This is a genomic window from Acidisoma sibiricum (assembly GCF_057837225.1).
This window is the reverse complement of sequence record NZ_CM174445.1, coordinates 2,387,672-2,442,892: the sequence shown is the minus strand read 5'-3', so window position 1 is coordinate 2,442,892 and position 55,221 is coordinate 2,387,672. Positions and strand designations below refer to the sequence as shown.

Below are 55,221 nucleotides of genomic sequence, written 5' to 3'. Positions count from 1 at the left end.
GGCAATTCCGTCATCCATTCCAGGTAGGTGCGCACCATCCCGGCCTCCGCCGCGCCTTCCGGCATCCGTTCCAGGCGCCGCAGTTCCCGCCGCGTCTGGGCCGCGATCTCCTCCGGCATGCCGCTGTCGTCGAGGGCGCGGGCGAGGTCGCCCAAGTCCGGCGCGGTATCGTCCGTCTCGCCCAGCTCCTTCTGAATGGCCTTCAGCTGCTCCCGGAGCAGGAACTCCCGGTTGCGGCCCTCCATCGCCTGACGGGTCTGCTGCCCGATGTCATGCGACAGCTTGAGCACCTCGTAGCGGTAGGTCAGCCGGGCGATGGCGAGGTCAAGGCGCGGCAGCAGATCGACGGCCTCCAGCACCTCCTGCTTTTCCGCGGGCGGGATGTCGATGAGGCTGATGACGAAATCCGCCAGCGCGCCGGCGCCGTCGATCGCACCGATGGTCGCCGCCAGTTCCTGCGGCGCACGGTCGTTGAGGGCGAGAATCGCCAGGCTGCGCTCGCGCAGCTGATGCACCCGCGCGTCGATTTCCGTGCCATGGCCGACCGGCTCGATGATGCGGTCGACGGCCACGCTTTGGTGCGGCGCGCCTTCGACCAGGGCCGTGATGCGGACACGCCCGATACCCTGCACGATGGCATTATGCGAGCCGTCGCGCCCGGTGAAATAGCGCAGCAGCCGCGCCTCGGTGCCGACCGCGTGCAGGTCCGCCATACCGGGACTCTCGGCGAAAGGCTCCCGCTGCAACACCAGGACGACATGCTGTTCGGTGCGTGCGGCATCCTGCAAGGATGCCGCGACGGCGGGCCGGCTGATCGCGAGCGGCATCACCGTGCCGGGCAGCAGGACGGCATCGGTCATCGGCACGAGGATCAGCGCTTCAGATCCCGTGGTCTCAATCTCGATCGGCTGCGTGGGGACGTCCATCAGACAAGCCTCTTCAAGGTCAGGATGAGGCAGCCATCCGTGTGCTCCTGGCCGACAAACGCGTATTCGCCTGGCGGCAGCGGCAGGCGGCGTTCAAACCGCCCATGCGGCAGCTCTATGCGATGGACACGGGCGCGCTGCTGCGGCATGGGCCAGCGGCGCAGGCCTCTGACGGTCAATTCGCTGTCGCCGATGACGATCTGCATCTCGTCCGCCCGCACGCCGGGAAGGGCGATGATGACCAGCAGGCCGGCCGCCGTCTCAACCACGTCAACCGGCGGCTCCCAGCCGCTTTCGGTCAGACGGAAGACCTCCCGCGGCTGACGTTCGCCGCGGGCGACGACGGTCAAGGTTTCGGACCACATGATATCCAAGCCGGAGCGCGGCATGCAGCGTCCTTTCCTGCCATTACGGGGCCGAGCCCCCGCCCCTCAGATCGCGGCGGGGCTATGAGGCATCGGTCCTGCTGCAGGGATGGAACCCCCGGTGCGAGGATACCAGGATCGGAAACTACTCATGTCCTGTCAGGACGAGCGGGCGGCCAGGAGGTCCCGATCGTTGCGCCCCACGGTCTGTCGGGCAACGGGCTTTGCCGCAGTGCAAAAGATCAGTTGATGCCTCCGCGCCAAGCGTGTCTGGTGGCGGCAGGCAATGTCGAGTGCACGATGAGCGATCAGATCCCCGGACTGCCCTTGGTCAAGGTTCTTGAAGTCAAGGTTATGGAGCCGGAAAAGCAGCTGCTGATGCTGGTGGAAGCCGCGTCCGGGCAGAATTTATGGCTCATGCTGCCGACCAGCGCGGCGCCCTTCCTGGCGCGCGCCGCAGGGCTGGAATTCGCCGCCGAGCGGGAGGAGCAGCTGCGCAATCATGCGCTCACGGCCTTCAATGCCTCCTGGGTCGAGTTTCTGTCCATCCCCGAGGAGCCTGGCGCGCTGGCGATGTCGGTGACCTTCGGCGCCGGTGCGATAATGACCTTTCGTCTGCCGAGCCCGATGCCACAGACCATGCTGGAGACACTGCAAGTCGCCGTGCTGCCGAAACCGGCGCCGTTTTCATCAGATGATGATGATGACGAACCCCATGGCACCGGCGGCGCCGTGCCGCCCTATAAGCAATAGGCTGGGACCGTCAGGCCGCGCCGGCCAGGGCGCGGCGCCGCCTGTTGGGCTTTGATCGGTCATGTCTCTATCGCCTGCGCAAAACGCGGGTGATGGTTTTTTTCATGATCTGGGCGGCCTGAAACGTGCGTGAGCTTGTGCTGACCACATAGCGCGGCTTGAGCACGCCGCCGAAACCCGTGATGAGCAGGCGGTTGCTGTTGGTGTCGACCCCGTCCATGTCGAACACGCGGCCTTGCGCGGCCGCCGCCTGCACGGCCGTCCAGATCAGCAGACTGGTCGCGCCATTGCCGGACGTCGGCGCATGGGTGGACATGAGGTAGTATTCGGCCTCGTCATCCCAGGCGGTAAAGATCGCGGCCTGAACCGCACCCGCCGCATCGACGGCCATGATCGCACGGCCACGCCCGCGGTCGATGCAGGCTTGCATGACCTTGCTGCAGAGAGCGAGGTCGTAATTGCTCGACAGGCCACGGCGGCGCAAATTGTCGCGGTAGACATCGAAGAAGACCGTCGCGTCGGCGGTCGTCTCCACGCTCAGGCTTTCTTCGGCGCGGCGGATCACGTTGCGCGTCTTGTCCCGCATCCGGCGCCACAGCGCATCTCGGCTGTCCGGCGCGATTTCCGATGTGAAGCGCACGCCCAGATCGAATCCGGCGGCCGCGAAGGGCAGCGTGTTCGTGACCTTGCGGTGCATGGCGAACCAGATGTGAGACGCCTTCGGAAGTTGTTCGATCAACTCTCCACAGAGCGAGAACTCCCGCAGCGCGCGGCTGACATCGCCGCCGGGCAGATCCGGCGTGATGGACGGGCCCAGAACATGGGTCATCGCCGGCATGACCAGCGCCGTCTGGCGGCCGGGCGTCCGTCGCCGCTGATACGGCAGGCGCGCCGCGACGGCGCCATTCACGGTGACGGAGGCTTCCTCATAGCCGCCGTCACTGGCCGCATCCAGCCACCACGGCTCATGAAAGATCGTCGCGCTGGGAAGACCTGTGTCCGGCCGCTGCACGACATCCAAATATTCAGCCGCAGCCTTACGGCCTATTTCTGGACGCAATACTGGCCCACGCGCCATCAGTGCTTGCGACACATCCTACTCCTGGCTCAGCAAACACCTGAACTGGCTATCATGCTGTGCGGCATCTAGCCTGATTTGGCGCTTGATGGCTATGCCGCCAGAGTTGGTACACCCAAGGGCTTGGGCACCTCAGTTCGGATGAGTGTGCGCGCCCGGCTACCGCTTTCGGCAGCGTCCAAACCTTGCCGGCAGCCAAGACTCAAACCTTTGCCTGCTATTGCAGAGCCTGGCGAATGCCGCGAAGCCGCGACAGAAAGGCATGCACATCCGTCCCCAGCAACAGAGGCAGAAGCCCGTCCACACTCTCATCGGGCAAGTCCCACCAGGCCAGGCGCTGAAGCTCCGCGATGATCTCGGGGTCAAAGCGATAGCGGATGATCCGGCCCGGGTTTCCGACGACCACGGCATAGGCCGGAACATCGCTGGTCACGATGGTTTTGGCGCCCAGAATGGCGCCGTCGCCGATGGTCACGCCGGACCCGATGAAGGCGTCGGCTGCGATCCACACGTCATTGCCGATGACGACGTCGCCTTTGCTGGCATGGTCTTCCACATCAGCAGGGACATGTTCCCAGTATTTCCGAAGACCCTTGAAAGGATAGGTGGTCATCGTATCGGCGCGGTGATTATCGAGCGCGATGCTGACCCCGCCAGCGATCGAGCAGTATTTGCCGATTTGGAGCTTCGCCAGTCCTTCGTTTGCGACGGTCGGAGTGCCATAGGTGTGGTCCCCGATCGACCAGCCGTATTTCCTGATCTGATCCGCAAACGCTTCCTTGGTGTGATTGAAGCGCTGGGTGCTTTTAAGTTCCTTCATCGCAAAGGATGCCGTGTCGGCATCGGTGCCATGGCCGGTCAGGAGAAGCTTGCCGTCGACCCGTGCAGACTCGGCAAACTCAATGACCCGGTCATGACGGTCAGTGAGCAGTCTGAGGCATCCGTCCTTAATCTCCCACCGGAGCGGATCGTGGCCGTCATCACCCGCGATGGTGCCGTCCTTGCGGAAGCTGAGACGCCGATCGATTGTCTGGCCGGTCAGATCCTGCAGAAGCCAAAGCCTGTCCACGACAAGATCGGTGGTCAGCCGAAGCCTGGGCAAAGCCGCCTGCCTATCCATTTGTCTCATACGTCCCACGCTCGACCAGACCGAAACACAGCACCAATCAGACTAGGTTTGAGCGGTCGAGGCAATGGTGAAGCGACAGCGCCCGGCCAGCCTGCCGCATCGTTTTTGAGCCCGGACCTGCCATGTATCCGCTCAAGGTGCGTGCGGCCGAACTGCGTCCAGGCCATGGCGCCCCCGCCGCGGCGCGTTCCCGTGCCGTCACGGTCGCAACCCACAGGGTCTCGCCGGGATGGATACGGCTGCAAGGACATCGTCCGCGATCTGACCCTAAGCCGCGACAAGTCCGGTGATGTGCTGCGCCAGCCGGAGGCCGGTGATCGGCTTGTTGAGGAAGATGATCGAGGGGTCCGCCTCATGCATGAGGGAGCGGATGGCGCTGTTGCCCGCATAGCCACTGAGCAGGATCATCGGGAGCTGCGGACAAAGATGCTTGGCCTCCTTGATGAGGGAGACGCCATTCATGCCCGGCATGGAATAGTCCGTGATCAGCACATCCAGCCTGTCCGGCTGCTGCAGCCGGACCAAAGCCGCCTGCGCATCGGCGATCTTGATGACCTCGATGTCGCAGAGGGTGAGCTGGTCCGCCAGCACGTCCCGCACCGTGTCTTCGTCATCCACCAGCAGAGCGCACAGGCGCCGCGAAAAGACGGGGCTGGCTGTCTCTGCCACCTCGGCCGCACAGGCGGCGGCCGTGCTGTCGGCGGCAGGCAGCCAGAGCGTCACGGTGGTGCCCTGCCCCGGCCTGCTTTCGATCACCATCCGGCCGCCCGATTGCTCGGCGAAGCCACGTGCCATGGCGAGACCAAGGCCGGTGCCTTTGCCGACCGCCTTGGTTGTGAAGAAGGGTTCGGCCGCATGGGCGAGGGTTGCGGGGTCCATGCCATGACCGGTATCGGCAACTGAGAGGCGCAGATACCAGCCGGGCGGCAGACCCGTTCTGTGATCCGGCCCGACGCGGTCCAGCACAGACGAGAGCGTTATTTCACCTGCCGCCGCCATCGCATCCCGCGCATTGGCGGCGAGATTGATCAGAACGGTTTCCAACTGGCCCTTGTCCGCCAGCACGGGCGGCAGTTCAGGCGCGAGATCCAGCCGCAGCGACATGGCATCGCCCATGCTGTGGCTGACGACATCGCGCAGCCCCGTCAGCAGGGGCCGAAGATCCAGCGCCTCGGCCCGCAGCTCCGCCTGGCGGGCAAAGGCCAAAAGCCGTGCGGTGACCGACGCCCCCCGTTCCGCCGTGCCCTCGATGACCCCGGCATAGCGGGCGACTTTCTCGGTCTCATGCGGGCGCTGGGCGATGACCGAGGTGGCGCCGAGAATAATCTGCAGCATGTTGTTGAAATCATGCGCGATGCCCGCGGCGAGCCGGCCCAGGGCGGCAAGGTTTTCAGCGCGGGCGAGCGAGGCCTGAACCGCCTCGCGGGCCTCAATCTCCTGGCGCACACGGTCTTCCAGGGCGCCGTTGAGCGCGCGCAGCTCGGTCTCTGCCGTGCGCAGCCTTTCGAGCGTGATGCGGTCTTCGGTGATATCCCGCATGGCGCCGAAGACCCGCACCGGCATGCGGTCGACAAAGGTCACGCGGGCGCGGGAGCTGATCCAGCGTTCCTCGCCGTCATGCGCGCGGCGGATGCGGTAGGTGGCCTGATAGATCTGCGTGCCGTCGGGGTCGATCGCCGCGGCCCAGGCGGCGCGATAGACCGCAACGTCATCCGGGTGCAGCATGCTGACGAACAGCTCGCGCGTCATCTCGACCGTGGGCGGCAGGCCGAAGATGGCTTTGGTCTGCGCCGGCCAGAGCTTGGTGCGGGTGATCTCGTCCCAGCCCCAGGCGCCGGTATGGGCGATCTCAAGCGCGGCCTGCAGGGCTTCGGCTTCCGTGAGCAGATGGAGCGCGCCGTCGGCGCCTGCCTGCCGCAGGTCTGCCGGAGACCGCAGAGGATCAGAAAAAGACGTCATCGCGAATGCCAGCATCAATGTCCCAGGGCGGAGCGCTGGCGCCTTCTAAATCCGACCGCTCTTTCGGAATGGTTAACTGCTTTGAAGTTTTTGTGAGGTGGGGGGGGCCTCTGCCATTCGTTGTCCGGGACCCGGCGTGATCTGTCCTTGGGACCGAGACAGCCAATCGTGTTCCATTGAGTGTCGGAGCGACATCCGAAAGCATGGAGCCTCTATATCAAGGTCCGGCACATAAACATGTTTCTCTACCGATATCGTCTAGGCCTTGAGCAAACCTCTGCAGCAGAACGCGCTTGGCGCACGGCCTTCATGACGCAGCATCATGCGAAGGCTGCGATCGTCTTCCTTTAATCTCCTGACCCGGAATCCCCCGCCCCAGAATCCCCTACCCCATGGTTTGATCCGTAGAAACCGTTGTCACCACCAATCGGTGTGACTGGATCTGGCGCAGGCTCCTCGACGGGTTGATTGTATTGCCGGTCGTTGTACTCCTCGATGGCCTTACTCGGGTCCTCCGCGTTGCTGTCGCCTCCGCCGAGGCCAACCCGACCGACGCGCTCAAGGCCGCTGAGAGCAGCGCGATCACAAGCCTGACGCTCTACCTACTCACCGCGGCGCCCGGCAACGGCGTCACCCCGGCCGCGTCGTAAGGAGACCAGCAATGGACTTCACCCCCATCCTGCAACCTCTCGCCGAGGGGGCCCGTCACCGCGGGGCCGGCCTCGCCATTACGGCAGGCGTTGGCTTTGGCCTGAAGTGGCTCAGCGCCCATCTTGCGGTGCTCCGCACCACCGAGAATCAGAAGCTGATCGTCGGCGCCAATGCGATAGTGCAGGCAGCGGCACAGAATGCCTCGTCCAAGATCGTCGCCGACATCCAGGCAGGGCGGCTTGATCCCACGAACCGGGCCGGCCTGGTCATGGCTCTAGTAGATACTTCCTCAGTTTGTCGCGCGACAAACCCCCGATAGCCACTAACTCCAGCTGCGACTGCCACAAATATTGCTGCCGTTGCCGATACCATAATTACAGTTTGGCTGCCTTAGGTGATCCTACTTTGGTGGCAATCCGATCTCCTAGACCCTCCGCAAAATAACAGTCAGTGTAGCAAGCACAGAATTCTTCGACTTTTTGCGCATTTTGTCTAATGCTTCGCTTGCGAACTCTCAACATAGCTTGATTTGAGTGTTCAGAACTATTCTTTCGGAACTGGTCTCCCACGCAACAACCCTCGAAGATTCACTAAAGGCACGAGTCCTCTGTGCATTGTAAATCCTCTGTATCTGTGTTTCTTATTGAAACTGAAAGTCATCTCCGAGGCTGGCCCTTGCCAATCCGGCCAGTTGAGATGGCCTCCCATCATAGCGTTAATCCAGAACTCTCCATAATCTTGCTTTGCAAGAACCTTCGAAAAACAAAAGCGCATGCGTCTGCAATCTGTATCAGGGGCGCCTCTTCTTTGGTAACAAAGTGGATCGTATCAATTATCCTGTCCACTTTCTTAGACCTCGTCTGAAGTATCTGGCCCCGAATTTTTTCTTCTTCCGTCAAATGTATGAAATCCGGATCGGCCGGTGTCCCATCGTTGGCTCTCACCATATCCAGAATCAATTTGAGTTTTTGTCTCTTTTCGGGAACGTCTTCGGCCACCACAGTAGCTATCTCGTTCTTTTTTCCCCAGTCCTGAACATATTTGTTGGATCGCCACAAGCAGGCTGCAAAAGCCATTAAATGATCAGAATCTGACTTTGATAGCCGTTCAATTGCTGACAAAGAATCTCGGCGGACTTTGCCAAGGGATATTGCCAATCCGAGCTCTCGGGGCAACGAGACCATTGCGCTAATAAAGGCTAAGCGCTCCTCCATCGGCCATTCATCTCGGTATCGCTTATCTCCCCAGACAGACTTCGCGTGAAAAATAAAACCTTCTCTGAATTTTTCGGGGACAAACTCTTTGATTAACAGCCGAACATGTTCGGCTGCTTTCGACCATCCGTCGTCAGCCTGTATTATTATTCCTATCACAACCGTAACGGGCTCATTCTCTGCAGTCCCAGCCTCGTCTACGTAGATATAATACATTGGCATATCCCGTTTGCTTAGCCTGCTTATATTAGGGCATTTCCTCGGCAGAAATTTATACTTCGGACAATCATAGCTCACAGGCGACGTGCAGTCCTTGGGACCATACCGACTGCGGCAAAGTCGTCGCTCGAGCTCGATCAGGGGCATTGCCCCAGTAGCGTCACCCTAACTTGTCGGCGAAATCTCCCGGATCTGGCCTCGCACCGGCTGTCGTGGAAATTCAGGTTATGCACCCTGGCCGCGGCGCATGCCCTGCGAAACATCCAATCCAGGGTGGCCGTCGCCTTCAGAACCACGCGTCTTTGCCAGCAAAGTAGCGCCCGGTCGCTCCGGCGGCCGGGCTTGTTTCTTCACTATCCGTATGGCCGGCTGTCACCGAGGCTTGTACATGGCACTCAGGTCCTCGGCCGTCCTGAGAGCCACCGGCGGCTTTGGTTTGATCTCATATCCTTGGCGCAGCGCCTCTAGCACACGCTCTGCCAGCAGCTTGGCGCCGAGGCTCGCTGTATCCGCGTCGGCGCGCTTCCGGCCGCGATACAGCAGCGCGTGCGAGATGGTGTGCAAGATATCGTCGTCGCTGCGGCTGGGCGTGCGCGGTTCTGGCTCGGTTGTCAAGTGAGAACATTATCGGAACATCTGGCGACAGGCGAGTCCAAACCCAACACGCGCAGGCGACCCAAAAGGTGACACAGTGAGCATCAAACTGGCTCACTTTCAGCGGACATCGATTTTGGAAAGTTGCAGTCTGCTGGCGGAGGGGATGAGATTCGAACTCACGGTACAGGTTGACCCTGTACAACGGTTTAGCAAACCGCCGCCTTCAGCCACTCGGCCACCCCTCCGCCGGGAGAAGCAAACCATTACACGACGTTTGCAAGCCTCTTCTAGCGGCGGCCCCCGGCCCGGTCAATGCATCCCGAACCCGGCCCATGCGGGCCGGGATGCATAGCTGAATGGCAGGCGCGCGCGCGTTTTACAGCTTGCGCTTGATCGCCTCGTTGACCAGCGCGGGGTTACCCTTGCCGGCCATCGCCTTCATCACCTGGCCGACGAAGAAGCCGAACAGTTTTTCTTTGCCGGCCTTATATTCCGCCAGCTTGTCCGGGTTGGCGGCGAGCACGGCATCCACCGCCGCGTCGATCGCGCCGGTATCCGTCACCTGCCGCAGCCCCTTCGCTTCGACAATGGCGGCAGCCGTTTCGCCCGTCTCCATCATCGCCTCCAAGACCTCCTTGGCGATCTTGCCGTTGATGGTGGCGTCGGCGATGAGGTCGAGCAGGCCGCCCAGCGTCTCGGCCGAAATCGGGCTGGTCTCGATGGTCTTGCCCAGCCGGTTCAGACCCGCGAAGAAATCCCCCAGCATCCAGTTCGATGCGGCCTTGCCGTCGCGGCCACGCGCCAGCGTCTCATAGAAATCAGCGGTCGCCTGTTCCATCACCAGCACGCCTGCATCATAGGCGGGGATGCCGTATTGGCTGATGAAGCGGGCCTTCTTGGCGTCCGGCAGTTCCGGCAGCGCGGCCGCGAGACCATCCACCCAAGCCTGTTCGATCACCAGCGGCAGCAGGTCGGGGTCGGGGAAGTAGCGATAGTCATGCGCGTCTTCTTTGCTGCGCATGGACCGCGTCTCGCCCCGCGCCGGGTCGTAGAGCCGCGTCTCCTGGTCCACCGTTCCGCCGGATTCCCAGATCTCGACCTGACGGGCGGCCTCAACCTCGATCGCCTGCATGACGAAGCGCACGGAATTGACGTTCTTGATCTCGCAGCGCGTGCGGAAGTCTTCGCCGGCCTTGCGGACGGACACGTTCACGTCAGCGCGCATGGAGCCTTCCTCCATATTGCCGTCGCAGGTGCCCAGGTAGCGCAGAATCGTCCGCAGCTTACGCAGGTAGGCGCCCGCTTCCTCGGGCGAGCGCATATCGGGCTCGGACACGATCTCCATCAGCGCGACGCCGGCGCGATTGAGATCGATGAAGGACTGGGCGGGATGCTGATCATGCATCGACTTGCCGGCGTCCTGCTCCAGATGCAGGCGGGTCACGCCGATCTGGCGTAGCTCGCCACTGTCCAGCTCGATATCGATCACGCCCTTGCCCACGATCGGATGGGCGAACTGGCTGATCTGATAACCCTGCGGCAGATCGGCATAGAAATAGTTTTTGCGGTCGAAACGGCTGACCAGGTTGATCTGGGCGTTCAGGCCGAGGCCCGTGCGCACCGCCTGCGCCACGCATTCGCCGTTGATGACCGGCAGCATGCCGGGGAAGCCGGCATCGACGAAGCTCACATGGTCATTCGGCTCGCCGCCATAGGTGGCGGAGGCGCCGCTGAAGAGTTTCGCCTTGGAAATCACCTGGGCATGGACTTCCAGCCCGATGACGAGTTCCCAGGGGCCGGTGCGGCCTTCGATGATATAGGACATTACGCGGCCTCCCCCGCACGGATCTGGGGCTTGGCGGTGAAGCCGGCTGCCCGCTCCAGCGCGGCGCCGACGGCGAATACCGTCTCCTCGTCGAAATGGCGGCCCAGGACCTGAAGGCCCAAGGGCAGGCCCTGCGCGTCCAGCCCGGCAGGGACCGACATGCCGGGGATGCCGGCCATGGAGGCGGGCACCGTGAAGATATCGTTCAGATACATCTGCACCGGGTCATCGGCATTCTCACCGATCGCAAAAGCCGCCGAAGGCGCCGTCGGCGTCAGCAGCGCATCGACCTGGGTGAAGGCGTCGGTGAAGTCTTTCAGGATGAGCGCACGAACCTTCTGCGCCTTGAGGTAATAGGCGTCGTAATAGCCGGCCGAGAGCACATAGGTGCCGATCAGGATGCGCCGGCGCACTTCCGGCCCGAAACCCGCCGCGCGGGTCTCCTCATAGAGATCGGTCAGATCATGCGCGGGCACGCGCAACCCGTAGCGCACGCCGTCATAGCGCGCGAGGTTGGAGGAGGCCTCGGCCGGCGCCACGATATAATAGGTGGCGAGACCGTATTTGGTATGCGGCAGGGAGACGTCGACGATCTCGGCCCCCTGCTGGCGCAGCCAGTCCAGCCCCTGCGCCCACAGCGCTTCGATCTCGGCCGGCATGCCGTCGGCGCGGTATTCGCGCGGCACGCCGATTTTCAGACCCTTCACGCCGCGCTGTGTAGCCGCCGCGAAATCCGGCACCGCGCGGGGCACGCTGGTGCTGTCCTTGGGGTCATGGCCCGCCATGGAGCCGAGCAGAATGGCGGCATCCTCCACCGTGCGGGCAAAGGGACCGGCCTGATCGAGCGAGGAGGCATAAGCCACGATGCCGTAGCGCGAGCAGCGGCCATAGGTCGGCTTGATGCCGACGATGCCGCAATAGGCGGCGGGCTGGCGGATGGAGCCGCCGGTATCCGTGCCCGTCGCGGCGAGCGCCATGCCCGCGGCGACCGCGGCGGCCGATCCGCCGGAGGAGCCGCCCGGCACCAGCGGCGTGTCGCTGCCCGTGCGCTGCCAGGGATTGATGGTGGCGCCGAAGGCCGAATTGGTGGTCGCCGAGCCCATGGCGAATTCATCGAGATTGAGCTTGCCCAGAAACACCGCGCCGTCGCGCAGCATATGGCGTGTCACCGTGCTCTCATAAGGCGGCACGAAGGGCTCCAGAATACGGCTGCCCGCCGTGGTCGTCACGCCCTGGGTGCAGAACACGTCCTTGATGGCGACCGGCAGGCCGGTCAGCGGACCAGCATCGCCGCGGGCGAGGGCGGCATCCGCGGCATCGGCCTGGGCCAGCGCCTGATCGCCCGTCACGGTGATGAAGGCATGCAGCTTGGGGTCCAGCGCCGTGATGGCGTCCAGATGCGCCTGGGTCAGCTCACGGGAGGAGATGCTGCGGTCGAGCAGCGCCGCGCGAGCGCTGGCGAGGGTGAATTCCAATGTCATCGTCTTATTCCACGACCTTAGGCACGGTGAAGAAAGGCCCGGAACGGGCGGGGGCATTGGCGAGCACGGCCTCGGTCTGATGGCCGTCGGTCACGACATCCTCGCGCATGGTCATCGCCGCCGCACCGATATTGGCCAGCGGATCGACGCCGGAGACATCGACCTCATTCAGCTGTTCGATCCAGCCGATGATGGAACCAAGCTCCGTTTGCAGTTGGGCGACATCCTCATCGGCCAGGCGGATACGCGCCAGCCGGGCGATGCGGCGGACGACGGCAGGGTCGAGCGGGGCGGATGAAGAGGCCATGGAGCAAAAAGGGTCCTTGGGGTTTGAAGTGCGGCGGACCATAAAGGCCGCCATGACAGTCATCAACTTCGAGGACCTATGCGCGGGGCTCGCGCAGGACGAACGGCTGATCGGCCTCGACCCCGGATCGAAGACGATCGGCGTTGCGCTATCGGATGTGCGGCTGAAAGTCGCAAGCCCCTTCGGCAGCATCACGCGCGGCAAGATGTCCGGCATTGTGGAACAATTGGGCCGCATCATCCTGCGCGAAGGCGTGGGCGGGCTGGTGATCGGCCTGCCTTTGGGCGAGGACGGCCGCATGGGCCCGGCCGCCCAGGCGGCGCGCGACTGGGCCTGGTCGGTGTCGGGCGCGATCGGCCTGCCCGCGGCCTTGTGGGATGAGACGCTGACCACGGCCGAGGTGCATGAGGTACTGATCGGCGAGATGGATATGAGCCGCAAGCGCCGGGCGGCGGTGGTGGACCGGATGGCGGCGGCCCGCATTCTGCAATCCGCGCTCGATTCCCGCAGTTAGGCCCAATCCGCGGCCTGGGTGACGGTGACGCCGGGTGGTGGCGTCCCCTGCCCGCCCGGCCCGCCTGTGAGGATGATCCGCCGGATGGCCGGTGGCAGAAATTCAGGCAGGCTGTGTGTGACCAGAACGGTGGCCGTATCCGGCGCGGGCGCACGCCCGGCGGTGAGCGACAGCGCCTGCGGCAGCCAAACGGGTGCCGGCCCCTCCATCCACAGACGATCATCCGGTCTGAGATCTGCCGCCAGCAGCAGGCCGGCGAGCAGACGCGGCGGAATATCGGACCGTCCGGCAAAAGCCTGGACCAAGGCCCGCGCCGAATCGTGGGCCGCGCCGTCGCAAGCCGGAATCGGCGTGCCACAGGCCGCCGCCCAGAGGCGCAGCGCATAAAAGTTCGTGCAGGCCTCTGATTCCATCAGGACCTGTCGCAAAACCGGGGAGGATAGGGTGTCAGCCATGCATCTGATTGTGACAGGTTTCGGAAAGAGGGGGCTTGATCGGCGCCATAAGGCCCGTCTATATGCCGCTCACCGCACGGCGGGGCCATAGCTCAGTTGGGAGAGCGCCTGAATGGCATTCAGGAGGTCGTCGGTTCGATTCCGATTGGCTCCACCACCCCCTGCCGGTAAGATACTGATGATATCAGCCTTACCGGCCCGTGCGGGATTTCCTTCCGTTTAAAATAGTATCGCGCCTCTGCACGCAGTTCCTGGGCCAGGGAAAACGTGAGCTGGCGCCATAGCCGATGTCACGGCGACCTGGGCGCAGGCTGGTTGCCCACGCAAAAGAGCCTGACGTTCTTCGTGCCTGGCTTATGGTCTCACATGGCGGCGAGCAGACGGAATGCGGCGGTTTTTCTGGGGACCCTGGATGTTCAGCCCGGCGACGGTGCTTTGCATCCTCGTGTTGCTGGGATGCGTCTGGGTCCAGGCATCCGGCCTGTTTCTGCCACGGCTCGTGCTGATCTATCTCGGCGGCATCGAGGGCGCGTCGATCGTAGGCGCGCTCGCATGTTCGGCGATCAGCATCAACCGAATATCGCTGTCGGCGCCGGCGGAAACGCAGCCCTATCCCTTGGAGGAGGCCAGCGGCCTATCAGGCAATCCCGATGCCGGAGACGCCTACCCCATGCCGCCGCCTGCACCCGTGCCGGACGAGCCGGCGACGATAGACCAGGATGGCCGGGTCGTCAGTCTGGACCGGTACCGCAAGCGATAACCGGTCGAGGGATTGGCTGTTACCAGCGTGCCAGCCACAATCCCCAGACCAGGTCGGACCCCACCAATGCGGCAAAGCCGTTCCGCCATTTTGATCGCATGAAGCGCCGCATGTTCATTGGTCGGGCCGATGCTGTTGCCACTGCTTTCGCGACAGCGGCGCCACGGTTGTCCGATGGTGCAAGCTACCTTACCAGATCCCGCGATGGACCGTTGAGATGAAGGTGAGCCTGCGGAGCATGGCAGTGGTCCACTGCGGCCGCGCAAGGTCGCCTGTATAGTGCCGGCAGAACAACGAAAGAAGGCAGAGCATGCGTCTCCCGCCCCCTTACGGCTCCGCGCCCCCCGCCCCTTACCAGCGCCTCGTCATCGCCGGCATCGGCGTCCTGGTCGTGGTTGTCGCGCTGGTCGCGCTGAACCCCTTCTATAGCGTGCAGTCCGGCACGGTCGGTCTGAAAACCGCCTTCGGGTCGGTGCAGCCCGAGGCCCTGCAGCCTGGCCTGCATTTCGCGATCCCCTTCTATCAGACGGTCGTCACCGTCTCGACCCAGCCGCAGACCGTCACCAGCGACGAGACGGCGGCGACGCATGATTTGCAGACGGTGCAGACGACGATCGCCGTGACGTTCCATATCGATCCGGCCGAGGCGTCCTACTTCTGGCAAAACTTCCGGTCCTTCGACACGGTCGGGCAGCGCATCATCACGCCCTCCGTCAGCAATGACGTGAAGGCCATCACCGCGCGCTACGACGCGCAGGAACTGGTGACCTCGCGCGACAAGATCGATGCCGAAATCAAGGAACTGGTGGTGGCGTCGCTCGCCCCTTATCACCTGACGGTCGAGAGCGTGAACGTCGCCAATTTCGCCTTCTCCCAGGCCTACGAGCAGGCCATCGAAGAAAAGCAGGTCGCGCAGCAGCAGGCGCTGCAGGCCCAGTATACGCTGCAGCAGACACAGATCAGCGCGCAGCAGCAGGTGGTGCAGGCGAAGGCCGCCGCCAATGCGGCCGTCGAGACCGCCAACGGCAGTGCGCAGGCGACCGTGCTGCAGGCCGAAGCGGAGGCCAAGGCCAATGCTTTGGTGAACGCTTCCTTGACGCCTGAGATCCTGCAACTGCGTGCGCTGTCGCGCTGGAACGGGGTCATGCCGACCTATATGAGCGGCAACACGCCCCTGCCCTTCATCGGGACGGCCGCAGTCAAGTGACGGACGCAACCAGAGGGCGTTGACGTTTCAACGTCCTCCGGCTCTATCACCCCAGTGCGACAATCAGAGAAATCTACCGCCGCGCTGCAGGACCTCGATCTTGTAACCATCCGGGTCTGTCACAAAGAAAAAGCGCGCCAGAGCCTTGCCGTCATGCTCCAGAGATCGCAGCGGCGTGGGCGCCAAGCCCTCGGCCGACAGGCGCGCATGGATTGCCTGCAAATCATCCACCGAGACCGCAATGTGGCCGTAGCCGTCACCCAGCGCGTAGGGTGTCACGCGACCTTTGTTCAGCGTCAGTTCCAGCTCAAAGCTGCTTTCGTCATCGGCGAGATAGATGAGCGCAAAGTCAGGGAAATCGTAGCGGTCACGCAGCCTGAGCCCGAAGGCCTTGGCATAGAAGGCGATCGATCGCGCATCGTCCTGGACGCGGATCATGCTGTGAATGAGTTTCATGCGACGGACTCCCGCAAGGGCCGAATGACAAAGGTCCATCCGTTTAGCACAGTGAAGGTCTTAAGCGGGATAGGAGGCATAGAGGGCCAGACCGCTGTGATCGGCGGCGATACAAAAAAATCTTAATCTTCACTTCCTACACTGGCCTGGACCGCAGGGAGACAGGCCGTGACAGACGCTGAGCGCACGCTGACCGTCGAAAGCATACCCAGCCAGCAGGGCGGCATCTCCGCCATCGGCAGTGCGGCCGCACCCTTTCTCTATTTTGAAAATGCCCCGGCCTTCGGCACCATGAACGGCATCATCAAGGTGACCTTGACCGCGACGCGGGACATGCCGGTCACGAACGGACAGATCGCCTCCGACCATGTCGCCGTTGCCCATCTGCGCATGAACGTGCATGCCGCTCGCGCCTTGAAGGCGGCCTTGGAGGGGGCTCTGCTCCTCGCCTCTCCCACCGCCTCTGACACGCCGAATTGAGCGCGGCGCCCGACTGACGCGGCGCGCGCCTGCTTGTGCCGGCGGTCAGCACTGACCAGATCCCTGAAGCGGCTCATCGCCGCTACAGGAGGAAATCATGGCCACTATCGAGGCCCCGCACGACACAACGGGCGACAAAATCGCCGCCAGCCAAGTCACTGGCAGCACTGTTTACGATCCGGCAGGAGAAAAGCTCGGCAGCGTCTATGACATCGTCATAGACAAGCGCTCGGGCCGAACCGATTACGCGGTTCTAAGCTTTGGCGGTTTCTTAGGGATCGGCGACCGCTATCACCCCTTGCCCTGGCAGCAATTGCATTACGACACGCGCCTCAGTGGCTATGTCGTCAATCTCAACCGCGCGCAGCTCGAATCCGCGCCGAATTATGAAGCGCAGGATATCGGTAGCTGGACGGGCGGCCATAGCCGCGCCATTGACGACTATTACGGCACCAGCACGCCGCCCGGCAGTGGCGATGCCGGCCTGGGCGCGCTGCCGATCCGATAACGCCGTATGATTTGACGCGATGACGGCTGGTGACGGGTTTTGATAAGCCCATCACCAGCCGTTCAATCGAACTAGCCTTCGCCAGCAGATAGAATTGCTAGCTCAATATTATTTACTGAGCGGGCGAGGTCGTGGTGATTGTCGTGGTGCCCGGCTGGCCAGGGGTCAGAACAGGCGGCGGCGGCGGCGTGGTTGTCGTGCTTTCAGTGGTCGTGGTGCTGGTCGGCGGGGGCGGCGGGGCGATCACGCAGCCACCGAGCGAGCCGACGCCCGCCAGAAGTGCCGCACCAAAAGCCAGACGCGCTTTCAATCCACTCATAGTATTATCCTTAATATTGATGTTGATCAATTAACAGATGTCGTGGTGCTGCGGGTCGTGGTGGTGACCGGCGGCGGCACAGGCTGAATGACCGTGGTCGACTGGCCCTGGGAGACCGTGCCATTCGGGCCGCCATAGGTCGTTTGCTGCGAGGTTTCAGAATCGCCATTGGCGTCCTGATATTTCTTCGTCGTCGTCACGCTCAGCGTGCCGCCGGGCGGCGGCACGACGGGCTGTATCATCGGCGGCGGCGGTGCCGGCTGCACCACGACGACAGGCGGCGCCTGCACAGCCGTGGTTGTGCTTTGATAGGTCGTCTGCGCGAAAGCCGGTGCGGCGATAACCGACACACCGATCAAGGCGGCCAGAAATTCTCGTTTCATGATGTCCTCCAACTTCGACAGGCCGAAGCTTTTTTCAGGAACGGATATGTAAGTGACCGGATTTTCTTCAAGTATCGCGGGCAGCGGCAGGACCGGGCGACCGCCGCCTGTCATTGCACCTCTATTATTACAATGACATCAAAGGGTTAACCGCGTTCACCGGCGTCTTTCGGGACGATCTCCCTGGTCGCTTTTGGGGCGGCTCTACTTCACATAGCCGTGTCATGGCACGTTCAGCGACAGTCAAAGCGCCAGAATAGGCGGCCCTATTTTTGCCCTATTTCATGCCGGCAAATCATAACTCGATTTATTCTGCAATTTCACTTAGATCGGCCTCGGACGGCATGCTGTGCGACCGCCTGGCACTCCGGTCCGGGCCTGCCACCTCGCGCAAGCGTGTCCTCTCCGCACCTTCGTGAGCGGCCGTAACAGTCTGAAACTCTCTTTGAATTCCGAATGCCATTTGTTAAGAACGGCGACCATCCTCTTGTTCGCAGGGACACGATGCCGCTTCTTGACCAGCCTCTTCTTCGCGCCTCGCCCTGGTGGCAGCCACGCCACGAAACGTCCCTGATTATCGCGGGTGGACAGAAGCTGGTGGGCACCTATCCGATCAGCGGCGCCAAGAACGCCGTTCTGCCGCTGATGGTCTCGGCCTTGCTGACGCCGCATCTGGTCACGCTGACCAATATCCCGGCCAGCCTCGATGTCGCCGTGCTGGCCAATCTGCTGGAGCGGCTGGGCGTCAAACTGTCCTGGTCGCAAACGGCCGCCGGCCTCTCCGCCACGCTGTCAGCTGACCAGATCCATCCGGCGCGCATCGATGCCGGGCTGGTTTCGCGCATGCGCGCCTCTGTGCTGATTCTGGGCGCGCTGCTGGGCCGCGCCGGCGAAGCCTGCCTGCCCATGCCGGGCGGTGACGCTATCGGATTGCGCGGCATCGACTTTCATATCGCCGGGCTGACCGCCATGGGCGCCGACATCACGCTGGAAGCGGGCACCATCCACGCGCGGGCGCCGCAGGGTCTGCACGGCGCCGATATCCAGATGCCGCTGCCCTCGGTCGGCGCGACCGAAAATCTCATGCTGGCCGCGGTCCTCGCCCAAGGGGAGACCACGATTCGCAATGCCGCGCTGGAGCCCGAAATCGTCGATCTCGCCCTCTGCCTCAGCGCCATGGGCGCGCGGATTGCGGGCGCCGGCACAGACGTCATCCGCATCACGGGGGGTGCCCCCCTGACGGGCGCTGTCCATGCCGTGATGCCAGACCGGATCGAGATCGGCACGCTTGCCTGTGCCGCCGCGATGACGGATGGCGAATTGCACCTGACCCATGCCCGGCTGGATCTGCTGGGCGCGGCACGCCCCGCGTTCGAGGCTGCCGGAATCATGCTGGACGAGGTCGCAGACGGGGTGATCGCCCGCCGCAGCCCTGGCGGGCTGACGGGTATCGCCTTGCAGACACGCCCCTATCCCGGTTTCGCGACAGACCTGCAGGCGCCCGCCATGGCGCTACTGGCCACGGCCGAAGGGGCGAGCGACATCACCGAGACCATTTTCGAGCAGCGCTTTCGCCATGTCGATGAGTTGCGCAAGATGGGCGCGCGCATTCAGGTGCAGGGTCGCGTCGCCTTCATCCGCGGTGCTGCGCGGCTGACGGGCGCGCGGGTGACCGGCCATGATGTGCGGGCGGCCGCCGCCCTGGTGCTCGCCGGTCTGGTTGCTGAGGGCGAGACCGTGCTGGACGGGCTGGACCATCTCGATCGCGGCTATGACGGGATGGTGGAAAAGCTTCAAGCCTGCGGCGCTCATATTCGACGCGCCTGACCATTCCGCGCAGCGCGACAAACGCAAAAAAGGCCGGCCCCGCAAGGGACCGGCCTTTTTTATCGCCGCACCGAGATGATCAGGCGAGGTAGGACGGACGCTGGCTCGGCAGAACCACCGAGTTGCCGGCGAGATAGGCCGGGCGCTGGCTGGGCAGAACAACCGAGTTGCCAGCGAGATAGGCCGGGCGCTGCTGCGGATCGACGCTCTCGTTACGCGCCAGATAGGACGGACGCTGGCTGGGCAGAACGACCGAATTGCCGGCCGTCTGGGCGCCCGCAAGGCTGTGGCGGATGGGGGCGTCGGCCAGGGCTGCGCCGGTCATGCCAAGGGTCACGGCGGCAACGGCCGCAAGGATCATGCTTTTCATACTCAAATCTCCAAGTCGTACCAGCCGCATCTTGCGTCTGGTCTCGACCGCCGTTGGAACACCGGCGATCGGCTTGGGTCTGAGATATCCATTGCGGCAGTGCAGCATAATGCCGCCCCCGCTTATCTTTCTCATGCGCCTGACGCACAAATGTGCAGGCCGCAATCTTTTTATGCACCGCGCGTGGGTCTACGGCCGCCGCTTTCCCGAAGTTTATTTGACGAAAATGCGCAGGCCGCCTCACATCTGGGCCTATCCGCAGTCCCGCGGAAAGGAAGACCCAGCGTGATTTACGAACTCCGCACCTATCACTGCCTGCCCGGACGCTTACCTGCCCTGCTGCAGCGCTTTGAAACCATTACCCTTGGTTTTTTCGAGACATACGGCATTCGCCAGGCCGGATTCTGGACGACTCTGGTCGGCGAGAGCAATCACAGCCTGACCTATATGCTGGCCTGGGAAAGTCTGGCCGAGCGCGAGCAGAAGTGGAACGCCTTCGCGGCCGACCCGGATTGGGGCGCCAAGCGCGCGGAAACCGAGCGCGAAAAGCCAATCGTCGCTTCGATTTCCAATGAATTCCTGACCCCGACCGCGTTTTCCAGCGTCAAATAGCGGCGCTCAGCGAAAGCCCACCAGGCCGGCGAGCGCCGCCGCACCCAGAAACCACAGCGGATGGCGCCTGGTGAGCAGACAGCCGGCGGCCACGCCGGCTGAGAGGGCCAAAGCCCGCCAGTCGACCGCCGCGTCACGCACCAGAAGATAGGCGGCCGCGACCATCAATCCGGCCGTGACCGGCACCAGCCCCGCCTGCACCACGCGCCGCCACTGCCGGTCACGGAAGCGCAGCCACAGCAGACCCATGACATAGGCGAGGGCACAGGCTGGCAGCAGAAAGGCAAGCGTCGCGACCAGCGCGCCTGCAACGCCCGCGACATCCCAGCCGAACAGCGTCACCGCCAGCATATTGGGCCCAGGCGCGGCCTGCGCCAAAGCATAGAGGCGGACGAATTCCGTCGCACTCATCCAATGCTGCTGGTGGACGACTGCCCGCTCCATGGCCGGCAGCGTCGTCGATGCCCCCCCGATGGCGAGGAAGGACAGTTCGGCGAAGATCAGCGCGAGCGTCAGCAGATGGGTCATGCCCGCAGCCTCCAGCCCGCCAGCGCCATGCTGGCGGGGACGATGACGCAGAGGCTGGGCAGGAAGGGCAGCCGGAACAGGCCGAGAGCGGCGAAAGCCAGGGCCGCAACGCCGAGGCTGAGCGGCGCGGTGCGCAGCGGCATGGCGATCTTGATCGCCGTCGCCAAAATCAGCCCCGCCGCCCCGGCCGACAAGCCGGTCACCATATGGCGCACCGGGGCCAATTCCCCGTAGCGGGCGTAAAGCTCCGCGATGACCAGGACGATCGCGACGGGCGCGCCCAGCAAGCCCAGCAGCGCCGCCGCACTGCCCTGCACACCGCAGACGCGGGAGCCGAAGATGACGGCCAGATTGGCGACATTCGCCCCCGGCAGAAACTGGCACAGGCTGATCAGTTCATTGAAGTCAACCGGGCTGAGCCATTGCCGCTCTTCGACGAGTACCCGGCGGATCATCGGCAGTACGCCGCCGAACCCCATCAGACCCGCTTTGAAAAAGGCACCGAACAAGGCCGGCGCGGAGAGGCGAAGCGGTTGTGTGGGCAAGCTTTGCATGAGGCAAAGCTTCTAGCCCGCCCTGCCCTGCCCTACAATTCCACCTGCCGCCCCACTTCCAGAAAGCGGTCAGCCGGCAGGTCGAAGCGGTCTGACGAGCGCACGGCATTGCGATACAGGAAGCTGAAAATCTGCCGCCGCCAGGCCGGCAGGCGGTGACCTTTTTTGCCCGGCACGACCTGATCGCGCGCTGCGAAAAAGACGGCATCGTCCAGGTTGATCGGACAGCCGTTTTCCCGGGCGAGGGCCAATGCCATCATGGCGTTCGGCACTTCGACGAAGCCAAAATGCACGGTGACATGCCAGAAATCGCGGGCCACCTGCTCGACCTGCGCACGCTTCTCCGGCGAGACGCGGGGCACGCCTTCAAACACCAGGGTTAGCGTCACCACCTTTTCCTGCAAGGCGCCCATCTGTGCGACATGGCGCATGAGCATGACGGGCACCGCCGTGCCGGTGCGGCTGAGGAAGACAGCGGTGCCGGGCACGCGGGCGACCCGACCTTCGGTCAGGCTCGCGATGAACTGGGCCGGGTCCTTCTCGTCCTCGGCCAGGCGCACCCGCATGGCGTCCACGCCCTTCCGCCAGGTGCGCATGGCGCCAAAGATCAGCGCGCCCAGCACCAGCGGTATCCAGCCGCCATCCGCGATCTTAAGCAGATTGGCGGCGAAGAAGCCGAGATCGACCGCCAGGAAGACGGCACAGAGGATGCCGGCCTGCCACAGCGGCCAGCGCCAGACATCGCGCATGGCATTGAACAGCAGCGCGGTCGTCAGCAGCATCGTTGTCGACACGGCGGTGCCATAGGCCCCGGCCAGCTTCGCGGAACTGCCGAAGCCCCAGGTCAGCGCGAGCGTCGCGATCATCATCAGCCAATTTACCGATGGCACATAGATCTGGCCGTATTCCTCGTCCGAGGTCTGGCGGATATTCACGCCCGGCAGCCAGCCGAGCTGCATAGCCTGACGGGTGAGCGAAAACGCACCGGTGATGATGGCCTGGCTCGCGATGATGGTGGCCAGGGTCGCCAGCACGACCAGCGGGATGATGGCCCAGCCCGGCGCCAGCAGGAAGAACGGATTGCCGGTAAGATTGGGTTCCGCCATCAGCAGGGCGGTCTGGCCGGCATAACTCAAGAGCAAGGCCGGCAGGACGATGAAGGACCAGGCGGCGCGAATGGGCTTGCGGCCGATATGGCCCATATCGGCGTAAAGCGCCTCGCCACCCGTGATCGCCAGAAAGACGCCGCCGAGGACGAAAAGACTCTGCAGGCCATGCCGGATGAGGAAGCCCGCCGCATAGGCCGGGTTGATGGCGACCAGAACGCCGGGATGGTGGATCACCGGCACCAGGCCCAGCACGGCGATGACGATGAACCACAGCAGCATGATGGGGCCGAACAGCCGGCCGATGAGCGCGGTGCCCCATTGCTGAGCGGCAAAAAGCCCCAGAAGAATGACCAGCGCCGCCGGCAGCACATAGGGATGCAGGCTGCTGGTAACGACATCCACCCCTTCCAGCGCGCTGAGGACCGAGATGGAGGGTGTGATGATGCCGTCGCCGTAAATCAGCGCGGCACCGAACAGCCCCATGACGATCAAGGCGCCCGTCGTCTTGGACCGCTGCGAACCGACATGCTTGGTAACCAGCGACATCAGCGCCAGAATGCCGCCCTCGCCATTGTTATCGGCCCGCATCACGAAAACGCAGTATTTGATCGAGACAGTGACGATCAGCGCCCAGATGACAAGCGACAGCAGGCCAAGCGCGACACCGGCCGAGGGATGGCCACCGACATCCGTTACAATGGTCTGGTAGGTATAGAGCGGACTGGTGCCCAGATCGCCGTAGACGATGCCGAGTGCCGTCAAGGCCCCGATCGCGGTGAATGGCCGATCCGCGGGACTGCCCGCGCTCTCGCCTTTGCCCATCCTCTGGCTGGTTAGCGCCATGCTCCGCGTCCCGTATCCCGTGTCACTCAGGCTTGGAGCATCCCCGCGGCAGACGGGCAAGGCACCTGTCCGAGACAAGATCGGCCTCGGCGCGCTTTCGGCAATAGCCCGCATCGCCAGTTTATTCGGCTTTAATGCAAAGCCGCCCAGATGCGCATCGCGCTTTAATGCGAAGGCCGACTATTGAGAGGGTCCGTTCACATCGTCGGAACAGGTCCCGTGTTCAATCTCGTCTTCGTCATCCTGTGCCTATCCGCCCTGCTGGCCCTGGTCGCCATCGCAGCGATGCGCGAAGAGGGCCGCGATCAGCGCCCGCAAGACGGCATGCCTGTGGCGGCCCGCCACGCCCCGTCTCCGCGCCGTTCAGACCGTTAAAAAAGCAGGATTTTAATTCCGCTTTAATGCCGCCGCCTCGCTTTGCGAATGGCTCTTTAACGCGGTTCCCCGGCACCCTGTCCGTAGTCTCAAGAATGAGGTGCTTCCATGGGAGACGTGATCTCTATCGCCTTTACGGCGGTGATTTTCGCCCTTCTGATCGGTTTCGTTACATTTTGTCGAAAGGTCTGAGCTGTGCTCGATCTCGCACTCGGCGGCGTCGTTTCCGCCTTTCTGCTCGTCTATCTGGTCTGGGCGCTGCTGCGCCCGGAAGATTTTTGATGTCCGCGCCTGTTCACCCTGAACGCCGGCACCTGTCCCACGGATCAATATCATGACAGTCTCGGGTTGGGCCTATATGGCCCTTGTTTTCGTGCTGGTTCTGGCCGGCGCCATTCCACTCGGCCTTTATATCGCCCGCATTCTGAAGGGAGAGGTCCGCTTTCTCAAGCCTATCGAGCGCGGCATATACGCTATTTGCGGCATCAACCCTGACCGGCCGATGTATTGGCAGGAATATACCATCGCGCTGCTTCTGTTCAGCGTCATTCATGTCATCCTGCTCTATGCCATTCTGCGCCTGCAGCAATATCTGCCCTTCAATCCGCAGCATATTGCCGGCATGTCGCCGAGGCTCGCCTTCAACACGGCCGTCAGCTTTGCCACCAATACCAATTGGCAGGCCTATGTGCCGGAAGCGCAGATCTCGAACGGCGCGCAGATGTTCGGCCTCTGCGTGCATATGTTCGTCTCGGCCGCCGCCGGCATTGCCGTCGCCGGCGCCGTGATGCGCGCCTTCACGGCCTCCAGCATCGCCTCTCTCGGCAATTTCTACGCCGACCTGACGCGCATTACGCTGTATCTGCTGCTGCCCGGCGCCATCCTGGCCGGCCTGTTTCTGGTCTGGTCCGGCGTGCCGCAGAGCTTCGCGCCTTTCGCCAGCGTCCATCCCCTCATGGGTGGCAGCCAGACGATCGCGATCGGCCCGATGGCCTTCCAGGAAGCGATCAAGGAACTCGGCACCAATGGCGGCGGCTTCGTGAATGCGAACTCGGCCCACCCGTTCGAGAATCCGACGATCTGGACCAATATTCTGGAAAACTGGCTGCTGCTGGTCATCGGCTTCGCGCTGCCCATCACCTTCGGCCGTATGATCGGCAAGCCGCGCCAGGGTTTCGTGCTCTATGCGGCGATGGCCATCATTCTCGGCGCCGGCGTGATCGCGACCTACGCGGCCGAGGCGCAGCCGAACCCGCTGCATGTCGCGGCCGGCATTTCCGCCACCCCCGGCAATATGGAAGGCAAGGAAGCCCGCTTCGGCATCGCGCCTTCCACCACCTTCAATGTCTCGGCGACGGGCACCTCGACCGGCGCGGTTGACAGCTTCACCGACAGCTATATGCCGCTGGGTGGCCTGGTGCCGATCTTCATGATGCAGCTGGGTGAAATTGCACCGGGCGGCGTCGGCTCGGGCTTTTACACCATCATCGTCTTCGCGCTGCTCAGCGTCTTTGTGGCCGGGCTGATGGTTGGGCGAACACCCGAATATCTCGGCAAGAAGGTGCAGGCGAAGGAAATCAAGCTCGCCATGCTCTCCTTCCTGATCCTGACCTTCTTCATCCTGGTCGGCACCGGCTATACGGTTATCAGCAAATCCGGCCTCAGTTCCATGGCCAATGCCGGGCCGCACGGCCTGAGCGAAATGATCTATGCCTGGACCTCGGCCACTGAAAACAACGGCTCGGCCATGGCCGGCATCACGGCGGATACGCCGCTGCTGGATTACGGGCTGGGTGCGGCGATGCTGTTCGGCCGCTTTGCCTTCCTGATCCCGGTCCTCGCTATCGCCGGGTCCTTGGCGGCCAAGCCGAAACTGCCCGCTTCCTCGGGCACTTTCCCGACCGACACCCTGCTGTTCACCGGTCTTCTGATTGGCGTCATCATCATCCTTGGTGGCCTCCAGTTCATGCCGGCCGATACGCTGGGGCCGATTGCGGAGCATTTCGCGCTCTTCTCCGGCAAGACTTATTGATCTGGCACTCTGACAGAAGCCAAACATCATGACGCAGCATGCAGATACGATCGCTTTGTTCGATCGTGCCATCATCTCCCGCGCGACGCGCGACGCGGTGTTCAAGCTTAACCCTCGGACGCTGATGCGTAATCCGGTGATCTTCGTGACGGAAGTCGTCGCGATGCTCACCACCATCGTCGGCGTCGAGCAGATCTTCCATGGCCACGGCGCCGCCTTCTCGCTCTCGGTCGCGGTCTGGCTGTGGTTGACCGTTCTCTTTGCGACATTCGCGGAAGCCGTGGCGGAAGGCCGCGGCCGGGCGCGGGCCGAAAGCCTGCGCCGGGCGCGGACGGACACCATGGCGAAGCTCATCCTGGACCCGCGCGAGCCGCGAGTCTTCAAGCCCACCGCAGCACCCGATCTGCACAAGGGCGATCTTGTCCTCGTCGAAACCGGGGACCTCATCCCCTCGGATGGCGAAATCGTGCAGGGCATTGCCTCGGTCAATGAAAGTGCGATTACCGGTGAAAGTGCGCCGGTCATCCGCGAGGCCGGCGGCGACCGCTCGGCCGTTACCGGCGGCACGCAGGTCGTCTCCGACTGGCTGGTGGTGCGCATTACCGCCGAACAGGGTGCGACCTTCCTGGACCGCATGATCGCACTGGTGGAAGGGGCCGAGCGCCGCAAAACCCCCAATGAGATCGCGCTTGATATTCTTCTGGCCGGCCTCACCATCATCTTCCTGATCGCCGTCGTCACCATCGTGCCGCTCGGCATCTATTCCGGCACCAATCTCGGTGTCGCCGTGCTGGCGGCCCTGCTGGTCTGCCTGATCCCGACGACAATCGGGGGCCTGCTGTCGGCGATCGGCATCGCCGGCATGGACCGGTTGATCCGCTTCAATGTCATCGCAACGTCCGGCCGCGCGGTGGAAGCCGCCGGCGACGTCGATGCGCTGCTGCTGGACAAGACCGGCACCATCACCTTCGGCAACCGCATGGCGGCGGGTATCTATCCCGTGCCCGGCGTGACCGACCGCGAACTAGCCCAGGTGGCCGCCATGTCCTCGCTGGGTGATGAGACACCTGAGGGGCGCTCCATCGTTACCTTCGTGCGTGACCGCTTCGGCGTCACCGTGCAGGAGCCGGCAGGCGCGATGTTGGTACCCTTTTCCGCCAATACGCGGCTCTCGGGCCTCGATCTGCCGGATGGCAGCATTCGCAAAGGTGCGGTCGATTCCGTGCTGCGCGCCATTGGCCTCACCGAGCCGCCCAAAGCCTTCACGGATGCCGTGGGCCGCATTGCCGCGGCGGGCGGCACGCCGCTCGCCGTCAGTGCCGACAAGCGTCTGCTCGGCGTGGTGGAACTCAAGGATATCGTCAAACCCGATATCAAGGAGCGTTTCGCCGCCCTGCGGCGCATGGGCATCCGCACCGTCATGGTGACGGGCGACAACCGCATCACCGCTGCCGCCATCGCGGCCGAAGCGGGGGTGGACGACGTGATTGCCGAGGCGACGCCGCAGGATAAGCTCGACTATATCCGCAAAGTGCAGGCCGAAGGCCGGCTTGTCGCCATGTGCGGTGACGGCACCAATGACGCCCCGGCGCTCGCCCAGGCCGATGTCGGTGTTGCCATGCAAACCGGCACGCAGGCGGCGCGCGAGGCCGGCAATATGATCGACCTCGACAGCGATCCGACCAAGCTCATCGAAATCGTCGAAATCGGCAAGCAGCTGCTGATTACCCGCGGGGCGCTGACGACCTTCAGCATCTCGAACGATATCTCGAAATACTTCGCGATCCTGCCGGCGATTTTCGTGGGGGCCTATCCTGGCCTGCAGGCACTGAACATCATGCGTCTATCCTCGCCGGAAAGCGCCATCCTGTCGGCGGTGATCTTCAATGCGATCATCATCGTGGCCCTGGTGCCGCTGGCGCTGCGCGGCGTCAAATTCCGCGCGATCGGTGCCGGCGCGCTGCTGCGCCGCAACCTGCTGATCTACGGCCTGGGCGGTATTCTGGCGCCATTCGTCGGCATCAAGGTGATCGACATCGTGCTGCATACCTTCCGCATTTTTTCCTGAACCACGCTGCTTGAGAGATCATTCCATGATCCGCGAAATACGCCCTGCCCTGTCGCTGGTGATTCTGTTTACCATCGCCCTGGGCTTCATCATGCCGGGGATTTTCACCCAAGTGGCACAAGCCGTCTTTCCCTTTCAGGCCGGTGGCAGCCTGATCACCCAGGACGGCAAGCCGGTCGCCTCCGCCATCATCGGCCAGAACTTCGCCGGCCCGACCTGGTTCAACCCGCGTCCTTCCGCGCTGATGGGGACGGATGCCAAGGGCAATGCGATTGCCACGCCCTATGATGATTCGGAATCCGGCGCCTCTAACCTGGCGCCGACCAGCGCGGCCCTGCTCAAGACCATCCAGGGCCGCATCGCCGACTGGCACAAGACCTATGGCGCAGGCCCGGTGCCGGCCGATGCGGTGACCAGCTCCGGCTCGGGCGTCGACCCGGACATATCGCTCGCCAATGCGCTGGCGCAGGCGCCGGTGGTGGCCGCCGCACGGCATCTGTCGCCTGATGCCGTGACCGCCCTCGTCAACAAACTCGCCTATGCCCCGGCGCTCGGCTTTATCGGCACGCAGAATGTCAATGTCGTGCAGCTGAACCTCGCTTTGGCGCAGATGCATTAAAGCCTAGATCGTGCGGGACTTCACATCCCGCAGGATTTCCCGGGCGGCGTTGTGTCCTGGAATGCCGGAGACACCGCCGCCCGGATGCGTGGAAGACCCACACAGGTACAGCCCTTTCACCGGCGTGCGATAATCGGCATAGCCCGAGACCGGACGCTGAAAGAACAGCTGATCAGCCGCCAGCTCACCATGAAAGATATGGCCCTGCGGCAGCCCGACAATCGCTTCCAGATCCGGCGGCACCAAAGTCTGCTCGAAGATGATGTCACTGGAAAAGCCGGGCGCGTAATTGTCGATCGCCTTGAACACGGTCTGCTTGAATTTCTCCTTTTCGACCGCCCAGTCCCCATTCTTGAGCTTATAGGGCGCGTGCCCGCCGAAGACATTAACGACATGCTTGCCCGGAGGCGCCAACGTGTCATCCACGATCGTCGGCGTACACAGCGTCATGAAAGGCTCAGACGAATACCAGCCGTGCTTGGCATCGTCATAGGCGCGCTCGAGATAGTCGATGTCCGGCGCGATATGGCAATAGGTGGGATAGGGGAAGCTACCCAGAGACCCGTCCGCCTTGGCCTTGTCCAGAATGCGGTATTGCGGCGGCCGTTCACAGGCGATGTTCATCTTGAAGGCGGTCGAGAAGGTCCGGTAGTTGCGGGCCTCGCGCAGCACCTCGCCCGGCACCGCGCTCTCGGGCAGCATCTTGAGATAGAGCGTCTTGGCATCAACACCGGACGCGATCACCCGCGCCCGGAAGATATCGCCCGTGGTCGTCACCACCTCGGCCGCGCGGCCAGCGCTGACGCGGATTTCGCCAACAGCGGTTTCGGTGAATATCGCAACACCTTTTTCACGCGCCGCAGAGGCCAGCGCCTGGGTGATGGCCCCCATGCCGCCCTTGATGAAGCCCCAGCCGCCCGCCCCTTCATGCTCCCCCATGATGTGATGCATGATGACGTAGGCCGAGCCAGGCGTTTTGGGGCCGGCAAAGGTGCCGATGGAGGCGTAATACGCGAGGCAGGCCATGACCCTGTCATCCTCGAACCATTCGCGCAGGTAATCATAGGCGCTCATGGTCAGCAGATCGACCAGGCGATACATCTTCCGCCCGATCTTGCGGTATTTCCAGAGAAGGGAGGCTGATTCGCGAAAGCTCTTCCAGTCTCGCTTGGCCGGATCGACGGGCGTTTCCCAGAGCAGAGAGCGGACGACTTTGGTCGCTTCCTGCAGATAGGCATCGAAGGCCGGATAGATTTCCGCGTCATGCAGGGAGAATTTGGCGAAGCTTGCCTGCGTCTTCTTCATATCCTCCGAGAACAGGATGTAATCATCATAGGAGACGGAGGAGATCATGTCCGAACAGGGCAGAACCGTGAGGCCGTGACGGCGCAGGTCGAAATCCCGGATGATGCGCGGATGCAGCAGGCTCATGAGATAGGAGAAGATGGAGGCGCGGAAGCCGGGCGCGATCTCCTCCGTCACGGCCGCACCGCCGATGACATGGCGGCGCTCCAGCACCGCGACCTTCAGGCCTTTGCGGGCCAAATAGTTTGCGCAGACAAGGCCATTATGGCCGCTGCCAATGATGACGGCATCATAGTCCCGTGCGACCGACGCCATCATCAACCCTCCAGCCCCGGCATCGCGCGCCGCACCATATCCTGAAAGGCTTTCACGGCTTTTTCCTGCCGCGGAGACAGGATACCGCGATCATAGATGCCGGTATTGAGGTTGCGCTGCACGCCGGTGACGATGTCCAGATCCTCGGTGATGATCTGCGCGGACCAGGCGGCCGAGCGTGCATTCTCCTCCGCCTTTTCGGGGCTGATATCGGAGAACAGATACCAGTTGATATGACGCAGGCGGCCCGCACCCAGCGGCTCGACGGTCGCGATGGAGCTGCCCCATTCGTACAGATTCAGCATGAGGAAGGGAAAACGGTAGAAATACAGCCCATCCGTCATGCCGCCGTCACGCTTCGGCCCATAGAGATGAAACAGGCCGTGTTCGGGATAGGGCTCGATCGTGTAGCGGCTGATGTCGAGGCTTTCACACAGCCCCGGATGCATGCTGGGACAGTGGTAGCATTCGAGGTAATTCTCGCCATAGGCTTTCCAGTCGACCTCGACGTCGCGATTTTTCTCCGAGAAGAATTTCTGGCCCTCCAGCGGATAGTGTGCTGCGAGCGGCACGATCGGCCCCAGCCATTCGGTCAGGCTCGGTCCCGCCATCGCGATGCGGATGAAGACAAGGCCACGCCATTCATCGGCGGAGATGGGAAAGAGCGACCATTGAGCTGGCTCCACCTCACCCTTGGCCGCACCAAAGCCTGGCGCCCGGTTCAGGCAGCCGTCGAGATTGTAGGTCCAACTGTGATAGGGGCAGCGGATGACGCCCCCCGGCATCTGGCCCGCTTCCTCCTGCGTCAGCATCGACGCGCGATGACGGCAGACATTGTGAAAGCCGCGCAGGCTGCCGTCATCCTGGCGCACGAGCATGATCGGATAGCCGATGATGGTGCCGGTGATGAAGTCCCCAGGATCGGCCAGTTGATCGCTGCGCGCGAAGAGCAGCCATTCGCGCGCAAAGATGTCGCGTCGCTCGCGTTCAAACAGACCAGGGTCACGATAGAGCGATGCCGGCAAGGTCGGCGCCACGGATGAGGCTTCGGTCCGGTCGATGATCGACATCGCTCTGTCTGTCCTCGCTTAGGTGTTGATCTAGTCTGCTAGTCCCGTCTTGTCTGGTCGCGTGGTAATGTCTCAGCGCTGGCCGATGCTGCGCCCGGCGCCATCCGGCACAGCCAGGCCGCGATGGCTGGCGGCAAGGCCCTCAAGCACCGCCAGCACTTCAGGCGCCGCCGGCACGGCTCGATGCGCCTTCATATCCACATGCAGCATCATCTGTTCGGCGGTGGCCAGAAGCCGCCCATCGCTATGCAGCAGGCGATGGAAAATGTGGATTCGCTTCTCGTCCTGTCCCAAAATCTGCGTGGTGGCAGAATAGGATTCGCCGAGCCGGATCTCATCCAGATGGCGAAGATGCGTCTCCACCGTGTAGTAGCTGAACCCTTTCGCGAGCATGGCGCCATCCATGCCGATACGCGCAAGCAAAGCGTCCGTCGCATAGCCGAAAATTTCGAGATAGCGGCTCTCGGTCATATGGCCGTTATAGTCGATCCATGCGGCCGGCACCTGACCTTCATAGAGCCGCAAGGGCTCAGCCGTCTCCGTCGCCTCCGCCGCCGCCTTGTCCCGCAGGCGCTGCTCGAAACCCGCCAGCGTGTCACCCGCACCAAATTGCTGGGTCTTGAGGGAGCGCATGATGCCAATCAGGCAATCATCGCGCTTCGCTTCCAGATCCCGAAAACCCCATCGGCATGACTGGTCATCGGATTGCGCCGCCACGAGATCGACAAGTTCATCGGTGAAATCCGGCACATCCATCAGCTTCGTCCAGGGCAGTTTCAACGTCGGGCCGAACTGCGCCATGAAATGGCGCATGCCGGCCTCTCCACCCGCCAGACGGTAAATCTGGAAGGTGCCCATGAAGGCCCAGCGCATGCCGGCCCCGAAGCGGATGGCGTCATCGACCTCCTCGACGGTCGCGACGCCATCATGCACCAGCCACAGCGCCTCCCGCCACAGAGCCTCCAGCAGGCGGTCTGCGATGAACCCGTCGATCTCTTTCCGCACATGCAGCGGGTGCATGCCAATGCCGGCGAAGAACGCCTTCGCCCGCGCGATCGTCTCCGGCGATGTCTTCTCACCGCCGCAGAGTTCCACCAGCGGCAGTAGATAGACCGGGTTGAAGGGATGCGCGACCGTCAGGCGCTCCGGCCGCGTCATGCGGGCCGAAATACGCGTCGGCAACAGGCCGGAGGTGGAGGAGCAGATCAGTGCATCCGGCTCCGCGAAGCGGTCAATCTCAGCCAAAATTATCTGCTTGACGCTTTCGACTTCGGGCGCGCTCTCCTGAATGAGGTCAGCGTCCCGCACCGCCTCTTGCAGGCTGACCGCAAAATGCAGCTTTCCCAGCGGCGGCAGGGGGGCCGCGATGAGCTTGCGCCAGGCGCGGCCCGCGAGGGCCACCATCTCCCGCAAACGGCGCTCAGCCTCGGGGTGCGGATCGAAGACCGTGACGTCGAGCCCCGCGAGCAGGAAGCGCGCGGCCCAGCCCCCACCGATGACACCGCCGCCGATGATGGCGCAATGACGGATCTCGCTCATGCGGCGGCTCCCACGGAAACGCGCTTCTCCAGCTTGAGCTTGGCGCGCACCTCGTCCGGTCCCATGATGCGGGCACCCATGCCGGTCGCCACCTGCACCGCCCGCTCCACCAGCCGGCCGTTGGTTGCCGGCACACCGCGCGACAGCCAGATATTGTCTTCCAGACCCACGCGGATATTGCCGCCTGCGAGCAGCGCCAAGGCGGCATAGGGCAGCTGCATGCGGCCGATGGAAAAGGCCGAGTGGACGGTGCCGGGCGGCAGATTATTCACCATGGCCATCAGCGTCTGCGGGTCATCCGGCGCGCCATAGGGAATGCCCATGCAGAGCTGGATCATCACCGGATCATCGATCAACCCCTCCTTGATGAGCTGCTTGCAGAGAACGAGATGGCCGGTGTCGAACACCTCAATCTCCGGCCGCACGCCCAAAGCCTGCACACGCCGCGCCATGGCGCGCAGCATGCCGGGCGTATTGGTCATGACATAATCGCCTTCGGCGAAGTTCATCGATCCGCAGTCAAGCGTGCAGATCTCCGGCAGAAGCGCCGTGACATGCGCCAGCCGCTCCTCCGCGCCTACCATATCGGTGCTCTGCATGTTGAGCGGCAGAGGATTTTCCACCCCGCCCAGCACCAGGTCACCGCCCATGCCGGCAGTGAGGTTGATGATGACATCGGTATCGGACGCGCGGATGCGGCGCACGACCTCGGCATAGAGATCCACGTCCCGCGCGCCACGGCCGGTCTTGGGGTCACGCACATGGATATGGGCGATAGCGGCACCGGCGCGCGCCGCCTCGATCGCCGCCCCCGCAATCTGCTCCGGCGTGATCGGCACATGCGGATTCTTGCCGGCACTGTCGCCGACGCCGGTGACGGCACAGGTGATGAAAGCATCCCAATTCATGGGCCTTAACTCCGAGGGCGTCTGCAAGGTGAGGCGCGTTTCACGCCGCCAGTTGGAAGGGTGCAACTGTCACGGATACGGTGCTATACATTCTCCGCAGATTTCCGTCCGTTTTCCGAAAGACCGCGCTTGGCCGCTGCCCCCGCCCCGCCCCCGCCGATGCAGATCGACATTCTGCTGCAGGACCAGTTCTCGCTCATGTGCCTGGCGGCGGTGATCGAGCCGCTGCGCGCGGCCAATCGGGTCGCCGCCCAGCCGCTGTATCGCTGGCGCCTGCTCTCCCGCCAGGGGGCTTCCGTGCTCAGCACCTCGGGCCTGTCCCTCGCGGTGGATGGCGTCTTCGACCCGGATGGGGGGCGGGACGCGCTGTTCCTTCTTGGCTCCTTCAATACTCGCGTCACCGACCGCAGCCTGCGGGCGGCCCTGCGCCGCGCGGCGCGGGGCCGCGCCATCATGGCAGCGGTGGAGGCTGGGTCCTGGGAACTGGCCCGCGCCGGCCTGCTGGACGGGTTCAAAGCGACCACCCATTGGGAGGATCTGGACGAGTTTGCCGCGAGCTTTCCGAAGATCACCGTCGCCCAGGACCGTTTCGTCATGGACCGCCGCCGCTGGACGGCAGGCGGCGCCACGCCGGCGCTGGATATGATGCTGACGCTGCTGCGGCAGGAACACGGCCTGCCGCTGGCGCTGAACGTCGCCAGCGTTTTCGTCTATGATCAGACGCTCCCGGGCTCCACGCCGCAACCGGTCGTCTCCCTCGGCCGCCTGCTGGGCGACGATCCGGCGCTCGCCTGCGCCATTGCGCTCATGCAGCGCCATCTGGAGGAGCCGCTGGCGCTGGCCGCCATTGCGGCGCAATCCGGCGTGAAGCGGCGAACGTTGGAAACGCGCTTTCGCACGCAGCTCGGCCAATCCCCGCATCACTATTACCTCGACCTGCGGCTATCGGCCGCCAAGCGCATGCTGGAACAGAGCGGCATGAGCGTGGCCGAAGTCGCGACCGCCCATGGCTTCACCTCGGCCTCCGGCTTCGCGCGGGCCTTTCGCGGACGGTTCCAGATGAGCCCGCTGGCCGCCCGGGCCGCCATGCGCATGCCGGTGCCGCCGGCGACCGGGCGGATGACCGGGTGACGATCGCGAAATTCCTGCGATAGTGGCGGGCACATCGCCTCAGACTGGATAACGACCTTGGCCGACAGAGACCGCGATCCGCTGCTACAGCCCTTTCAGTTGAAGCATCTCACCTTGCGCAACCGGGTGATGAGCACGGCGCATGAGCCCGCCTATTCCGAAGACGGCATGCCAAAGGACCGCTACCGGCTTTATCATGTCGAAAAGGCGCGCGGCGGCATCGCGCTGACCATGACGGCGGGGTCTGCCATCGTCTCGCGCGATTCACCGGCCGCCTTCGGCAATCTTCTCGCCTATCGGGATGAGATCGTGCCCTGGATGAAACAACTCACCGACGCCTGCCATGAACACGGCGCAGCGGTGATGATACAGCTCACCCATCTTGGCCGTCGCACGGGCTGGAACAAGGCGGATTGGCTGCCGGTGCTGGCGCCCTCGCGCGTGCGGGAGCCGGCGCATCGCGCCTTCCCGAAAGCGGCCGAGGACTGGGATATCGAGCGCATCATCGCCGATTACGCGGCCGCTGCCCAGCGCATGCAGGCGGCCGGGCTGGATGGGATTGAGATCGAAGCCTATGGGCATTTGATGGACCAATTCTGGTCGCCCGCCACCAATCAGCGCGATGATGCCTATGGCGGGACGCTGGATAACCGCATGCGCTTTTCGCTCCGCGTGCTGGACGCGATGCGGGCTGCCGTCGGCCCCGATTTCATCATCGGCCTGCGCATGGTGGCCGAGGAGGATTGGAGCACCGGCCTGACCCGCCGCGACGGGATTGAGATTGCGCGCCGCTTCAAGGCCAGCGGCATGGTCGATTTCCTCAATATCATTCGCGGCCATATCGACACCGACAATGCCCTGGTCGACGTCATCCCGCTCATGGGCATGCGCTCAGCCCCCAGTCTCGATTTCGCGGGAGAGGTGCGCGCGGCTGCCGACATTCCGGTGTTTCACGCGGCCCGCATTGCGGATGTGGCGACCGCCCGCCACGCCATTGCCGAAGGCAAGCTCGATATGGTCGGTATGACCCGCGCCCATATCGCCGACCCGCATATCGTCCAGAAAATTCTGAACGGGCAGGAAGATCGCATCCGCCCCTGTGTCGGTGCCACCTATTGCCTGGACCGCATCTATGAAGGGCAGGACGCGCTTTGCATCCACAACGCCGCCACCGGGCGGGAAGCGTCGATGCCGCATGTGATTGCGAAAAGCCCCATGCCCGGCCAGCGCGTGCTGGTGGTGGGTGCCGGCCCGGCGGGGCTGGAAGCCGCGCGCGTGGCGGCCGAACGTGGCCAGCAGGTCACGCTGTGGGAGGCGACCGACCGGCCCGGCGGCCAGGTGCTGCTCGCCGCACGCCACGCCCGCCGTCGTGATCTGATCGGCATCATCGACTGGCGCATGCAGGAGCTGGCGCGGCTGGGCGCCGCGATTCGTTTCGGCGTTTTCGCCGAAGTTGAGGATGTGCTCGCCTTCACGCCGGATATCGTCTTTCTCGCGACCGGCGGCCTGCCGCATACGGATGTTCTGACATCCGGCAATGAATATGTTGTCTCCGCCTGGGATATTCTCTCGGGCCAGGTCAAGCCCGCGGACCGCGTGCTGGTATTTGACGACAATGGCGCCTACCCCGCGATGCAGGCGGCCGAGATGATGGCGGAAGCTGGCTCCGCGGTCGACATCGTGACGCCGGAACGCTTCTTCGCACCCGAAATGGGCGGCCTGAACCACGCGGCCTTCGCCCGCCGCTTTCAGCAGCATGGCGTGCGCATCACCATCAACAGCCGCCTGCTATCAGTGCGGCGCGCGGGCAATGAACTGGTGGCGGCGGTCGGCAGCGACTATGGCGCGGCCGTTCACGACAGGCATGTCGATCAGGTCGTGGTGGACCATGGAACCCTGCCGGATGAGACGCTGTATGAGGCGCTGAAGCCCCATTCCGTCAATCTCGGTGCGGTCGATTACGAGGCTCTGGTGGCCGGGCAACCGCAGACGGATATACGCAACAGCTTCGGTCAGTTTCGGCTGTTCCGCATCGGCGATGCGGTCGCCAGCCGCAATATCCATGCCGCGATCTATGATGGGCTGAGATTCGCAAAAGAGCTGTAGCGCATGGCATCAACGGCGGGCCGTCACTGGCTGCGGTCGCCACCGTCGCAGAAATTCACTTTTTCGTGTCTGGCCACGGCGCGCAAAGCGCATCTTTGTAGGTTGCGCAATTCGTAATGGTGTGGTGCTCATGATCTCGTTCGCAATAGGAGATGATGACCACATTGTCTGAGCGCAATTACACCCTGCGCTTCGCCATAAAGCTTCCACATTGTGGAAACAAAATCGTTCAACTGGCCTTCAGCTTGTGCTGATTCCTGAGGGATCGCGGCAAACGCCGATGGCATAAAAATGACACTGACCGGACGTCCAACGGCAAGCAGGTTATCCTATCACCATCGTCGCATGACGCCATCGCCAGCTCATATTGTCTCGATTTAGCAATAGAGTCTGGATCGCGCTGACGCAATGCGTGCGACAGGACAGGGAACCAGTCATGCCCGCCATAGATTGGGTCGATCCAGATCATTGGCCCATTGACCAAGGATCGGTTGAGCCATGCGGTTGACACCTGCATGGCGGACGATCCGTGACGCAGGAGATTACGATGAAGACGAGCCTATCCCTCTCGGCCGCTGCCTGCGGCTGCGCACTCATCGCGCTCACAGCATGCCAGATGCCGGCGCAACCGGGACAAGCCGCTGCGACCACCCCAACCCTCTCGGCCAAAGACCTTGCGGTCCTGCAAACAGCAGCACAGGCCGGCGATCCCGAAGCCGAGCATAAGCTGGCACATTATTATTACGCCATCAAAGACTACACGAATGGGCATGCATGGTGTCTGAAGGCGGCCGCCCAGGGCAACGCAGCCTGTGAGGCAAATATAGGGGACGACTACTACTATGGAACCGGCGTGCCGAAGGATTTAGCGCAATCGGTTGCTTGGTTCCGCAAGGCCTCCGATGGGGGAGATCCACGGGGCCTGTACTCCCTTGGCTACGCCTATTACAAAGGTGAAGGGGTACCGCAGGATGCCGCTAAAGCCGCCTATTGGTGGCAAAAGGCCGCCGACCGGGGCAATCTGGATGCGGATTACGATTTGGGCGTGCTCTATAGTGGCGGCCAGGGCGTCAAGCGGAATTACGCCAAGGCTGCAGCTTTTTACCAACAATCCGCAGCCAGCGGCGACGCGATGGCAGAGACCAACCTTGGCATATTGTATCAGAACGGCCAGGGCGTGAAGCAGGACTATGATCAGGCCGCATTTCTATTCACCAAGGCCGCCAATCAGGGCGATATGCATGCGCAAACCGCCCTTGGGTCATTGTATGAGCATGGCCAGGGCGTTCCCCAAAACACGTCTGCGGCTGCGAGCTGGTATCAGAAGGCTGCTGCGCAGGGTGATGTGAATGCACAAAACGCGCTGAAAAGTCTGACCGGCCCCGGTCAGGCGCCAGCCGCCCCCGTCTATTACCCGAACAATCCGGCGCCCACCCCGACATCCGATCAGAACCAGCAAGACGATAGCGACGCGCAGCAGCAGCAGTTCCAGCAGGAGCAATATATGCAGCAGTTGCAGCAGCAGCAGAGAGACCAGCAGCAGCGCGACGAGGAATATCAGCAACAGCAGGAACAACAGCAGCAGGAACAGCAGGAGCAATACCAGCAGCAGCAGGAACAGCAGGAGCAGTATCAGCAACAGCAGGAGGAAGAGGAACAACAACAGCAGCAGGAAGAAGAGCAACAGCAGCAGCAGGGCGAATAATCGTCACGCCATCCGCGAGCGCCCCGGCACGGGCGCTCGCGGGACGCCGGTTCTAGCGGACCGTAGCCGGGCTTCCGATAAACCTCGTCCCACTTGACGAGAATCTCCGGCTTGTAGATGTCTTCGACCCAATCTTCGGGTCTCACATCCTCAATCGCCACCGAAATGGTTGCCGGGTCCAGCGTCAGCGTCTCAATCGCCACCTCTGCCAAGGCGTTGGCGAGTTCAGCCTTCTGCGGACCCCCGCGACCCGCAGCCAGTTTCACAATGATATGCGGCATGGTGGTTTCCACCATCACCGCATGATGAAGCCGCCGTCCACCGAAATGGATTGGCCGGTGACGTAGCTTGCGGCGTCGCTGCTGAGCCATAGCACCGCATCCGCAATCTCTTCCGGGCGGCCGACGCGCCCCATCGGCACCGCCTTCTCCATCCCCTTCAGCTGCTCGCCCTGGCCGTCCGCGACCATCTGGTCGACCATGGGCGTCCAGATGAGGCCAGGGCAGACGGCGTTGATGCGGATACCCCGCGCGGCATATTCGAGAGCGGCACTTTTGGTGAAGCCCACCACGCCGTGCTTGGCCGCATGGTAGATGCCGCGCTCAGCCCCGCCCACCAGCCCGCCCAGGGACGAGCAATTGACGATGGCGCCGCTGCCTTTTTGGCGCATCTGTGCCAGCTCGAATTTCATGCAGCTCCACAGGCCGCGAAGATTGATGCCCATCACCCGGTCATAATCTGTCCCCGTGGCATCGGCTGTTTCGGCCAGCACGTTCTGGACGCCGGCATTATTGTAGGCGACATCAAGCCGGCCGAAGGTTTCGACGGTCCGTGCCACCATGGCTTCAACGGCCGCGTCATCTGCGACGTCGCACTGAATGGCCACGACTTTGTAGCCCTTTGCCGATAACGTCTCGGCCGCTTCATGTACGGCTGTCTCGTTCCAGTCGGCGAGTGCCACCGCAGCGCCGGAGGCCGCGAAAGCTTTGGCCGTAGCAAGGCCGAGGCCGGAGGCCGCGCCCGTGACGAGCGCGACCTTTCCATCAAAGGCGATATTCATCTGTGAATCCGTTGTCTAGCGCGCCGTGCGCGCGGCTTCCGACTGCGGGTAGCGATCACCTGCTACGGCAATCTTCGCCACGGCCGCATCCATTTTAGCAAGTTCTTCGGATGACAGGACAATCTCGGCGGCCGCGATATTCTCCGCAAGCCGGTGCAGTTTGGTCGTGCCGGGAATAGGGACGATCCAAGGCTTTTGCGCCAGGAGCCAGGCAAGCGCGATCTGCGCCGGGGTCGCACCATGGCGTCTGCCAATCTCTTCGAGCAGATCGACCACCGGGCGGTTCGCCTTCAGCGCATCGGCCGTGAACCGGGGCAGCGTGCTGCGGTTGTCATTGCCGCCGAAGGTCGTGGTTTCATCCATCGTGCCGGTGAGATACCCCCGCCCGAGCGGGCTGTAGGGCACAAATCCGATGCCCAAAGACCCGCAGAGCGGCAGCACCTCGGCTTCGGGCTCCCGCCACCACAGCGAATATTCGCTCTGCACGGCCGCGACCGGCTGCACGGCATGGGCGAGACGGATGGTTTCCGCCGCCGCCTCTGACAGGCCGAAATGCCGCACCTTGCCCTCAGCGATCAGGTCCCTCACGGTGCCGGCGACATCCTCGATCGGCACTGCGGGATCGACGCGGTGCTGGTAGAAAAGGTCGATCGTCTCCACCCGCAGCCGCTTCAGCGACCCTTCGGCTGCCTCGCGAATGCGGTCCGGCCGGCTATTGAGCCCGCCGGTGCCGCCAGGGCCGAGATCGAAGCCGAACTTGGTTGCGATCGTGACCTTCTGCCGGAACGGCGCCAGCGCTTCCCCCACCAAAGCCTCATTGGTGAAAGGGCCATAGACCTCAGCGGTATCGAAAAAGGTCACGCCGCGGCCGATTGCGTCATGGATCAGCGCAATCATCGCAGTTTTATCCGCCACCGGGCCACGATGATGGTTCATCCCCATGCAGCCAAGGCCAAGGGCCGAAACGATGAGGGAACTGTTCCCAAGCTGGCGCGTCCGCATCATAGGCTCCTCTCCCAGGACGCGATCAGGCGGCGTCAGCCTGATACTGTTCGTCGGTCACATGCTCCATCCAGTCCACGACCTTGCCGTCCAGCTTCTCCTGGATCGCGATATGGGTCATCGCCGTGGCCGGGCTTGCGCCATGCCAATGCTTCTCTCCCGGCGGAAACCAGACGACGTCGCCGGGGCGAATCTCCTCGATCGGGCCACCCTCACGCTGTACCCGGCCGAAGCCGGCGGTCACGATCAGGGTCTGGCCCAGCGGATGGGTATGCCAGGCGGTGCGGGCACCCGGCTCGAAGGTGACGCAGGCCGCCGCCCCGCGCGCGGGCTCCTCAGCCTGGAACAGCGGATCGATGCGGACGGTGCCCGTGAACCAGTCGGCCGGCCCCTTGCCGGAGGGCTGCGTGCCATTGCGTGTAATCTTCATTCGTCTGTCCCCTTTGCTTCAGCGGCGGCCAGGCGGCCTCTCAGCCTCTTATCTAGGACGGGTGGCTGGACAGCATTAGGCGTAATAATCCACATAGGTTTATAGGCAGGCCTTATGAATAGAAGCGGGACAGGAACCTTGGCGCAAAAACGACGCAGAGCGGCGATCCTGGGCCGCCGGTGACGGGAAAGGCATGACCGCGCATGGCCCAGAATAACATGAACGACCTCGTCGCCTTCCTGGCCGTCGCGACGGAGCGCAGCTTCACCAAAGCAGCCGCCAAGCTCGGCGTCTCGCAACCGGCCTTGAGCCAGACAATCCGCCAGCTCGAGGAACGTCTCGACCTGCGGCTGCTGGTCCGCACCACCCGCAGCGTCTCTCCTACGCCCGCGGGCGAGCGGCTGCTGCAGAGTGTTGGCCCGCGCCTCAGAGAGATTGAGGAGGAACTGGACGCGCTACGCTCGCTGCGAGGCAAGCCGGCCGGCACCATCCGCATCACGGCGGGCGATCACGCCGCCAAAACCGTGCTGTGGCCAAAATTGACACGGTTTCTGCTGGCCTACCCGGATATCAATGTCGAGGTCTCGCTGGACTATGGCCTCACCGATATCGTGGCCGAACGATATGATGCCGGCATTCGTCTGGGCGAGCAGGTTGCCCGCGACATGATCGCGGTGCGCATCGCGCCCGACATCCGTTTCATCGTTGTCGGGTCTCCGTCGTATTTCACAGGCCGCGCGGCCCCTGCAACGCCGCAGGAACTGCCGCAGCATCCCTGCATCAACCTGCGCCTGCCCACTTATGGCGGGCTCTATCCGTGGGAATTGGAAAAGGACGGGCTGGAGCTGAAGGTACGCGTCGAAGGGCGGCTGGTCTTCAACAGCGTCTTCGGCGTGTTGGATGCGGCGGTCGAAGGTTTCGGCCTCGCGCATGTGCCGGAGGACCTGGCGCGCCCTTATCTGACCTCGGGCGGCCTTATCCAGGTGCTGGAGGACTGGTCACCGCTCTGGACAGGATACCATCTCTATTACCCGAGCCGACGCCAGTCCTCGCCGGCCTTTTCATTGCTGATGGAGGCGCTTCGCTACCGGAGCTGAAGGCCCGGCGGTGGCGGATGCACTGTCAAAAACTTGGCGGCGTGCAGGCGCTGATGACTTCGCAAGGAGTGGCCCCAAGGCAGCGGAAGCGGTGCGGGCGGCGGCTGTCGAAATAATAGGCGTCGCCCGGTCCCAGAATGCGGCGCTCATCCTCGACCGTCACTTCCAGCCGGCCAGACAGAACGATGCCGCCCTCCTCGCCCTCATGGGTCAGCAGGATTTTGCCGGTATCGGCGCCGGGCTGGTAGCACTCCTTCAAAATCTGTAAGGCACGGCCAAAGAGATTGTGGCCGACCTGGCGATAGGAGATCGGTCCCTTGCCGATTTCGATCAGCTCCTCGGCGGTATAGAAAGCCTGGCGCGGCCGATCCGGCTCGAAGGAGAAGAATTCGGCCAATCCGATCGGGATCGCGTCGAGAATGCGCTTCAGCGCACCGACCGACGGGTTGGTGCCATTCGATTCAATCAGCGAAATGGTGGAATTCGTCACCCCCGCCCGCTTGGCCAATTCCCGCTGCGAGAGGTTGTGCGCCATGCGCAGGTAGCGAAGCCTGCCACCGATATCGACCGTCACCGCATAGCTCCCGTTTCGGCTGTTCGAGATACCGAACACTTACCCCTACCCGTCGCGCCTTTTCAATGGGTTACAGGATAGAAGAAAGGGTCTTGTTTTGCGGGAGCGAAAGGCGCGATGACTGGAAATCTGTATCGGAGCCCTCCATGAATCACATCACCCCCAACGCGCCCGTTCTCGACAATTTTTGGATGCCCTTCACCGCCAACCGGCAGTTCAAGGCGGCCCCCCGCCTGCTCGCCGGGGCTGAGGGCATGTATTACACCGATGTCGACGGCAATAAGATCCTGGACGGCACCGCCGGCCTGTGGTGCTGCAATGCCGGGCACGGCCGCCGCAAGATTGCGGACGCTGTGCAGCGCCAGCTCATGAGCCTGGATTTCGCGCCGACCTTCCAGATGGGCCACCCGATCGTATTCGACTTCGCGGCCAAGCTTGCCTCCATGGCGCCGGGCGGGCCGGAGGCGAAGCTCGACCGCATCTTCTTCACCGGTTCCGGTTCCGAATCGATCGATACCGCGCTGAAGATCGCCATCGCCTATCAGCGCGCCATCGGCCAGGGCACGCGCACCCGCGTCATCGGGCGCGAAAAAGGCTATCACGGTGTCGGCTTCGGCGGCATCTCGGTCGGTGGTCTCGTCAACAACCGCCGCGTCTTTCCGCAGATCCCGGCAGCCCATATGCGCCACACGCTGGATGTGGAGCGCAACGCCTTCACCAAGGGCATGCCCGAACAGGGTGCGGATCTGGCCGATGATCTGGAGCGTCTGGTCGCACTGCATGGCGCCGAGACGATCGCCGCCGTGGTGGTTGAACCGATGTCGGGCTCGGCCGGCGTCATCCTGCCGCCGAAAGGCTATCTGGAACGTCTGCGCGCCATTGCCAGCAAGCACGGCATCCTGCTGATCTTCGACGAAGTCATCACCGGCTTCGGCCGCCTGGGCACGCCGTTCGCGACGGATTTCTTCGGCGTGGTGCCGGATCTTGTCACCACCGCCAAGGGCATCACCAATGGCAGCCTGCCGATGGGCGCGGTCTTCGCCGGCCGCCATGTCTATGACGGGCTGATGACCGGGCCGGAGAACGCCATCGAGCTGTTCCACGGCTATACCTATTCGGGCCATCCCGTGGCCTGCGCCGCGGGCCTGGCGACCATGGAAATCTATGAGGAAGAAGGCCTGCTGACGCGCGCGGCTGAGATTGCGCCCGAATGGGAGGCCGCTTTGCATTCCCTCAAGGGCCTGCCGAACGTCATCGATATCCGCAATCTCGGCCTGGTCGGCGCCGTCGAACTCGCCCCGCGCACCGGTGCCCCTGGCACCCGCGCCTATGACGTCTTCGTCGACTGCTTCCACAAGGGTCTGCTCGTGCGGGTGACGGGCGATATCATCGCCCTCTCCCCGCCGCTCATCATTGAGCGCGCGCAGATCGGCACCATCGTCTCCATCCTGGGTGACGCGCTGAAGCGCGCCGCCTAATTTACGCTCAGCAGGACCGGCCCCCTCGCGGCCGGTCCTGGCCACTCCCATATAGCGAAGTCCCCAGCCGCGCCGGTGCAACACCCGGCGCGCGAAGCCTGTCGTTTCAAGGATAGTACGATGCCGCTGATGAAATTCCACATCGTCAAGGGCAGCCGCAGCCCCGACGCGCTGAAGCTGTTTCTCGATACCGCGCATGACAGCATGGTGCGCTCCTTCGGCGTGCCACCGCGCGACCGCTACCAGATCGTGCAGGAACACGAGCCGACGCATTTCATCGCCCAGGATACCGGCCTTGGGATTCCGCGGACAGAAAACTTCGTGCTGCTGGAAATCGTCTCCCGCCCGCGCACGCAGGATGAGAAACGCACGTTCTATGCCAATTTCTGCGCCGATCTGAAGGCCGGCTGCGGCATTGAAGCGACGGACGTGATGATTTCCTTCGTGCAGAACACGGATGATGACTGGTCCTTCGGCCTGGGCCGCGCGCAGTTCGTGGAAGGGGATCTATGAACCCTTCCCACATTCTTCCTGCGGGCTATGAGATTTCAACCGATCCCGCGCGGCTCGACCTTGATGCCATCCATCGCTTTCTGAACGAAGACAGCTACTGGGCGGGCGGCATTCCGCGCGATGTCGTGCAACGTGCCGTCGAGAACTCGCTGTGCTTCGGTCTCTACCAGGGAAAGGCCCTGGCCGGCCTCGCCCGCGTCATCACGGATAAGGCGACCTTCGCTCTCGTCGCCGATGTCTTCGTGCTGCAAAGCCATCGCGGTCAGGGCCTGTCCAAATGCCTGATGCAGAGCGTCATAGCGCATCCTGACTTGCAGGGACTGCGGCGCCACCTGCTGATGACCGCGGACGCCCATGGCCTCTATAGCCAGTTCGGCTTTCAGCCGCTGAGCACGCCGGGCCGTTTCATGGAGATTCTGAAGGCCGACATCTATCGGGCGGCATAGGCGTTTCAGCGCCGGCCCTTAGGCCGGGTTGCGAGGACATTCTTGATCGAAAAGCTGGAATGGATGCGGGAGACGCCGGGAAGGGTCGAGAGCACTTCCTTATGGATGCGCTCAAAGGCGCCGGCATTGGCAACTTCGACGCGCAGGAAGTAATCCGACCCGCCGGTCATCAGATAGCATTCCTGGATTTCAGGATGCTTGCGGACAGCAAGCTCAAAGCGGTTGAGGTATTCCTCGGTCTGCCGCTCCAAAGTGATATTGATCAGCACGGCAATACCCTGCTCGGCGGCCCCCGTTTCGACCAGCGCGGTATAGCCGCGGATGACGCCGGCATTTTCCAGCAATCTGATCCGCCGCAGGCAGGCCGAGGGGGAGAGGCCCACCTCCTCGGCCAGCTGCGCATTGCTCATGCGGGCATTGACCCGCAGCAGGCGCAGGATGTTGCGGTCTATGGCATCGACGGAGGACATGCAGAATCTTCCAAACTGTCGCAGTTCCGTCTAATCGGCACGGTTCATTCGCATAATCAAGCGTAGATTCGTCGGAATTTCCGCGTTTATTGTCCTAACCTGCAGGAACACAGACCGGATCGCAACAGCCATGGACAGTATCGACTGGCGCACGCTGATGAATGCCGAAACCGCGGGCTATCCCGGCACTCTGGTGATCGATCTTGCCGCGCTGCGCCGCAATTACCAGCGGCTGGTGGCCCTCGCCGCCCCGGCCCGCGTTTCCGCCGTGGTCAAGGCTGACGCCTATGGCCTGGGTGCCGTCCGTGTTGCCGAAGCGCTGGTGGAGGCCGGATGCCGGCATTTCTTCGTGGCCCAGGCCGGTGAAGCGATCGCGCTGCGTCCGCATCTGCCCGATGACGCGCAGATTTTCGTGCTCAACGGATTGCTGCCGGGCGCGGAAGCGGCTGTCGCCGCGGCCCATATCACGCCCGTCATCAATTCCTTCGCCCAGCTCGGTCGCTGGCAGGCCCAGGGGAAGATTGAAGGCCGCCGCCTGCCGGCCGTGCTGCAATTCGATACCGGCATGTCCCGCCTGGGTTTCGCGCCCGCAGACCGCGCAGCGCTGCATGCCGCCATCGCTGAGATGCCGGAGATCGAGATTCTGTATGTCATGAGCCATCTCGCCTCGGCGGATGAGCCGGGCAGCGCCCAGAATGCCGGCCAGCTGACCGAGATGCGCAAGGTCGCCGCAGAATTCCCCGAGATTCCGCTCTGCTTCGCCAATTCCGGCGGCATTCTGATGGGGGCGGATTACCACGGCGCCCTGGCCCGCCCGGGCGTGGCCCTTTATGGCGGCGCGCCGCATGCCGGGGCCGCCAACCCGATGGAGCCGGTCGTCAGCCTCTCCATCGCCGTCGTGCAGACCCGCAGCGTGCCCGCCGGAGCGGCGGTCGGCTATAGCGGCACCCATGTGACGACCGGCGAGACACGGCTCGCGACTCTCGCCGCAGGCTATGCGGACGGGCTGCTGCGGTCGCTCAGCGGGCGCGGCGCCGTCTATTTTCAAGGCCAGCGCCTGCCCATCGTCGGCCGTGTTTCGATGGACAGCATGACGGTCGATATTTCGGACCTGCCCGAGGACGCGCTGGATCTCGGCAGCCTGGTCGAGGTCATCGGCCCCAGCCAGACGCTGGAAATGCTGGCGGCCGATGCCGGCACCATCGCCTACGAAATTCTCACCAGCCTCGGCCATCGCTACCGCCGGGACTATCGCTGACACTCTGACCTTTGGACGCAGCATGAAGATCACTGTTCTCGGCGCCGGTGTGGTCGGTGTCACCACGGCCTATCAGCTTGCCAAAGCCGGGCATGACGTGACGGTCGTGGACCGGCAGACAGGTCCGGCGCTGGAAACGAGCTTTGCCAATGCGGGCGAAGTGTCCTTCGGCTATTGCGGCCCCTGGGCCGCGCCGGGTATTCCGCAGAAGGCGCTGAAATGGCTGTTCATGGAGCATGCGCCGCTCATTCTGCGGCCCAAGCCCGATTGGGCGATGATTACCTGGCTGCTCAAGATGCTCGCCAATTGCTCGGGCCCGCGTTACGCGGTCAACAAGGGCCGCATGCTTCGCCTGGCCGATCTGTCGCGCGAAGCGCTGGCCGAGGTGCGGGCCGAGACCGGCATCGCCTATGATGAGCGCATGCAGGGCACGCTGCAGCTTTTCCGTAAAGACGAGCAGGTTGAGGCATCAGCCAAGGATGTGAAGGCGCTGGCCGCCGACGGCATTCCCTATGAGGTGCTCGACACAGAGGGCTGTATCCGCGTGGAGCCCGCGCTTGCCCAGGTGCGCCACAAGATCAAGGGCGGGTTGCTGACGCCGAAAGACGAAACCGGCGACTGTTTCAAATTCACCAATGCTCTAGCGGAAAAAGCCAAAGCGCTTGGCGTCAGCTTCGTCTTCGGCAGCAGCATCAAAGAAGTCGTTGCTTCAGGCGGCAAGGTGGAAGCGGTCGCGACCGACCGGGGCACCATCACGACGGACGCCGTCGTCGTCTGTCTCGGCAGTTTTTCCCCATTGCTGCTCAGCCGCTTCGGCCTGAAACTGCCCGTCTATCCGGTGAAGGGCTATTCGCTGACGATCCCGATTGTCGATGCCGGGCTTGCCCCGGAATCGACCGTCATGGACGAGACCTACAAGATCGCCATTACCAGGCTGGGTGATCGCATTCGTGTCGGCGGCATGGCGGAGATTTCCGGCTTCACCACGGATCTGCCGGCGGCCCGGCGGCGCACGCTGGAATATTCGGTCAGCGACCTGTTCCCCGGCGGAGACCTGTCCAAAGCCAGCTACTGGTCGGGCCTGCGGCCGATGACGCCGGACGGGACACCGGTGATCGGCGAGACTCCGATCACCGGCCTTTATCTCAATACCGGCCATGGCACGCTGGGCTGGACCATGAGCTGCGGCTCGGCCCGCCATATCGCGCAGGTCATCGGCGGTCAGAAGACCGATCTGGCGCGCGAAGATTACGCGATCGCCCGCTATCACTGACGGAAAGGCGGCGCCACAGACCAGCGCCGTCAGCCTTCCGGTCCAGCTAAGGGTCGGTCACGTCCGGGGAGTGAGGGGACAGGTTCACGCAGGCTTTCCGCCGCTCTCCCCCGGAGTAAATCGGCTGTTCGCTCAGTATCCGACGACTGGTGTGTCGGTGACCTTGGGCGCCAATGCAGCAACAGGTTGCATGGGCACTGTTATCATCTGCGGATAGGTCCAGGCCGACCCGCTAACCGTCGACTCGATAGCCCCATTGAGCAGTACGGCTTCCATGTTGACCGAAGACTTCACCATTTCGTTTGCCGGAACAAATCCATCTTTCGTGCATTCAATGTCGAGATTTTCAGATCCGAGATGCACGCTGACGGACCCTGGCGTTGTGACGAACCAAGTGCCCTTCTTATTATGGAGCTGACACTGTGCTCCTGGTAACCAGGAGTTTCCAGCGATGGTCTGAACACTGACGGATTCATGGTTGTCGACACAGGCGCTTAAAAAAAGGGACAGAAGCCCGAGCCCGGATAAGGACAGACAGGCTCTCATTATACGGTCCCAATTTTTATTTTATTAGTAACAAGCATAGTTTAATTGCTTCGACAAGGCCGGAGGCCTGTCGTGAACTTTCGGGGCAGCGTCTCCATCGCGCCCGCGGCACCAGGGCACCGGAGACGATCCGCGCGATGCGCCGGGCCTTTACAGCATTCTATGAGGGGTTTGGTCTGCGTCAGCCCCCTACCGCTGACGAAAGGCGACGGCGTGACAGCCGCCGCCCGTCACCGGTTTTAGAAACGCTCAGCGACCATCTCTTCGCTTTTCGCCCAGAGTGCCTTCGCATTGTCAGGATCAAGCGCATAGGCCCGGATGCCGCCCATGATCTGCGGTCCATCGCTCGGTTCCGCCACATGGCAATCTTCGCAATAGAGGCCGCCGACTTCTTCCGCGGGTGCCACGACACCGGCCCAAACCGAGGTCGCAGCCCCCTGAGGAATCGTCTTCCACTGGAAGGGCGGCAGCCCGGCAGCACGGTTCTGCTCCTCGAGCTGCTTGACCAGTCCTTCGATCGCTTCCTGACCCAGATGGCGGCCAAGCTCCGTCTGAATGACACCGGGATGCACGGCCGCTGCCCGCACGCCCCGCGCCTTGTGACGGCGGTCGAATTCCACCGCGAAGAGGATATTCGCGGTCTTCGACCGGCCATAGGCGCCGAATTCGGTGTATTCGGTATGCTCGAAATTCGGGTCTTCCAGGTTCACGTCCGAAAAGCGATGGCCGGAGGAGGCCAGATTGACGAGCCGCCCGCCCGGCTGCAGCAGAGAGGCAATGCGACCCACGAACACGAAATGCCCCAGGTGATTGGTCCCGAACTGCATCTCAAACCCATCCGCCGTAAAACTCTTCGGGCAGGCCATGATTCCAGCATTGGCGATGATGAGGTCCAGCGGCTTGCCGTCTGCCACCAGCCTGTCCGCCGCCGCGCGCACGCTGGCAAGCGAGGCCAGATCCATCTGCAGCAGCGTGATGCCGGGAATGCCCGCCGTCGCCCGCTGCCCCTTCTCCACATCGCGCACCGTGCCGATGACCTCGGCGCCATGGGCCGCCAGCGCCCGGGCCGTTTCGACACCGAGACCGGCCGAAACACCCGTGACCAGCACATGCTTGCCGGCAAGATCGATGCCCGCCAGCACGTCATCCGTCGTCGAAGTCGCACCAAAGTGTTGAGCCATCTTGGCCTCCTGTTGTCCGGTCTCACTGAGACCCGGGGGGTACATCCGCCGCATGCGCCCGATGATCGGCAAAACCTTTGCCTGGAAGGCACGCATGATATAAACGGAGGATGTCTCCGCTTTTTATACGGAGGGTTCCTCCGTTTAGCAAGAGAGATTTCGCCGTGACCGGTCCAGCCCCCACCCGCAAGCCGCGCGCCGACAGCCAGCGCAACCGGGAAAAGCTGCTGGAAGTGGCGGCCGCCACCTTCACGGAACTCGGCAGCGACGTGAGCCTGGAGGAGATCGCGCGCCGCGCAGGCGTCGGCATCGGCACGCTGTATCGCCATTTCCCGAACCGGGACGCCATCATCGCCGATGTCTACCGGCGCGGGGTTGGGCAGTTGGCCGCCGCCGCCGCCGCCCTATTGGAAAGCCATCCGCCGCTGGACGCCCTGCGCGCCTGGATGGAATTGCTGGTCGATTATATCGCCGCCAAGAAGGTGATGGCCTCGGCGCTGAATGCCATGCCGGGCGGCACGACCGCACTGTATGCCGCGTCAGGTCCGCTCATCCTCAACGCCATCACGCTGCTCGTGGATCGCTGCAAGGCCGCGGGCGCGGTGCGGCCGGATGCTGAAGCATCCGACCTGCTTCTGGCTTTGGTCGGCGTCGCCTATAGCAGCCCCAGCCCGGACTGGCAGGCCGCCGCCTTGCGGGTGGTCGATATTCTGATCGCCGGGCTGAAGCGAACAGAGGCCCGCTAGAGGGCAGCCGCAATGGCGCGGGCAGCAGGCACGGCCAGGCTCTCCGCCAGACCGGCGATGCCGCAAAGCAGGCCAGGCCGCCCGTGCCCCAGATGCATGCTGGACAGCGCCTGCGGACCGTAGCCTGCCGCGCGGAGCGCCTCGGCCACAGCCACGTCATGCTGCGTTCTGTCCTTGAACCACACAGCAAGCTGCAAGCCGCCGGTGCCGGGGCCGGGCTCAAGCTTGTCTCCGCAACACTGCTGCACAGCGTCGCGGAAGGCCGCCATGCGACCGGCATAGACCGGCGTCATGTGCCGGATATGGGCGCGGAAATGGCCATCGCGCAGAAACTCCAGAAACGCCGCCTGGATATGGATCGGCACGGACAGGCCCAGCATCCGCACGGCCTGCTGTGCGGCATCCAGCAAGTGACGCGGCACCACGGCATAGGCAAGCCGCACGCCCGGCGCCAGCACCTTCGACAGCGTGCCGAGATAGGCCACGACCCCCGCCTGATCGATCCCCTGCAAGGCCGCGAGCGGCCGGCCGTCGAACTGGAATTCGCTGTCATAGTCGTCTTCCAGAATAAGCGCGCCGGCCTTTTGCGCAGCGGCGAGCAAGGCCAGCCGCCGCGCCAGGGTCATGGTCACGCCGGTCGGGTATTGGTGCGAGGGTGTCACATAGATCAGCCGCGGCGCGGGCCTGGCTGATGCGAGGTCAAGCTTCATGCCGGCATCGTCCACGGCCACGGGGACAAGCTCGGCACCCGCATCCTGCAAAATCTGCCGGGCACTGAAATAGGCCGGTTCTTCGATCCAGGCGGCACGCTGGTCGGGCCGCGCCCCCCGCAGGGCCACACGCGCCAGCAGCGCGATGGCGGACCGGGTGGAGGGAAACAGAATGAGCTGGTCGGCGCCGGCCACCACGCCGCGACTGACCGCGATATGGGCGAGGATCGCCTCGGCCAGTGCGGGCAGGCCCAGCGGCGCGCCGTAGCCGAGATCAGCGCCAGAGACCCGGCGCGCATGCGTGGCCAGCATCCGCGCCCAGATGGCGGCCGGAAAGGAGGCGAGATCCGGCACGCCCGGCGTCAAGGGCAGCAGCGGCAGGGGCGCGACCGCACGCGGCGGCAGAACCGTGGGCGTGCCCGCGATCGGTGAGGCAATGGAAGCCACCCGGCTGGCCCCGCCCGCCGTGCTGGCAAGAAAGCCCTCGGCCTTCAGCCGCTCATAGGCGTGGACAACCGTGGACCGCGCGAGACCGAGCGAGACAGCCAACTGCCGGGTGGAGGGAAGACGCGAATCGGCGCGCAAAGCCCCGCTCAGAATCCGCGACCGCAGACCGCGGTAGAGCTGGCCTTCCAGATCGCCCGCTGCGCGGTCGATGGCGATGAGGGCTGTCTTGGCATCTGACGCCAACTGGTCTGCTCATTTTGTTAGAACTGGCGTTAGCTACCATACCAAAGACGCGGCAATCTGCGAAGGCATAAGGAGCCTGACCAATGTCCGACACTGCTTTTCCCGTCACCGGCCGCAACCGCGTCCGTCGTGAACATCACCGCGGCAGCTACGACAAGGACGCGGTCTATGCGGTGCTGGATGCCGCCCCGCTGTGCCATGTCGGCTATGTCATCGATGGCGCGCCCTATGTGACGCCCACCCTCCATTGGCGCGTCGGCGACCGGCTGTACTGGCACGGTTCCGCCGCCAGCCGTTTTCTGCGGGCGTCCGCAGACATGCCCGTCTGCCTCACCGTCAGCCTGATGGACGGTTTTGTCCTCGCACGCTCGGCCTTCAATCACTCGGTGAATTACCGCTCCGTCATGGCCTTCGGCACCGCGCGCCTGGTCGAGGACACGACGGAGGCGGCCGAGGCACTGCGCGATTTCACCGAAGGGCTGTTCCCCGGACGATGGGAGACGCTGCGGCCGATGACGGCGCAGGAGCTGAAGGCGACTTCGGTGCTGTGGATGGAGATTGAGGACGCCGCCGTGAAAACCCGCAGCGGGCCGCCGGGTGACGCGGCGGAAAGCGACGTGCCCGTCTGGGCCGGCGTCATTCCGATGCGGACCCAACTGGGCGCAGCCCAGCCGGCGCCGGAATTGCCTGCCGATTGCGTGCTGCCCGCACCGCTCGCGGACCTCATCGCCTCCGGCCGGCTGCGCTGAACGGCCTCCTACAAGTGATCCCGCGGGAATGACTGGTCGTAGACCCGCTGCACGACCAGTTCCCCGTTCTCGAAGGCGCGAACAGTGCCCGTCATGCGGAACACGTCCACCGTGCCCGTCATCTCCGTCTCCGTCTCAATGCGAATGCGCCAGCCGTCGCGGCCGAGCGCGAAATATTGGGAAATTGCGGAACGCGCCGATAGCGGATCATCCGCCTGCACGGTGAGCGTGCGGGTAAGGCCGTGGTCTTCCATCAGGTCAATGTCGTCGAAGCGGAAGACGCCCTCACCGAAAAGGCCGCCCTCCCCCACCGTCACATAGGTCGCGGTATCGGTCAGCGTGTCGATGGTGACGCTGCGGGCGAGCCGGCTTTGGCTAAGTTGCGTGATGGGTGCGAAAGGCCCATGCGCGGGCGCTTCAAATGCGACTGGAATCCGGGCGGCATCGCGCGCCCGGACCGGCAGCGTGAAACGGCTGCCTGCGAGGTTGATGGTCAGCGTCGCGGCGTCCGGCGCCGGCCATAGGATGGGCCAATAGGCTGTCGAGATCGCGAAGCGGATGCGATGGCCTGCGGCGAAGCGATGACCGCAGATCTTCAACCGCAGCCGCACGGGGGTCGCCTCCCCCACCGGCATCGGCTTTGGCTCTGCCGAGCCGTCGCGATGGGCGAGGTTGAGCACGCCATAGCTGATACGCTGGCTGGCGCCATCGGGTGAGACATCGCAGAGCCGCACGGCCATCTGCGCCAGCGGCTTGTCACTGCTGACGAGAAAGTCCGCCACGGGATGGCCAAGAATTTCGATATCCTCGGCCAGGGGCTCCGTCTCGAACACGAGCGACAGCCCATCGTCGCCGCGCTGATCGCCCGGCATATCGCCGATGACGCCGGTGCCCATCCATTCGCCGCAGGCCGTGCCGGTATAAAGCGGCGAGCGGATCGCGCAGCTGCCCGCATCTGCCCTGGCAGCAAGGCCGCCGCTCAGTTGCGGAAAGAACGGCCTGTCCGCAATCGCGGGGCTGGGCCAGGCGGCCTCACCGCGCCAGCGCCCGAGCGCCACAGGCTTGGTGGAGGAGATAGGGCTTTGCCCGTCTTCCACGAAGGCGCGCAGCATGGGCTCCGCCATGATGCCGCGATCCTCGCTCTTCAGCCAATGATCCCACCAGCGCGTCGCTTCCTGCAGGAAGCCGATGGCGGGCGTCGGCACGCCGTCCTGCGGATAGATATGCGCCCAGGGGCCGATGATGCCGAGGCGCGGCACCTTCAGATTCTCCAGCAACTCCGGCACCGCATTGGTGTAGCTATCGGCCCAGCCGCCGACCGCCAGGACGGGGCATTGTATCGCATGCCAATCCTCGCAGACCGAACCATGCTGCCAATAGGCGTCGCGCCGCTGATGCGCGAGCCACAGCGCCGGCCAGAAGGGCATGTGGTTGAGGCGCTTGATCCATTCCGCACGCCAGTCCTCCCCGCGCAGCAGCGGGTCCGCCGGCCGCGCCTGGAAGGCGAGCATGATCGCCCCCCACCAGTGATTGTCGTTGAGCAGGCCACCGCCCATGTAATGGATGTCATTCGCGAAGCGGTCGGTTGTGGAACAGACCGTGAGGATCGCCTTCAGGGCCGGCGGCCGCCGCATGGCGACTTGCAGGCAGTTGAAGCCGCCCCAGCTTTTGCCCATCATGCCAACAGCGCCCGAGCACCAGGTCTGCGCCGCCAGCCAGGCGATCACCTCCAGCGCGTCATCCTGCTCCTGTTTAAGATATTCGTCCTCCAGCAGACCGTCTGATTCGCCTGACCCGCGCATATCGACGCGAATGGCGGCGTAGCCACGGGCGGCGAAAAACCCGTGCATGGGCTCATCCCGCGCGCGCGTTCCGTCGCGCTTGCGATAGGGAATATATTCGAGGATGGCCGGCACGGGCTGGGCGTCCGCGCCATCGGGCAACCATAGACGCGCGGCGAGCCGCGTGCCGTCGCTGAGCGGCACCCACAGATGCTCGGTCACCGTTACATTCATCAGTTTTCTCTCTTGAGCGATCGACACGGATCAGGCGAAGGCTGGTGCCGGGCCAGATCGCCAGACATCGCGCCGGGCCAAAGCCTCGTCCAGCCAGTCGGTCCGCATCTCGGGCACCGAGAGCAACAGCTTCTTGGTATAGTCATCGGGCGGGGAAGCGAAGATATCGGCCGTCGGGCCTTCCGCCACCATCTGCCCTTTCAGCATGACGACGACCCGATGCGCGATGCGCTTCACGGTGCCAAGGTCATGGGTGATGAACAGGTAGGAGACGCCCAGCTCATCCTGCAGTTTCTTGAGCAATTTGAGAATTTCTTCCGCGACCAGGGGATCGAGCGCCGATGTCACTTCATCGCAGATGACGAGTTCAGGACGGGCGGC

At 63.5% G+C, this 55,221-nt stretch carries 58 protein-coding genes and 2 tRNA genes (2 of these 60 only partly in view); 26 read left to right on the top strand and 34 right to left on the bottom strand.

The annotated features are described in order from the left end of the window. Positions 1-926 carry the start of an endopeptidase La gene (gene lon, locus AC3G7M_RS11580; protein WP_489212091.1) on the bottom strand. It extends 1,528 nt beyond the left edge of the window, so only the first 926 of its 2,454 coding nucleotides appear in the window; it begins with the start codon at positions 924-926; its stop codon lies off the left edge, out of view. Beyond that, entirely contained in the window at positions 926-1,315 is a 390-nt protein-coding gene (locus tag AC3G7M_RS11575) for an Hsp20/alpha crystallin family protein (RefSeq protein ID WP_489212089.1), read from the bottom strand. The genes lon and AC3G7M_RS11575 overlap by 1 nt, the downstream gene beginning before the upstream one ends. 276 nt (positions 1,316-1,591) lie before the next feature. Between AC3G7M_RS11575 and AC3G7M_RS11570 the strand changes: the two genes are divergently transcribed. Then, entirely contained in the window at positions 1,592-2,044 is a 453-nt protein-coding gene (locus tag AC3G7M_RS11570) for a hypothetical protein (RefSeq protein WP_489212087.1), read from the top strand. 67 nt (positions 2,045-2,111) lie between these two features. Here the strand turns inward: AC3G7M_RS11570 and AC3G7M_RS11565 are convergent, their stop codons facing one another. The 3 genes from AC3G7M_RS11565 to AC3G7M_RS11555 form a co-directional block, all read right to left on the bottom strand. Next, positions 2,112-3,137 (bottom strand): GNAT family N-acetyltransferase, encoded by a 1,026-nt coding sequence (locus AC3G7M_RS11565; protein WP_489212085.1) that lies wholly within the window; start codon positions 3,135-3,137, stop codon positions 2,112-2,114. A 202-nt stretch (positions 3,138-3,339) separates the two neighbouring features. Further along, positions 3,340-4,242, bottom strand: coding sequence for a CatB-related O-acetyltransferase (locus AC3G7M_RS11560; protein WP_489212083.1), 903 nt, complete (start codon positions 4,240-4,242; stop codon positions 3,340-3,342). Positions 4,243-4,518: 276 nt separating this feature from the next. Next, on the bottom strand, positions 4,519-6,210 hold the full coding sequence (locus tag AC3G7M_RS11555; RefSeq protein ID WP_489212082.1) for a PAS domain-containing hybrid sensor histidine kinase/response regulator: 1,692 nt from the start codon (positions 6,208-6,210) through the stop codon (positions 4,519-4,521). Between the two features lie 661 nt (positions 6,211-6,871). On the opposite strand from AC3G7M_RS11555, the gene AC3G7M_RS11550 reads away from it, so the two are divergent. Continuing rightward, positions 6,872-7,180: a hypothetical protein gene (locus tag AC3G7M_RS11550; RefSeq protein ID WP_489212081.1), complete on the top strand. Its 309-nt coding sequence runs from the start codon at positions 6,872-6,874 to the stop codon at positions 7,178-7,180. A gap of 388 nt (positions 7,181-7,568) precedes the next feature. Here AC3G7M_RS11550 and AC3G7M_RS11545 read toward each other — a convergent pair whose 3' ends face one another. The 6 genes from AC3G7M_RS11545 to gatC all read right to left on the bottom strand — a co-directional run bounded on the left by AC3G7M_RS11545 (position 7,569) and on the right by gatC (position 12,504). Further along, on the bottom strand, positions 7,569-8,291 hold the full coding sequence (locus tag AC3G7M_RS11545) for a DUF3800 domain-containing protein (RefSeq protein ID WP_489212080.1): 723 nt from the start codon (positions 8,289-8,291) through the stop codon (positions 7,569-7,571). 375 nt (positions 8,292-8,666) lie between these two features. Next, on the bottom strand, positions 8,667-8,909 hold the full coding sequence (locus AC3G7M_RS11540; RefSeq protein WP_489212078.1) for a hypothetical protein: 243 nt from the start codon (positions 8,907-8,909) through the stop codon (positions 8,667-8,669). A 134-nt stretch (positions 8,910-9,043) separates the two neighbouring features. Beyond that, positions 9,044-9,136, bottom strand: a tRNA-Ser gene (locus AC3G7M_RS11535). A 131-nt stretch (positions 9,137-9,267) separates the two neighbouring features. Then, positions 9,268-10,716: an Asp-tRNA(Asn)/Glu-tRNA(Gln) amidotransferase subunit GatB gene (gene gatB / locus AC3G7M_RS11530; protein WP_489212077.1), complete on the bottom strand. Its 1,449-nt coding sequence runs from the start codon at positions 10,714-10,716 to the stop codon at positions 9,268-9,270. After that, positions 10,716-12,197: an Asp-tRNA(Asn)/Glu-tRNA(Gln) amidotransferase subunit GatA gene (gene gatA, locus AC3G7M_RS11525; protein WP_489212075.1), complete on the bottom strand. Its 1,482-nt coding sequence runs from the start codon at positions 12,195-12,197 to the stop codon at positions 10,716-10,718. The genes gatB and gatA overlap by 1 nt, the downstream gene beginning before the upstream one ends. Positions 12,198-12,201: 4 nt before the next feature. Further along, the gene (gene gatC / locus AC3G7M_RS11520) at positions 12,202-12,504 is read right to left on the bottom strand and encodes an Asp-tRNA(Asn)/Glu-tRNA(Gln) amidotransferase subunit GatC (RefSeq protein WP_489212074.1); all 303 of its coding nucleotides are present in this window, start codon (positions 12,502-12,504) and stop codon (positions 12,202-12,204) included. Between the two features lie 52 nt (positions 12,505-12,556). Between gatC and ruvX the strand changes: the two genes are divergently transcribed. Next, positions 12,557-13,018, top strand: coding sequence for a Holliday junction resolvase RuvX (gene ruvX / locus AC3G7M_RS11515; RefSeq protein ID WP_489212073.1), 462 nt, complete (start codon positions 12,557-12,559; stop codon positions 13,016-13,018). On the opposite strand, the gene AC3G7M_RS11510 is transcribed toward ruvX, so the two are convergent. After that, a complete protein-coding gene (locus tag AC3G7M_RS11510) occupies positions 13,015-13,473 on the bottom strand; it encodes a hypothetical protein (RefSeq protein ID WP_489212072.1) in 459 nt (152 codons plus the stop codon). The genes ruvX and AC3G7M_RS11510 overlap by 4 nt on opposite strands. Before the next feature lie 81 nt (positions 13,474-13,554). Here AC3G7M_RS11510 and AC3G7M_RS11505 point away from each other — a divergent pair. The 3 genes from AC3G7M_RS11505 to AC3G7M_RS11495 all read left to right on the top strand — a co-directional run bounded on the left by AC3G7M_RS11505 (position 13,555) and on the right by AC3G7M_RS11495 (position 15,440). Further along, positions 13,555-13,630, top strand: a tRNA-Ala gene (locus tag AC3G7M_RS11505). Positions 13,631-13,885: 255 nt separating this feature from the next. Further along, on the top strand, positions 13,886-14,233 hold the full coding sequence (locus AC3G7M_RS11500; RefSeq protein WP_489212071.1) for a hypothetical protein: 348 nt from the start codon (positions 13,886-13,888) through the stop codon (positions 14,231-14,233). A 310-nt stretch (positions 14,234-14,543) separates the two neighbouring features. After that, positions 14,544-15,440, top strand: coding sequence for a prohibitin family protein (locus AC3G7M_RS11495; RefSeq protein ID WP_489212070.1), 897 nt, complete (start codon positions 14,544-14,546; stop codon positions 15,438-15,440). 63 nt (positions 15,441-15,503) lie between these two features. On the opposite strand, the gene AC3G7M_RS11490 is transcribed toward AC3G7M_RS11495, so the two are convergent. Continuing rightward, entirely contained in the window at positions 15,504-15,896 is a 393-nt protein-coding gene (locus tag AC3G7M_RS11490; RefSeq protein ID WP_489212068.1) for a VOC family protein, read from the bottom strand. A 168-nt stretch (positions 15,897-16,064) separates the two neighbouring features. Here AC3G7M_RS11490 and AC3G7M_RS11485 point away from each other — a divergent pair, with 168 nt between their 5' ends. Next, positions 16,065-16,376: a hypothetical protein gene (locus tag AC3G7M_RS11485; RefSeq protein WP_489212067.1), complete on the top strand. Its 312-nt coding sequence runs from the start codon at positions 16,065-16,067 to the stop codon at positions 16,374-16,376. A gap of 97 nt (positions 16,377-16,473) precedes the next feature. Next, complete coding sequence (locus tag AC3G7M_RS11480) at positions 16,474-16,884, top strand: PRC-barrel domain-containing protein (protein ID WP_489212066.1); 411 nt, start codon at positions 16,474-16,476, stop codon at positions 16,882-16,884. A gap of 112 nt (positions 16,885-16,996) precedes the next feature. Here the strand turns inward: AC3G7M_RS11480 and AC3G7M_RS11475 are convergent, their stop codons facing one another. Together AC3G7M_RS11475 and AC3G7M_RS11470 are read right to left on the bottom strand one after the other, a co-directional pair. Then, positions 16,997-17,203, bottom strand: coding sequence for a hypothetical protein (locus AC3G7M_RS11475; protein ID WP_489212064.1), 207 nt, complete (start codon positions 17,201-17,203; stop codon positions 16,997-16,999). Between the two features lie 26 nt (positions 17,204-17,229). Beyond that, positions 17,230-17,586 (bottom strand): hypothetical protein, encoded by a 357-nt coding sequence (locus tag AC3G7M_RS11470; protein WP_489212062.1) that lies wholly within the window; start codon positions 17,584-17,586, stop codon positions 17,230-17,232. Between the two features lie 504 nt (positions 17,587-18,090). Between AC3G7M_RS11470 and murA the strand changes: the two genes are divergently transcribed. Beyond that, positions 18,091-19,413 (top strand): UDP-N-acetylglucosamine 1-carboxyvinyltransferase, encoded by a 1,323-nt coding sequence (gene murA, locus AC3G7M_RS11465; RefSeq protein ID WP_489212061.1) that lies wholly within the window; start codon positions 18,091-18,093, stop codon positions 19,411-19,413. A gap of 79 nt (positions 19,414-19,492) precedes the next feature. Here the strand turns inward: murA and AC3G7M_RS11460 are convergent, their stop codons facing one another. Beyond that, on the bottom strand, positions 19,493-19,783 hold the full coding sequence (locus AC3G7M_RS11460) for a hypothetical protein (RefSeq protein ID WP_489212060.1): 291 nt from the start codon (positions 19,781-19,783) through the stop codon (positions 19,493-19,495). A gap of 285 nt (positions 19,784-20,068) precedes the next feature. Here AC3G7M_RS11460 and AC3G7M_RS11455 point away from each other — a divergent pair, with 285 nt between their 5' ends. Then, complete coding sequence (locus tag AC3G7M_RS11455) at positions 20,069-20,395, top strand: NIPSNAP family protein (RefSeq protein ID WP_489212059.1); 327 nt, start codon at positions 20,069-20,071, stop codon at positions 20,393-20,395. Between the two features lie 6 nt (positions 20,396-20,401). On the opposite strand, the gene AC3G7M_RS11450 is transcribed toward AC3G7M_RS11455, so the two are convergent. Genes AC3G7M_RS11450 through AC3G7M_RS11440 form a run of 3 tightly spaced genes read right to left on the bottom strand, consistent with a single transcriptional unit; the run spans position 20,402 to position 23,429 of the window. Next, complete coding sequence (locus AC3G7M_RS11450; RefSeq protein ID WP_489212058.1) at positions 20,402-20,923, bottom strand: chromate transporter; 522 nt, start codon at positions 20,921-20,923, stop codon at positions 20,402-20,404. Continuing rightward, complete coding sequence (locus AC3G7M_RS11445) at positions 20,920-21,477, bottom strand: chromate transporter (protein WP_489212056.1); 558 nt, start codon at positions 21,475-21,477, stop codon at positions 20,920-20,922. Before AC3G7M_RS11445 ends, AC3G7M_RS11450 begins: the two co-directional genes overlap by 4 nt. 32 nt (positions 21,478-21,509) lie before the next feature. After that, on the bottom strand, positions 21,510-23,429 hold the full coding sequence (locus AC3G7M_RS11440) for a potassium transporter Kup (protein ID WP_489212054.1): 1,920 nt from the start codon (positions 23,427-23,429) through the stop codon (positions 21,510-21,512). A gap of 219 nt (positions 23,430-23,648) precedes the next feature. On the opposite strand from AC3G7M_RS11440, the gene AC3G7M_RS11435 reads away from it, so the two are divergent. From AC3G7M_RS11435 to kdpC, 5 genes are all read left to right on the top strand, one after another. Further along, positions 23,649-23,804, top strand: coding sequence for a hypothetical protein (locus AC3G7M_RS11435; protein WP_489212053.1), 156 nt, complete (start codon positions 23,649-23,651; stop codon positions 23,802-23,804). Between the two features lie 195 nt (positions 23,805-23,999). After that, a complete protein-coding gene (gene kdpF / locus AC3G7M_RS11430) occupies positions 24,000-24,086 on the top strand; it encodes a K(+)-transporting ATPase subunit F (RefSeq protein WP_489216034.1) in 87 nt (28 codons plus the stop codon). Positions 24,087-24,138: 52 nt separating this feature from the next. Continuing rightward, positions 24,139-25,836 (top strand): potassium-transporting ATPase subunit KdpA, encoded by a 1,698-nt coding sequence (gene kdpA / locus AC3G7M_RS11425; protein WP_489212051.1) that lies wholly within the window; start codon positions 24,139-24,141, stop codon positions 25,834-25,836. A gap of 28 nt (positions 25,837-25,864) precedes the next feature. After that, entirely contained in the window at positions 25,865-27,904 is a 2,040-nt protein-coding gene (gene kdpB / locus AC3G7M_RS11420; protein ID WP_489212050.1) for a potassium-transporting ATPase subunit KdpB, read from the top strand. Between the two features lie 25 nt (positions 27,905-27,929). Beyond that, positions 27,930-28,523 carry a potassium-transporting ATPase subunit KdpC gene (kdpC, locus tag AC3G7M_RS11415; protein WP_489212049.1) on the top strand — a complete coding sequence of 198 codons (594 nt, stop codon included), beginning with the start codon at positions 27,930-27,932 and terminating at the stop codon, positions 28,521-28,523. A gap of 3 nt (positions 28,524-28,526) precedes the next feature. On the opposite strand, the gene AC3G7M_RS11410 is transcribed toward kdpC, so the two are convergent. The 4 genes from AC3G7M_RS11410 to AC3G7M_RS11395 all read right to left on the bottom strand — a co-directional run bounded on the left by AC3G7M_RS11410 (position 28,527) and on the right by AC3G7M_RS11395 (position 33,660). After that, the gene (locus AC3G7M_RS11410; RefSeq protein ID WP_489212048.1) at positions 28,527-30,146 is read right to left on the bottom strand and encodes a phytoene desaturase family protein; all 1,620 of its coding nucleotides are present in this window, start codon (positions 30,144-30,146) and stop codon (positions 28,527-28,529) included. Further along, positions 30,146-31,213: an aromatic ring-hydroxylating oxygenase subunit alpha gene (locus AC3G7M_RS11405; protein ID WP_489212046.1), complete on the bottom strand. Its 1,068-nt coding sequence runs from the start codon at positions 31,211-31,213 to the stop codon at positions 30,146-30,148. Before AC3G7M_RS11405 ends, AC3G7M_RS11410 begins: the two co-directional genes overlap by 1 nt. 72 nt (positions 31,214-31,285) lie before the next feature. Further along, the gene (locus tag AC3G7M_RS11400) at positions 31,286-32,752 is read right to left on the bottom strand and encodes a carnitine 3-dehydrogenase (RefSeq protein ID WP_489212045.1); all 1,467 of its coding nucleotides are present in this window, start codon (positions 32,750-32,752) and stop codon (positions 31,286-31,288) included. Continuing rightward, the gene (locus AC3G7M_RS11395; protein ID WP_489212044.1) at positions 32,749-33,660 is read right to left on the bottom strand and encodes a beta-keto acid cleavage family enzyme; all 912 of its coding nucleotides are present in this window, start codon (positions 33,658-33,660) and stop codon (positions 32,749-32,751) included. Before AC3G7M_RS11395 ends, AC3G7M_RS11400 begins: the two co-directional genes overlap by 4 nt. Before the next feature lie 129 nt (positions 33,661-33,789). Between AC3G7M_RS11395 and AC3G7M_RS11390 the strand changes: the two genes are divergently transcribed. The 3 genes from AC3G7M_RS11390 (at position 33,790) to AC3G7M_RS11380 (ending at position 38,602) form a co-directional block, all read left to right on the top strand. After that, on the top strand, positions 33,790-34,791 hold the full coding sequence (locus AC3G7M_RS11390) for a GlxA family transcriptional regulator (RefSeq protein WP_489212043.1): 1,002 nt from the start codon (positions 33,790-33,792) through the stop codon (positions 34,789-34,791). A 57-nt stretch (positions 34,792-34,848) separates the two neighbouring features. Further along, entirely contained in the window at positions 34,849-36,897 is a 2,049-nt protein-coding gene (locus AC3G7M_RS11385) for an FAD-dependent oxidoreductase (protein WP_489212042.1), read from the top strand. Positions 36,898-37,444: 547 nt separating this feature from the next. Continuing rightward, positions 37,445-38,602 (top strand): tetratricopeptide repeat protein, encoded by a 1,158-nt coding sequence (locus tag AC3G7M_RS11380; RefSeq protein WP_489212041.1) that lies wholly within the window; start codon positions 37,445-37,447, stop codon positions 38,600-38,602. Here AC3G7M_RS11380 and AC3G7M_RS11375 read toward each other — a convergent pair. Genes AC3G7M_RS11375 through AC3G7M_RS11360 form a run of 4 tightly spaced genes read right to left on the bottom strand, consistent with a single transcriptional unit; the run spans position 38,530 to position 41,094 of the window. Further along, positions 38,530-38,883: a tautomerase family protein gene (locus tag AC3G7M_RS11375; protein WP_489212040.1), complete on the bottom strand. Its 354-nt coding sequence runs from the start codon at positions 38,881-38,883 to the stop codon at positions 38,530-38,532. The genes AC3G7M_RS11380 and AC3G7M_RS11375 overlap by 73 nt on opposite strands. Before the next feature lie 14 nt (positions 38,884-38,897). Beyond that, complete coding sequence (locus AC3G7M_RS11370; RefSeq protein WP_489212039.1) at positions 38,898-39,662, bottom strand: SDR family NAD(P)-dependent oxidoreductase; 765 nt, start codon at positions 39,660-39,662, stop codon at positions 38,898-38,900. A 15-nt stretch (positions 39,663-39,677) separates the two neighbouring features. Continuing rightward, a complete protein-coding gene (locus AC3G7M_RS11365; protein WP_489212038.1) occupies positions 39,678-40,667 on the bottom strand; it encodes an aldo/keto reductase in 990 nt (329 codons plus the stop codon). 22 nt (positions 40,668-40,689) lie between these two features. Next, positions 40,690-41,094 (bottom strand): (R)-mandelonitrile lyase, encoded by a 405-nt coding sequence (locus AC3G7M_RS11360; protein ID WP_489212037.1) that lies wholly within the window; start codon positions 41,092-41,094, stop codon positions 40,690-40,692. Positions 41,095-41,297: 203 nt separating this feature from the next. Here AC3G7M_RS11360 and AC3G7M_RS11355 point away from each other — a divergent pair, with 203 nt between their 5' ends. Next, positions 41,298-42,191, top strand: coding sequence for a LysR family transcriptional regulator (locus AC3G7M_RS11355; protein WP_489212036.1), 894 nt, complete (start codon positions 41,298-41,300; stop codon positions 42,189-42,191). A gap of 25 nt (positions 42,192-42,216) precedes the next feature. Here AC3G7M_RS11355 and AC3G7M_RS11350 read toward each other — a convergent pair whose 3' ends face one another. Then, positions 42,217-42,765, bottom strand: coding sequence for a cupin domain-containing protein (locus tag AC3G7M_RS11350; protein WP_489212035.1), 549 nt, complete (start codon positions 42,763-42,765; stop codon positions 42,217-42,219). A gap of 146 nt (positions 42,766-42,911) precedes the next feature. Between AC3G7M_RS11350 and aptA the strand changes: the two genes are divergently transcribed. From aptA to AC3G7M_RS11335, 3 genes are all read left to right on the top strand, one after another. After that, entirely contained in the window at positions 42,912-44,243 is a 1,332-nt protein-coding gene (gene aptA / locus AC3G7M_RS11345; protein WP_489212034.1) for an omega-aminotransferase AptA, read from the top strand. A 120-nt stretch (positions 44,244-44,363) separates the two neighbouring features. Then, positions 44,364-44,756, top strand: coding sequence for a tautomerase family protein (locus tag AC3G7M_RS11340; protein ID WP_489212032.1), 393 nt, complete (start codon positions 44,364-44,366; stop codon positions 44,754-44,756). Beyond that, positions 44,753-45,202 (top strand): GNAT family N-acetyltransferase, encoded by a 450-nt coding sequence (locus tag AC3G7M_RS11335; RefSeq protein WP_489212030.1) that lies wholly within the window; start codon positions 44,753-44,755, stop codon positions 45,200-45,202. Before AC3G7M_RS11340 ends, AC3G7M_RS11335 begins: the two co-directional genes overlap by 4 nt. Before the next feature lie 5 nt (positions 45,203-45,207). On the opposite strand, the gene AC3G7M_RS11330 is transcribed toward AC3G7M_RS11335, so the two are convergent. Then, a complete protein-coding gene (locus tag AC3G7M_RS11330; protein WP_489212028.1) occupies positions 45,208-45,672 on the bottom strand; it encodes an Lrp/AsnC family transcriptional regulator in 465 nt (154 codons plus the stop codon). Between the two features lie 130 nt (positions 45,673-45,802). Between AC3G7M_RS11330 and alr the strand changes: the two genes are divergently transcribed. Next, positions 45,803-46,930 carry an alanine racemase gene (gene alr / locus AC3G7M_RS11325; protein ID WP_489212027.1) on the top strand — a complete coding sequence of 376 codons (1,128 nt, stop codon included), beginning with the start codon at positions 45,803-45,805 and terminating at the stop codon, positions 46,928-46,930. Positions 46,931-46,952: 22 nt separating this feature from the next. Beyond that, positions 46,953-48,203: a D-amino acid dehydrogenase gene (locus AC3G7M_RS11320; protein WP_489212025.1), complete on the top strand. Its 1,251-nt coding sequence runs from the start codon at positions 46,953-46,955 to the stop codon at positions 48,201-48,203. A gap of 132 nt (positions 48,204-48,335) precedes the next feature. On the opposite strand, the gene AC3G7M_RS11315 is transcribed toward AC3G7M_RS11320, so the two are convergent. Together AC3G7M_RS11315 and AC3G7M_RS11310 are read right to left on the bottom strand one after the other, a co-directional pair. Further along, on the bottom strand, positions 48,336-48,749 hold the full coding sequence (locus AC3G7M_RS11315) for a hypothetical protein (protein ID WP_489212023.1): 414 nt from the start codon (positions 48,747-48,749) through the stop codon (positions 48,336-48,338). 239 nt (positions 48,750-48,988) lie between these two features. Next, positions 48,989-49,930, bottom strand: a complete 942-nt coding sequence (locus AC3G7M_RS11310) for an SDR family NAD(P)-dependent oxidoreductase (RefSeq protein WP_489212022.1) — start codon at positions 49,928-49,930, stop codon at positions 48,989-48,991. A gap of 164 nt (positions 49,931-50,094) precedes the next feature. On the opposite strand from AC3G7M_RS11310, the gene AC3G7M_RS11305 reads away from it, so the two are divergent. Beyond that, entirely contained in the window at positions 50,095-50,676 is a 582-nt protein-coding gene (locus tag AC3G7M_RS11305; RefSeq protein WP_489212021.1) for a TetR/AcrR family transcriptional regulator, read from the top strand. On the opposite strand, the gene pdxR is transcribed toward AC3G7M_RS11305, so the two are convergent. Beyond that, positions 50,673-52,076 (bottom strand): MocR-like pyridoxine biosynthesis transcription factor PdxR, encoded by a 1,404-nt coding sequence (pdxR, locus tag AC3G7M_RS11300; protein WP_489212019.1) that lies wholly within the window; start codon positions 52,074-52,076, stop codon positions 50,673-50,675. The genes AC3G7M_RS11305 and pdxR overlap by 4 nt on opposite strands. An 83-nt stretch (positions 52,077-52,159) precedes the next feature. On the opposite strand from pdxR, the gene AC3G7M_RS11295 reads away from it, so the two are divergent. Continuing rightward, on the top strand, positions 52,160-52,825 hold the full coding sequence (locus AC3G7M_RS11295) for a pyridoxamine 5'-phosphate oxidase family protein (protein WP_489212018.1): 666 nt from the start codon (positions 52,160-52,162) through the stop codon (positions 52,823-52,825). Positions 52,826-52,833: 8 nt separating this feature from the next. Here AC3G7M_RS11295 and AC3G7M_RS11290 read toward each other — a convergent pair whose 3' ends face one another. Continuing rightward, entirely contained in the window at positions 52,834-54,840 is a 2,007-nt protein-coding gene (locus AC3G7M_RS11290; protein WP_489212016.1) for a CocE/NonD family hydrolase, read from the bottom strand. Between the two features lie 30 nt (positions 54,841-54,870). After that, positions 54,871-55,221, bottom strand: partial view of an ABC transporter ATP-binding protein gene (locus tag AC3G7M_RS11285; RefSeq protein WP_489212014.1) — the 3' end only. The gene runs 1,296 nt beyond the window's last position; 351 of the gene's 1,647 nt are visible here — the last part of the coding sequence; its start codon lies beyond the right edge, outside the window — the gene reads right to left on this strand; its stop codon occupies positions 54,871-54,873.

Coding starts and splice junctions, on each gene's coding strand:
- AC3G7M_RS11445 (WP_489212056.1), bottom strand. CDS start 21,477: ATGCAAAGCTTGCCCACACAACCGCTTCGCCTCTCCGCGCCGGCCTTG.
- AC3G7M_RS11395 (WP_489212044.1), bottom strand. CDS start 33,660: ATGAATTGGGATGCTTTCATCACCTGTGCCGTCACCGGCGTCGGCGAC.
- aptA (WP_489212034.1), top strand. CDS start 42,912: ATGAATCACATCACCCCCAACGCGCCCGTTCTCGACAATTTTTGGATG.
- AC3G7M_RS11295 (WP_489212018.1), top strand. CDS start 52,160: ATGTCCGACACTGCTTTTCCCGTCACCGGCCGCAACCGCGTCCGTCGT.
- AC3G7M_RS11330 (WP_489212028.1), bottom strand. CDS start 45,672: ATGTCCTCCGTCGATGCCATAGACCGCAACATCCTGCGCCTGCTGCGG.
- AC3G7M_RS11550 (WP_489212081.1), top strand. CDS start 6,872: ATGGACTTCACCCCCATCCTGCAACCTCTCGCCGAGGGGGCCCGTCAC.
- AC3G7M_RS11470 (WP_489212062.1), bottom strand. CDS start 17,586: ATGAAACGAGAATTTCTGGCCGCCTTGATCGGTGTGTCGGTTATCGCC.
- AC3G7M_RS11500 (WP_489212071.1), top strand. CDS start 13,886: ATGTTCAGCCCGGCGACGGTGCTTTGCATCCTCGTGTTGCTGGGATGC.
- AC3G7M_RS11410 (WP_489212048.1), bottom strand. CDS start 30,146: ATGATGGCGTCGGTCGCACGGGACTATGATGCCGTCATCATTGGCAGC.
- AC3G7M_RS11570 (WP_489212087.1), top strand. CDS start 1,592: ATGAGCGATCAGATCCCCGGACTGCCCTTGGTCAAGGTTCTTGAAGTC.
- AC3G7M_RS11290 (WP_489212016.1), bottom strand. CDS start 54,840: ATGAATGTAACGGTGACCGAGCATCTGTGGGTGCCGCTCAGCGACGGC.
- AC3G7M_RS11460 (WP_489212060.1), bottom strand. CDS start 19,783: ATGAAAAGCATGATCCTTGCGGCCGTTGCCGCCGTGACCCTTGGCATG.
- AC3G7M_RS11315 (WP_489212023.1), bottom strand. CDS start 48,749: ATGAGAGCCTGTCTGTCCTTATCCGGGCTCGGGCTTCTGTCCCTTTTT.
- AC3G7M_RS11320 (WP_489212025.1), top strand. CDS start 46,953: ATGAAGATCACTGTTCTCGGCGCCGGTGTGGTCGGTGTCACCACGGCC.
- ruvX (WP_489212073.1), top strand. CDS start 12,557: ATGACAGTCATCAACTTCGAGGACCTATGCGCGGGGCTCGCGCAGGAC.
- AC3G7M_RS11450 (WP_489212058.1), bottom strand. CDS start 20,923: ATGACCCATCTGCTGACGCTCGCGCTGATCTTCGCCGAACTGTCCTTC.
- AC3G7M_RS11560 (WP_489212083.1), bottom strand. CDS start 4,242: ATGGATAGGCAGGCGGCTTTGCCCAGGCTTCGGCTGACCACCGATCTT.
- gatC (WP_489212074.1), bottom strand. CDS start 12,504: ATGGCCTCTTCATCCGCCCCGCTCGACCCTGCCGTCGTCCGCCGCATC.
- kdpA (WP_489212051.1), top strand. CDS start 24,139: ATGACAGTCTCGGGTTGGGCCTATATGGCCCTTGTTTTCGTGCTGGTT.
- AC3G7M_RS11400 (WP_489212045.1), bottom strand. CDS start 32,752: ATGAGCGAGATCCGTCATTGCGCCATCATCGGCGGCGGTGTCATCGGT.
- kdpB (WP_489212050.1), top strand. CDS start 25,865: ATGACGCAGCATGCAGATACGATCGCTTTGTTCGATCGTGCCATCATC.
- AC3G7M_RS11335 (WP_489212030.1), top strand. CDS start 44,753: ATGAACCCTTCCCACATTCTTCCTGCGGGCTATGAGATTTCAACCGAT.
- AC3G7M_RS11370 (WP_489212039.1), bottom strand. CDS start 39,662: ATGAATATCGCCTTTGATGGAAAGGTCGCGCTCGTCACGGGCGCGGCC.
- AC3G7M_RS11380 (WP_489212041.1), top strand. CDS start 37,445: ATGAAGACGAGCCTATCCCTCTCGGCCGCTGCCTGCGGCTGCGCACTC.
- AC3G7M_RS11475 (WP_489212064.1), bottom strand. CDS start 17,203: ATGAGTGGATTGAAAGCGCGTCTGGCTTTTGGTGCGGCACTTCTGGCG.
- AC3G7M_RS11555 (WP_489212082.1), bottom strand. CDS start 6,210: ATGACGTCTTTTTCTGATCCTCTGCGGTCTCCGGCAGACCTGCGGCAG.
- murA (WP_489212061.1), top strand. CDS start 18,091: ATGCCGCTTCTTGACCAGCCTCTTCTTCGCGCCTCGCCCTGGTGGCAG.
- AC3G7M_RS11355 (WP_489212036.1), top strand. CDS start 41,298: ATGGCCCAGAATAACATGAACGACCTCGTCGCCTTCCTGGCCGTCGCG.
- AC3G7M_RS11490 (WP_489212068.1), bottom strand. CDS start 15,896: ATGAAACTCATTCACAGCATGATCCGCGTCCAGGACGATGCGCGATCG.
- AC3G7M_RS11340 (WP_489212032.1), top strand. CDS start 44,364: ATGCCGCTGATGAAATTCCACATCGTCAAGGGCAGCCGCAGCCCCGAC.
- AC3G7M_RS11575 (WP_489212089.1), bottom strand. CDS start 1,315: ATGCCGCGCTCCGGCTTGGATATCATGTGGTCCGAAACCTTGACCGTC.
- AC3G7M_RS11545 (WP_489212080.1), bottom strand. CDS start 8,291: ATGTATTATATCTACGTAGACGAGGCTGGGACTGCAGAGAATGAGCCC.
- gatA (WP_489212075.1), bottom strand. CDS start 12,197: ATGACATTGGAATTCACCCTCGCCAGCGCTCGCGCGGCGCTGCTCGAC.
- AC3G7M_RS11360 (WP_489212037.1), bottom strand. CDS start 41,094: ATGAAGATTACACGCAATGGCACGCAGCCCTCCGGCAAGGGGCCGGCC.
- AC3G7M_RS11510 (WP_489212072.1), bottom strand. CDS start 13,473: ATGGCTGACACCCTATCCTCCCCGGTTTTGCGACAGGTCCTGATGGAA.
- AC3G7M_RS11495 (WP_489212070.1), top strand. CDS start 14,544: ATGCGTCTCCCGCCCCCTTACGGCTCCGCGCCCCCCGCCCCTTACCAG.
- alr (WP_489212027.1), top strand. CDS start 45,803: ATGGACAGTATCGACTGGCGCACGCTGATGAATGCCGAAACCGCGGGC.
- AC3G7M_RS11405 (WP_489212046.1), bottom strand. CDS start 31,213: ATGTCGATCATCGACCGGACCGAAGCCTCATCCGTGGCGCCGACCTTG.
- AC3G7M_RS11365 (WP_489212038.1), bottom strand. CDS start 40,667: ATGATGCGGACGCGCCAGCTTGGGAACAGTTCCCTCATCGTTTCGGCC.
- gatB (WP_489212077.1), bottom strand. CDS start 10,716: ATGTCCTATATCATCGAAGGCCGCACCGGCCCCTGGGAACTCGTCATC.
- AC3G7M_RS11480 (WP_489212066.1), top strand. CDS start 16,474: ATGGCCACTATCGAGGCCCCGCACGACACAACGGGCGACAAAATCGCC.
- AC3G7M_RS11375 (WP_489212040.1), bottom strand. CDS start 38,883: ATGCCGCATATCATTGTGAAACTGGCTGCGGGTCGCGGGGGTCCGCAG.
- AC3G7M_RS11440 (WP_489212054.1), bottom strand. CDS start 23,429: ATGGCGCTAACCAGCCAGAGGATGGGCAAAGGCGAGAGCGCGGGCAGT.
- kdpC (WP_489212049.1), top strand. CDS start 27,930: ATGATCCGCGAAATACGCCCTGCCCTGTCGCTGGTGATTCTGTTTACC.
- AC3G7M_RS11310 (WP_489212022.1), bottom strand. CDS start 49,930: ATGGCTCAACACTTTGGTGCGACTTCGACGACGGATGACGTGCTGGCG.